This is a genomic window from Bradyrhizobium sp. S69 (assembly GCF_009766005.1).
Lineage (GTDB): Bacteria > Pseudomonadota > Alphaproteobacteria > Rhizobiales > Xanthobacteraceae > Bradyrhizobium.
Genome location: NZ_LMUK01000043.1, coordinates 460176 through 514561, shown reverse-complemented (window position 1 = coordinate 514561; position 54386 = coordinate 460176). Strand labels below are relative to the sequence as shown.

Here is a 54386-nt window from a genome sequence, read left to right as displayed (position 1 = left end):
CGCATCAACAGGCCGGACATATGGATGCAAGCGATCCGATCAGACCCTGAAAAAAACTCTTGTGGCACGGGGGCCGTCCACATATGGGTCCCGGCGTTCGCCGGGACGACAGTGTGTTTCTACCGAACACGCGCCCGCCCGCACAGCGATAAAGTGATACGCCGGGCGGTTCGCCCCGCATTGCCCGCGACGGTGCGATATGATCCATTGCCGTTCCCGGCCCGCCTTGCGCCGGAATCCCGCCACCGGCGCCAGCCGGGTCCACGCCGGAGCTTTCATGACTTCATTTGATACGCCTGCCGCCGCGGTCGCCGGCCAGCCGTCGGCGTCGCGCAACCGGCTGCTGCTGGTGGTCTACACCGCGGCGATCTTTGTCAGCGCGCTGTTACTGTTCTCGGTGCAGCCGCTCTTTACCAAAATGGTGCTGCCGCGGCTTGGTGGCTCGCCGGCGGTGTGGTCGGTGGCAATGGTCTTCTTCCAGTCGCTGCTGCTCGGCGGTTATGCCTATGCGCACTTTTTGATGCAGCTCAAAAACCGCATGATTCCAGTCGTGGTGCATCTGGTGCTGCTCGTGGTCGCGTTGCTGACGCTGCCGCTGTCGATCGCGAGCGGCTGGGGCGAGCCGCCGTCGTCGGGCTATGCGTTCTGGCTGCTCGGCCTGTTTGCGGTCTCGATCGGGCTGCCGTTCTTCGCGCTCGCCGCCAACAACCCGATGCTGCAGGCCTGGTTCGTCCGCACCGGCCATCCCGACGGTCCCGACCCTTACTTCCTCTACGCGTCGTCGAATATCGGCAGCTTCCTGGCGCTGTTGTCCTATCCGGTGCTGCTGGAGCCGATGTTCACGCTGCGCACGCAGAACCTGATCTGGACCGGCGGCTATGGCCTGTTGATCGTCCTGATCGCGACCTGCGGCGTGCTGCTGCTGCGATCGCCGGCCAATGCGGCGGTGGATGTGCTGGCCGGGCCCGACGATGCCCCGGCGCCAAGCTGGACCCTGCGCGCGCGCTGGATTTTCCTCGCCGCAGTACCGTCGGGCCTGCTGATCGCGGTCACCGCGCATATCTCCACCGACGTCGCCGCCGCGCCGCTATTGTGGGTGCTGCCGCTGTCGCTTTATCTGTTGACCTGGGTGCTGGTGTTCCAGTCCCGCCCGCTGCTGCCGCACCGCTGGATGTTGCTGGCCCAGCCGCTGGCCATCGCGGGCGTGATCGTGCTGCTCGCGATCGGGGGCGAACAGAATTTGCTGCTCTTGCTGGGCGGTCACTTGCTGGCCTTCTTCATCATCGCGATGGCCTGCCACGGCGAATTGGCGCGCACCCGGCCGGCCGCGAAATATCTCACCGGCTTCTACGTCGCGCTGTCGTTCGGTGGCATGCTCGGCGGGCTGTTCGCGGGCCTGATCGCGCCCTTCACATTCTCATGGATCGCGGAATATCCGATCCTTTTGGCGCTGGCCGCGCTGTGCCGTCCGCCGGGCGGCGATGAGCGCCTGCCGCGCTGGAGCCTGTGGTACTGGCCGTTTTTGGCCGTGCTCGCGGCGGCCCTGCTGGCCCCGTCCTGGATCGATAGCGGCACCCTCGTGGGCTGGCTGGTCGACTATCGGCTCTGGATGATCGGCGCGGTCGGCGTGCTGTCGGCCTTGCTGGCGCTCGGCATCAACGCCAATCGCTGGAAGATCTTTGCCACCGTCGCGGTGGCACTGGTGCTGATCCGCGCCTACCCGTCCGACGACGGGCGGGTCGAGACCGTGCGCAGCTTCTTCGGCGTGCACAAGATCGTGGTGACGCCGCACGGTCAATATCATGTGCTGATGCACGGCACCACGATCCATGGCGCCGAGAAGTTCCAGAACGACGACGGTACGCCGCTGACCGGCCGCCCGGAGCCGATTTCCTATTATCACAAGGACGGCGGCATCGGCCGGGCGATCACGGCGATCCGCAAGCGCAAGGGCGCGCCGCTTCGGGTCGCGGTGATCGGCCTCGGCTCCGGCACGTTGGCCTGCGCCTCGCAGCCGGGCGAGAGCTGGAAGTTCTTCGAGATCGACCAGTCGATGGTAGATACCGCAAGCGACCCCAAATATTTCACCTATATCAAGAACTGTGAGCCGGGCTTAAAGCCGGTGATGGGTGACGCGCGGCTGACCTTCGCGCGCGAGCCCGACGGCATCTATGACATGATCATCGTCGATGCCTATTCCTCGGATGCGATCCCGATCCATCTCGCCACCCAGGAGGCGATGAAGATCTACAAGGACAAGCTGGCCCCGCAGGGCGTGGTCGTGATGCACGTTTCGAACCGGCATCTCGAACTCGAAAGCGTGGTGGTCAGCATCGCGGACGCCAACGGCATGAAGAGCTGGGTCTACGACGAGGATTCCAACCGGGATAGCGAATATATCTTTGCCACCGACGTCGTGGTCTCGGCCCGCGCGGAAGCTGACGTCGGCGAATTGGCGGCCTCGAAGGTCTGGGAAGAGACCGATGCCGACACCAACCAGCGGGTCTGGACCGACGACTATTCCAACGTGCTCGGCGCGGTCTACCGGCGGCTGCGCGACGGCGAATAAAAGCGAGGCCTCATGGTGAGGAGGCGCTTCTTCGGCGCCGTCTCGAACCATGGCGCCAGAACGCCATCCTTCGAGACGCGCGCACCGGACAGCGCTAACGCGCTGCCGGGAATGCGCGCTCCTCAGAGGCTGTGAAGCAATCACCGACGTCATCCTGAGGTGCGCGCCATCTTTGGCGCGCCTCGAAGGATGGTGTTCAGCACGGTGCTTGCAGCCATCCTTCGAGGCTCGCAAGTGCTCGCACCTCAGGATGACGTGGGTGCTTGTGAGGTCTCAGGCGGTTTTGGCCCGGGGCGCGGCTGCAACGGCGTCGTCGATAACAACTTCGCCATGGGTGAGATGGCGGAACTGGCCGATCGCCGCGGGGCGCCCCAATAGATAGCCCTGCACTTCATCGCAAAGCTCGTCGCGCAGGAACTGCAGTTCGGCGTCGGTCTCGACGCCTTCGGCCAGCACCGGCAGCCCAAGCCCGCGACCAAGCCCCAGCACCGCGCGGACGATGGTCGCGGCCTGCTCGTTGGAATTGACCGACTTGATGAACGAGCCGTCGATCTTGATCTTGTCGAACGGAAATGCCCGCAAGTTCGACAGCGACGAATAGCCGGTGCCAAAATCATCCATCGCGATGCGGACGCCGAGCGCCTTGATCAGCCGCAAGGTCGTCAGCGCGCGATTGAAATCGCGCACCAGCGCGGTTTCCGTGATCTCGATTTCGAGGCGTCGCGGTGAAAGTCCGGTGTCGAGCAGGGTTTGATGCAGTTGCTGGACGAAATCGGGATTGTAAAGCTGCACCGCCGAGACATTGACGGCCACCGTCAGCGGCTGTTCCCACGTCGCCGCCTCGCGGCAGGCCGTCTTGATGACCCAATCGCCGATCTCCAGGATCGTGCCGCTCTCCTCGGCAATCGGAATGAAGACCGCCGGCGAAATCTCGCCACGGGACGGATGCTTCCAGCGCAACAGCGCTTCGAAGCCGGTCATGACCTCGTCCTGCACGCCTGTCTGCGGCTGATACACCAGCCGCAGCTCGTTGCGCGCGATCGCCATGCGCAAATCATGCTCCAGCATCCGGCGTTCGCGGACCACGGCGCCCATCGCCGCTTCGAAGAAGCGATAGGTGTTGCGGCCGTCGGTCTTGGCGCGATAGAGCGCGGTGTCGGCGTGACTGAGCAGGGACTCGCGATCCGTGGCGTCATCGGGACAGATCGCGATCCCGATGCTGGTCGAAATGCTGTTGGTCTCCGGCTTATCGCTGGTCTCGCGCAGGGCTTCCAGGATGGTCTCGGCAAACCGGCCCGCGGCCTCCGGATTCCTTACCCCGGGCATCAGGATGGCGAACTCGTCGCCGCCCAGCCGCGCCATGATCTGACGCTCGCCGAGCACAGCGGTGACGCGCGAAGCCACCGTCTGTAGCACTGTATCTCCGGCGGCGTGGCCGAACAGGTCGTTGACTTCCTTGAAGCGGTCGAGGTCGAGACAGAGCATGGCGAGGCTTTCGCCGCCGGTCAGGCTGGCGATTTCCTGATCGACGCGGGCGTTGAAGTAGCTGCGATTGGGAAGCGATGTCAGCGCGTCGTGATGCGCGAGGTAATGGATATGCTGCTCGGCTTCCTTGCGCGCCTGCAAGTCGCGCACCGCGACCACATGGTGAGGCCGTCCGGCAAAGACGATCGGCCGCAACAGCAGTTCGACGGGCGTCGCCGAACCGTCGCGATGGCGCAGGCTGGTTTCAACCGGTTGGTTCGATCCGGCCAGCAGCTTGGCCCGTGCAATCTTGTCCGGGAAGCAGCGTTCGAGCCCGGCGCCGACGAGACTGGAGGCGGGCACTCCGGCCAGATGGGCAAAACTGGTGTTGACGGAAACGATGGTCTCGCCGTCGCACACCAGAAGTCCCTCGACCGAGGCGTCGGCGAGGTCGCGCATGCGGTCGACCTCGAGTTCCGAGCGGCGCACGTCGCGGATGTCGAGCACGACGGCGGCCAATGCCAGTCCGATAATCACAAAGCTCGAGAGCGCAATGGCCAGCGCCAGCACTGCGCTGGGCAGCGTCGATGCCGGAACCTCGATGGCCGCATCGGGAATGATCGACACCGCGCCCATAGCCGTAAAGTGATGGCTGCAGATCGCAAGCGTCAGCAGAACGGCGCCGCCGACCTTCCACTTCTCTTCGTCGCCGTGAAGGCCGACCGGAAGTGCGATCGCACCCAGCACCGCGCCGATCACGATCGACGCCGCGACCAGCGTCGGGTCCCAGATTTCGATGCCGGCGACTTCGAAGGCCGACATGCCGGTATAGTGCATTGCGGCGATGCCGCCGGCGACGATGGCGCCCCCGACCCAAGGGCCGTGGCGCCAGTTCGGAATCAGCGAAGCGTACAGTCCGACGCCGGTCAAGAGAATGGCGGCGACCAGCGACAGGACGGTCAGGCCGATATTATAACCGCTCGGAATTCCCGGCGTGAATGCCAGCATCGCGACGAAGTGGGTCGCCCAGATGCCGAAGCCGGTCGAGATCGCCGAGACGGTAAGCCACAGCATTCTCATATTGCCGGTCGATTTACGGGCGTGCCGGAGCAGGTTGATCGCGGTCAACGAAGCCAGCACGCAAATGAATGCGGCAAGGCCGACCAGCCTCAAATCGTGTTCGTGAGCGATGCAATTGTAGATTTTCAACATGATCAAAACCCGGGCAAGGAGCGATACCGCGATGCACGCAGGCTTAGGGGGTAATAGTATAGGAAGTGGTAAAACGTTGTGTTTTGAGGGTGATACGCATGACAGGGATGCCGAAATCCAACGAACCGCGACGATCTTGGTTACCCTCGCGTGAAATCAAACGAGCTAATAAATCGGGCTTCACCCATTGGTAATGATGAAGGTCTTGTCGATGGTTTGGTCGCATGGTGAGCGCCGGCGCTGAATGCCACTCGGCTGGCAAAGCCAAATACCGCTGCATAGTCAGACCTGCCCGTTGGCGGGCCCTTGATCGAGCGCGGAACTTGCTGTCAACTCCAGTCACTTGGCGAGACATTTGGCGACAGGCATTTTAGCGGCAAACGCTACCTGCGCGGTAAAGGAGAGAAACATGATCAGAGCCGTATTTTTAGCTGCAATGATTGCGACATTCGCCGCCGGCACGGCGATGGCGCAGGAGACCTGTGAGAGCAAAGCGGTCGGCAAGGACGGCAAGGTACTCGCGGGCGCCGCGAAGACGTCGTTCATGAAGAAGTGCCTAGCCGATAGCTGCGCTGCAAAGGCGGTGAGCGCGGACGGCAAGCCATTGTCGGGTGCCGCCAAGAACAGCTCGATCGCGAAGTGCGAGAAGGGGGCATAAGCCTTCCGAACTTAACAGGCCCGGCCAGGGATCGAGGCGGCGAGAGCGTGGCCGCGCACCGAAAAGCCCGACCGAAAGCTTGAATGCGTTACTTTTGTTGGAAGAAACCGAGCCTGATTCAGTTTGGCTGAATCAGGCTCGTTGCTTTTTACTGGAAGAAACCGCGCGGCTGGTAGGGCTGCGGCGCATATTGTGGGACGTTTTGCGGCGCGTAGCCGCGATTGTCGTAATATTGCGGCTGCGGTTGCGAATAGCCTTGGGCGTCGTAGACACGCCGGCTGGCGCCGCGTGGCGCCGGATAGCGCGCCGCATCCGAACTGCCGTCGGCCGGATAGATGTAGCCGTCGTCCGGTTGTTGCTGCGCCTGCGGGGCATACTGGCCGGGCGCCGCGCGTTGCGGCGTCAGCACGGTTGGATCGGCGGCAGCGCCGTATTGCGCGTCGGGATCCCGTCGCGCGACGGCGGCATTGGGCCGCATCCGCGGGTTACGCGCGAGTGCGACCTGCGCCGAGCCGGTCAGGGTGACGGTGGTGTTGAGCACGCCGTCTTTTTCGACCATGGCGTACAATGTCGCGGCGTTGGCGCGCGAAAGGCGAACGCAGCCGTGAGAGACCGGTGCACCGAGTTTGCCTTCGGATTCCGTGCCGTGGATGGCGTGACCGACCTTGGTAAAGAAGATCGAGTGCGGCATCGGCGCGTCGTCGAACTCCTTGGAGAAATGATCTGCCTCCATGCGGAAGGTGCGGAAGCTGCCGTTCGGCGTCTCATGAGAGGGATTGCCGGTCGAGACCGGCCAATGGTAGCGCTCGACGCCGTCGACCGCGACGGTCATCACCTGCGCATCCTTGTCGACGGTGATCGCGATCTTGGCCTGCGCGGTGCCGCTGGCGAAAAAGCTGGTGCCGAACAGCATCAGACCGGCGAGAGCAACGAGAAAGGAACGCATTTACTTTTGGCCTCCGGGCCTGACTATACGAGCGCCGCCTTACCGTCCCCCCGCTTCAATATGCGCCGAATCCGGCTTGGGTTCCAGTGGCCTGTCAAGCCAACGTTAACGTCCAGCCGGGCGCAAACATGGCAGCGGTACGGCGTAACCCCGGCAGGCCGGTCAATTCTTCGCCAGCTTCGCGGCCGCGCCAGTCGCTAAACCATCACATTCATGCAACTTTTTGCCCGAACCGGAGTTACCCGTGCTCGTCGCCAATGGTCTGGCGCTATCGAGCACGAGGAATTCAAATGAACACGAAGATACGGGCACTGACGCTGCCGACCTATTCCCCTTCAAAGTCCCTGGTTGCGGCGGCGGCAATTGCTTTGGCTCTACTGGCGATCCCTCATGTCGGGCACGGGCAGGGCATCGTTGGCGGCGCCGAGCAAGGCTCGCGCGAGGGCGGCCGTGCCGCCGGGCCGGTCGGTGCTGTCGTCGGCGGAGCGGTCGGCGCGGGTGTGGGCGGCGCGCTGGGCGCGGTGGATGGCGTGCTCGGAATTCGGCCGCATCGCTGGCACCATGGATGCCGCGGCTTCTACGATCGCTACGATCGATACCACTGCTATCGGTAGGTTTCGCAAAATAGGTCAGTCATTCCGGGCTCGCGCCATTCGGGGCTCGCGCCATGCGCGCCCGGAATGACGCTTAATAACCGCTTGGCGTCAGTTCTTCAGCCGATAGCCGGTCTTGAAGATCCACCACACCGTGATCATGCAGACGGCCAGGAATCCGAACGTAATGCCGAGGCTCAGTCCGACGCTGACGTCGGCGATTTCGTAGAAACTCCAGCGGAAGCCGGAGATCAGATAAACCACCGGATTGAGCAGCGTGATGGTGCGCCAGCCCGACGGCAGCATGTTGACCGAATAAAAGCTGCCGCCCAGGAAGGTCAGCGGCGTCACCACCAGCATCGGGATCATCTGCAGCTTCTCGAAACCATCGGCCCAGATGCCGATGATGAATCCGAACAGGCTGAAGGTCACCGCGGTGAGCACCAGGAACGTCAGCATCCATACCGGATGATGGATTTGCAGCGGCACGAACAGGCCGGCGGTGGCGAGAATGATCAGGCCGAGGACGATCGACTTGGTCGCGGCGGCCCCGACATAGCCGAGCACAATTTCGAAATAGGAGATTGGCGCCGACAGCAGCTCATAGATCGTGCCGACGAATTTTGGAAAGTAGATGCCGAACGAGGCATTGGCGATGCTCTGCGTTAAAACCGACAGCATCACCAGCCCCGGTACGATGAAGGTGCCGTAGCTGACACCTTCGACCGAGGTGATGCGGGAGCCGATCGCGGCCCCGAACACCACGAAATAAAGCGAGGTCGAAACCACCGGCGAGACGATGCTTTGCAGCAGCGTGCGCCAGGTGCGCGCCATTTCGAACCGATAGATCGCGCCTACTGCCCGGAAATTCATGGCGCTCTCACCAGGCTGACGAAAATATCTTCCAGCGTGCTCTGGCTGGTATCGAGATCCGAGATGCGGATGCCGGCGTCGCGGAGATCGCTGAGCAGGCTGGTGATACCGGTGCGCTCGCCCTTGGTGTCGTAATCATAAACGAGTTCGCAGCCTTGATCGGACAGTTCGAGATTATAGGCCGCGAGCGAAGGCGGGATCGCCTCGATCTTGCCGTGCAGGTGCAGCTTGAGTTGCTTCTTGCCGAGCTTCTGCATCAATCCGGCCTTGTCCTCGACCAGGATGATCTCACCCTTGTTGATGACGCCGATGCGGTCGGCCATCTGTTCGGCTTCCTCGATATAGTGCGTGGTGAGGATGATGGTGACGCCCGAGGCTTGCAGCGTCCGCACCACTTCCCACATGCCCTTGCGCAATTCGACGTCGACGCCCGCGGTTGGCTCGTCGAGGAACAGAATCTGCGGCTCGTGCGATAGCGCCTTGGCAATCATCACCCGGCGCTTCATGCCGCCCGATAGCGTGACGATCTTGGAATCCTTCTTGTCCCACAGCGACAGGTCCCTCAGCACCTTTTCGATATGGGCCGGATTTTTCGGCTTGCCGAACAGGCCGCGGCTGAAGCTTGTGGTCGCCCACACCGTCTCGAACGCGTCGGTGTGCAGTTCCTGGGGCACCAGGCCGATCAGCGAACGCGCCGCGCGATAGGACTGGATGATGTCATGTCCATCGACCGATACGCTGCCCCCGGTCGGATTGGCGATCCCGCAGATGATGCTGATCAGCGTGGTCTTGCCGGCGCCGTTCGGCCCCAGCAGCGCGAAAATCTCGCCGCGATGGATATCGAGATTGATTCCGTTCAGCGCCTTGAAGCCGGAGCCGTAGGTTTTGGATAGATTTGCAACAGATATGATGGATGACATAAGGCTCGAAGGTTCGGAAGCTCTTGGGATCGGGGCCTAAAGGTCTAAATCGTAATTGCCGAAAATGAGCGAATACGACGCTTCAGTCCGTGCGGGAGTGTGAGCATCGACAGATAGGAACGCTCAAGCCTTAGTGCAACCGCTCAGACGCTCATTCAGCCGCGTGGGCGCGCGCGGGAAATTCGATGAGGGCGACCATATAAGTCTTGATGTCATCTGCAATTTCTGGATCGGTTCTTAATTCCGTCAAGGTTCGTGGACGAGGCAACGGCTTGCCATCCGCTTCGAAGCTTTCGGCATAAAGTTCCAGAGCCTCTGGTGCATTGCGCAATGCATCGTCGATATTTTCGCCGGCGGATGTGCAACCAGGCAGGTCCGGAAACCAAACGCCCACGGCGTAGTCCGGTCCAGCATCTTCGATGATTGCAACGTAGTGCGCCATAACTGCCTCAGTCAGGTTTCCAACCTGCTCCCTTATAAATGGCACGTACGAGGCCTTTTCCCAAGTCCTGCTTCAAGTCCTGCTTCAAGTCCTGCTTCAAGTCCTGCTTCAAGTCCTGCTTCAAGTCCTTCTTGGGGTGTGGAATGACCACGGTGTGACCGGAGGCCGCGCGCCTGAAGACATGATGAGAGCCGGTAACCCGAACAAGCGTCCCTCCCGTTCAAGGCGGCGGATGATATCCCGGCTGCTCGTAAGCATGCGATCGCTCTATCAGGTCAATCGAGAGCGTTACTTGGACACCGGTTCATCAATGACGCAATACCTATAACAGTTTCTCGGACCATCGAATTCCCAAGAGAAAACCGGTGCTTAAAGCCCAAATGCGGGATCCGAAAGTTGACGCAAAATCAGATTACGTTGTGGAAAGACAGCGTTCGGCTCGCCTTCGGAGCAGGCTATCGTAAGAGAACGCCGATTTCAGCCGAAATAGTCGAGGATGACGTGCATATCGGCAGGCGTTGCCGGCCTTCCGCTCAGGCTTGCGTCGATGACCCGCCGGCAGATTTCGACGGTGGCGTGGTCCCCGAGATCGTTCGCAGCTTCCAGAACGATCCAGGCGGTAGCCAGCGCGCCGTCCGGCTTCGGTCCGTCGGCAGCGGTGCCGAGGCGTTCGCTTTGCGCCGCAACGAGTGGAAATGCGTTCACTGACGAAATTCCCCGCCGATTCCGAAATCCGTCAGGATGCAATACGTGTGGGCTGGCGCTGCGGTCCGGAATCGGCATCATCGACATTCTTGCGCGACTGATAAAATTCCAGAACGCTGCGGGATGTCTCGATATTGAGGCGCCCGAACTCGTTTTCCAGGGTCTTCAATTCCTTCGCGGTGATGCGGTGGTCCTTTGCGCCGAGGAAAAGCAACGCCATGGTCGTGGCCCATGAGAAGTCGAGGGCCTTGGCGAGGATCAGCAGCATTTCCCTGTTCTTGTCCAGCACCGCGCGTTCGATCACGTCGCTCGGCAACGCGCACAGCAAGGACAATCCGATCGTGACCTCCTCGAGCCGGTGGGAACGCGCGTAGCCGGAGATGCTGTCCTCGTTCAGGTTGCCCTGCCGGTGCTGCGTCGCCACCACCCGCTTTGCGACAAAATAACTTCGCGATACCGGGCCGAATTTGGATTGCAGCGCGCCGGTGACATCGGTCACCGCGGATTGAATTTGCTCGACCATGTTGGGCCGCTCGTCTTCGAGCCGCTTTCTCACATCGTCCGACGCCTTGGCGATCAGCTGCTGGAAGATGTGCCGGGGGATGTCCTTACGCAGGCCGAGTTGTTCGGCGAGAATGGAGTCGCCCTCGGCCCGCTGGATCATGTGCAGAAAGCCGAACTCCGAGATGCGCGCGCCGCTGTTGGTTGCAACGGAGTTGACGACTTCCGGATTGCCGCGGGTCACCAGTACGTCGGTGACCGTCTCCTCGAGCGACTTTCGTTGCGAAATCGCCAGCAAATGCGACTGGCCCTTGGTGCAGACGTTGGCGACCAGCGCGTAGGGCTCCAGCCGTTCCGAGCCGCGCAGGATGGGACCGGCGACATCGATCGAATCGTCGAAGGCCAGCTTATGGATGATGTTGACCGGGGCGCTGTCGAAACGGGCGAGCCGTTTGGCAAGCTGCACGCGGGCGGTGACTTCGATCTCGTCCGCGAGCCGGCCGATCACCTCGCCGAACGTCCAAATCTCGTCCTCGCTGTAGCTGCCGGTGACCATGAGATCGGTGGTGTGCCACAACGCGCGCGCCCGGCTTTCGGGCGTTCCTCGCGAGACGGCCTCGTCGAGATCCCTCAGAAACGATTTCTCCTGGCTCATTTTGGCAGCCCCAACCCTGAAACAAACGCGCGCAATCGGTATCTGGCGCCGACCGTACAGAGCACACGCGAGTTTTCAGTCTAACAATTCGCTAAAATGCGGCGGAGTTTGCTGGTTTATCCGGCGACGCGGCGTATTTGCCCGCAGATCGCGGCATTATTGGCGGCGATTACGGCGCGTATCGCGTAAAAACCAGGTCGTGTCCCTTCACATTGGCTTCGTGGCAAGCAAAGCACGTTTTGTGCTGCGCCTCGTCGACGGGTTTACCGTTGATGAACCGGCCGAAGCCCCAGCCGCCTGTGGCAGCGTATTTTTTTGAGTCCTTAACCATGATCTGGACGGTGGTCGCCGCGCCTGGAATCGAAGCCGGTTCGAATTCGGGCGATGGGACATGCTTCCAGGCAAGCTTGGCCAGGATGGTGCCGTCAGGGAAAGGAAGTGTCCCGTCCCGGTAGGCATTGATCGCAACGGAATTTCCGAGGACGGCGCGAAGCTCGTTCAGAGGATCTGCTTCCTGCGCCGGTGCGATCAATGGCCACTGCCGATATCCGTTCGGGATCGTGACGCCATAAATCGGCGACGCATCTTCCGGCGTGGCATCGGTGGCTTGCGCCATTGTCGACCCGACCCCGCCAACGATAGCGACCGCGAACGGCACGATCGCGGCCAGTGCCGCGACGGCAACGACCGTGGCCGCCGCGATCCATTTGAACGCAGGCGGCGACGGCCTTGGCATGAATATCCTGGGCATATGAGATTCCATCAATGGAAAACGTGGCGGCGCTTTCGAACCGGCAGCCCGATCCGAAAGCGCCGAAGCATCCGTGCCGATCAGTCGCTGTCGACGTCGATGACGGCCTGGGCAAAGGCTTGCGGGGCTTCCTGCGGCAGATTGTGCCCGATGCCGCCGCCGATCACCCGGTGCGAATATTTGCCGGTGAATTTCTTGGCGTAGGCGCTGCTCGGCGGATGCGGTGCGCCGTTGGCATCACCTTCCATGGTGATGGTGGGCACGGCGATATCGGGGAATGCGGCAAGCCGCTTTTCCAGATCGTCGTATTTCGCTTCACCTTCGGCGAGGCCGAGCCGCCAGCGGTAATTGTGGATCGAGACACTCACGTGATCCGGGTTATCGAGCGACACCGCCGAGCGATCGAACGTGGCGTCATCGAACTTCCACTTCGGCGACGCCAGCTGCCAGATCAGTTTTGCAAAATCGTGCCGGTATTTGTCGTAGCCGGCACGGCCGCGCTCGGTCGCAAAATAATACTGGTACCACCATTCCAGTTCAGCCTGCGGCGGCAATGGCGCCTTGTTGGCTGCCTGGCTGCCGATCAGATAGCCGCTCACCGACACCAGAGCCTTGCAGCGCTCCGGCCAGATCGCGGCGATGATGTCGGCGGTGCGCGCGCCCCAATCAAAACCGGCGATGGTCGCTTTCTCGATCTTCAGCGCATCCATCAGCGCAATGATATCGACCGCGACCACGCCCTGCTGGCCGTTACGAACCGTCTCGCTGGAAAGAAAACGCGTGGTGCCATAACCGCGCAAATGCGGGACGATCACGCGGTAGCCGGCGGATGCCAAGAGCGGCGCGACATCGACAAAGCTGTGAATGTCGTAGGGCCAGCCGTGCAGCAGCAAGACCACCGGGCCATTGGCCGGGCCGGCCTCGGCGTATCCGACATTGAGGAGGCCGGCGTCGATCTGCTTCAAGGGACCGAACGAGGTGTTGGTTCCCGGCTTGATCGCGGGCAGGCTTGCCGGTTTGGCGTTGCCGGATTGTGCCTGGGCCAAACCGCCGAGCGCGAATTGGGCGGCGGCCAGGCTAACGGCAGCGGTGCCAAAAAAACGGCGACGGGCATGATTGATTTCATCTGACATCGGTGTTTTCTCCAATTGGACATGGCTGCCGGCGAGGCGCGGGCAACCGGATCGGTGACGGTCCGGCTTGGACCAGGTTGATGAGGACATCGACGTTGCCGCGAATGGCTGCGCAACTGGGCCGGAAGCAGGCGGTCGGCCCTTGTCGCGGCGGCGATAGCAAGAAGGCTACGGGCCGGTAAGACGATGATGACGATATTGTGGATTTTCCTTGATGAAAAGCGAGCTGGGCCGCCCTCGCATCATCGATGCGTGAACGAACCGCTGCTGGACGTTAGGGGAGCGCTCCCTTAAGGTCCTTGGTTGAGGAACTTAAATGTTCTGAACCCGAACCTTCTGAATCCGAACCTTGGGATTGAAGCGGATGAGCGGCGACGCGGTCAGGTTCGGTCGCTTTCGACTTGAACCCGGGCAGCGCGAGTTGTTGCACGATGAGATTCCGGTGCGCATCGCCAACCGGGCGCTCGACATCCTGCGTGCACTGGTCTCGGCGAAGGGTCAGCTTGTCACCAAAGACGAACTGATGGCGCAGGTCTGGTCCGGGCTGGTGGTCGAGGAGAGCAATATCCACGTCCACGTCTCGGCGCTCAGGAAGGCGCTGGAAGAAGCCGAGAGCGGGCAGAACTATGTGGTTACGGTGCCCGGCCGCGGTTACCGTTTCGTCGGTTTGGAGCAGCCAGCCCCGGTCGATACAGTCGAGGCGCACCCAGGCCTGTCGCTTCCCGACCGGCCATCGATCGCGGTTCTTCCGTTCAACAATCTGAGCAGCGTTCCGGAGCAGGAGTACTTTGCCGATGGTGTCGTCGAAGACATCATCACGGCGCTTTCGCGGATGCGCTGGCTGTTCGTGATCGCACGCAACTCGAGCTTCACCTACAAGGGCCGTAGCGTCGACGTGAAGCAGGTCGGCCGCGAACTCGGCGTCCGCTACGTGCTGGAAGGCAGCGTGCGCAAGGCGGCCAATCGGGTGCGTATCACCGGGCAGCTTATCGACGCCTCGACGGGGGCGCATCTGTGGGCAGATCACTTCGATGGCGGCCTCGAGGACATTTTCGATCTTCAGGACGATGTCACGGCAAGCGTCGTGAGCGCGATGGGGCCGAAGCTTGAACAAGCCGAAATCGAGCGAGCCAAGCGAAAGCCGACCGGGAGTCTCGATTCGTACGACTATCTTTTGCGTGGAATGGCGAGCGTCTACCGGTCGACCAGCGCCGATATCGACCACGCGCTGAATTTGTTCTACCGGGCCATCGAACTTGATCCGGATTTCGCCACCCCGCATGGCATGGCGGCGTGGTGCTATCTGTGGCGCAATGCCAATGGCTGGACCAGCGACCGCGAGAGGGAAATCGTTGAGGTCACACGGCTGGCCCGATGTGTGGCGGAGTCGGGCAAGGATGATGCCGTCGCACTTGCCTTCGGCGGGCTTGCACTGGCCTATGTGGCAGGAGACCTCGAAGATGGAGAGGCCCTGATCAAACGGGCGCTCGTTCTCAACCCGAATCTGATCGCGGCGTGGTACGCCAGTGGCTGGGTGAAGGCTTTTCTGGGCGAGACAGATATCGCCATTGAGCACCTGGCACGGGCAATGCGGTTGAGCCCGCTTGATCCGCTGATGTTCCTGATGCAGGGCGTGACGGCGCTAGCGTACTTCGTTGCGGGCCAGTATGCGCAAGCCGTGGAATGGGCGGCAAAGGCGGCCCGGGAACAGCCGAATTTTCTCGGCCCGATACGAAATATCGCGGCCAGCAGCGCACTCTCCGGGCATCTGGACGAAGCGCAAAAAGCCCTTGCGCGCGTTCGTCGGCTTGATCCGGAATTGCGTCTTTCCAACCTCAAAAATCGGGTCGGACCTTACCGGCCTGCGGATTTTGCCAGGTTTGCCGAGGGTATGCGTTTGGCGGGTCTGCCCGAGTGAACTAGAGCGTTTTCGAGCGAAGTGGGCACCTGTTCGCATAGCAATCTGCGCAGATTGCGTAGACTTATCTGCGGTAGAAAACGCGTCAAAAAAGAGTCTAGAGCCCGGTTCTGATTCCATCAGAACCGGGCTCTCCCGTTACGACGGCGCCGCAATTGCGCGATCGCCCGAATCCCTTGCCAACTGCGCGAAATGGCTGCGAAGCCGGGGCATCGCGAAATCGATGAAGGCGCGGACTTTCGGCACCGAGATCCGGCCGTGCGGCGCAATCATATGCACGGGCAGCGGAGGCGGCTCGTCGCCCTTCAGGATGATCTCGAGCGCGCCTTCACGCACCTGCTCGGCGATCTGATACGACAGCAAACGCGTGACGCCGCGCCCGTCGACGGCTGACGCCACCGTGCCCCGGATGCTGTTGATCACCAGCCGAGGCGCAAAATGCACCGTTCGCGGCACGGAGGAGCCCGGCAAAGGCGGAAAGCTCCAGGAGTCGAGGCCACGGTGAATGAACGCGATGATCTGGTGCTTGTTCAGATCGCCCGGTTCCTGAATGCGCGGATGCTGCGCCAGGTAACGCGGCGCGGCCGCCACCACCAGGCGAACCTCGCCGGCCCGGATCGCGAGCAATGTCGAGTCGGGCAGGTGGGCGATGCGGAGTGCGAGATCGATGCCTTCCTCGATCAGGTTGACGGGGCGGTCGAGCAAATAAAGCCGCGCGGACACGGTCGGGTACGCTTCGAGGAAGGCGTCGAGGATGGGCCGTAACACCGTCTCGCCTGACGTCACGGGAGCCGTCAGCGTCAGGGTGCCGCGCGGCGCCGACCGCTCGCCCGCGGCGATAATGTCGGCCTCTTCCAGTTCGGTGAGAACCCGCCGGCAGGCGGCCAGATAGCGCTCGCCTGCCTCGCTCAGTTTGATCGATCGCGTGGTCCGGTGCAGCAGCTCGGCGCCGAGCCGCGCCTCCAGGAAGGCGATCGCGCGGCTGACCGCGGCCGGCGAACGGCCGAGCTTGCGCGCCGCGCCTGCGAGGCTGCCTTCGTCGATCGCGGCGACGAAAACCTTCATTGCGTCGATGCGATCCATGATTCCTCCCGCAACGCCATGCGCGCCATGGTCTCGGCCATTATCTCCCATTCAACCGCCAAACGGAAGAGTGTCTGCCAAATGGTGGGTATTCGCTCATATGTCGACACGGCCTAAATCGTTTCGTGAGCGGTGGGTCGCGGCCAGCCAGCCCGGTTCCACCACCCCCTCGGAAGCATCAAGGAGCTTGATCATGGTTACCGAACAGAAAGTTGCTGTCATTACCGGCGCGTCGCAGGGCATCGGCGCGGCTCTCGTCAAGGCGTATCGCGACCGCAATTACCGCGTGGTGGCGACCGCGCGCACCATCAAGCCGACGAATGATGATGACGTCCTCGCGGTGCCCGGCGACATCGCCGACCCGAAGACGGCCGAACGCGTGATTTCGCAGGGCATCGCCCGGTTCGGGCGCATCGACACGCTGGTCAACAATGCCGGCATCTTCATTGCAAAGCCGTTCACCCGCTACACCGAGGCGGACTACGCCGCGATCCTGGGCGTCAACCTCGCGGGCTTCTTTCACATCACGCAGCGCGCGATCGCCGAGATGGAGAAACAGGGCCGCGGCCACGTCGTGCAGGTCACCACGAGCCTGGTCGATCAAGCGAACTCGGGCGTGCCATCGGTACTGGCATCGCTGACCAAGGGCGGCCTCAACGCCGCGACCAAATCGCTGGCGATTGAATATGCCAAACGCGGCATCCGGGTGAACGCGGTGGCGTTGGGCATCATCAAGACCCCGATGCACGCGGTGGAGACTCATGCGCAGCTCGGCGCCATGCACCCGATCGGCCACATGGGCGAGATCTCCGACGTCGTCGAGGCGATCCTCTATCTCGAACAGGCCGGCTTCGTAACCGGCGAAATCCTGCACGTCGATGGTGGCCAGAGCGCCGGTCGTTGAATCAAGGCGGCATTGTCAAATGCGCAGCAGCAGGCCGTCTCCGCGAGGAGACGCCGCGCTGAGCGATAAAGGGAATACGGATATGGCGGAGTTGAATGTAGATATCGGCGGCGATCGACATCTCGTTCACGCCCGCCATCCCGAGCCGGCAGGATCCGCGTGGCGCTATGCAACGGCGGGCCTGTGCGCGTCGCTGGTCGGCATCGGCGTGGCCCGTTTTGCCTATACGCCTTTAATTCCCGCGCTGATCGCGGCCAGATGGTTCAGCGCATCCGATGTGATCTATCTCGGTGCAGCCAACCTCGCGGGCTATTTGGCCGGTGCGCTGCTGGCCCGGCCGATCGCCGCGCGCAGCGACGCCGTCAGCGTATTGCGCGCGATGATGCTGCTGGCCACGCTCACCTGCTTTGCATGTTCCGTCCCGGTGGCGTTCGCCTGGTTCTTCGTCTGGCGCTTTCTGGCGGGCCTCACCGGCGGCGTCATCATGGTGCTCGCCGCCTCGGTGGTGCTGCCGCATACGTCGCCGGCCAAGCGCGGCATTGTCGGCGGCGTGATCTTCGCCGGCGTGGGCCTTGGCGTTGCCGCCTCGGGCACGCTGGTGCCGTTGTTGCTGCGGCAGGGATTGCAGGAGAGCTGGGTTGGCCTTGGGATTCTGTCCGGCCTGTTGACCGTCGTCAGTTGGGCGAATTGGCCGAAGCAAGCCAAGGCGGCCGATGTGAGGGCTGCAAATTCATCCGACAGCGCGCTTCACCACCACGCGCACCGCCATCCATCGCGTGCCGTGCGCGCGCTGCTGCTCGAATACGGCCTGAATGCCTGCGCGCTGGTGCCGCACATGGTCTTTATCGTCGATTTCGTGGCGCGCGGCCTCGGACAAGGGATATCGACGGGCTCGCAATATTGGATCTTCTACGGCCTCGGCGCGATCGTCGGACCGCTGCTGACCGGGCATCTCGGCGACGGGACAGGCTTCGGGCCCGCTCTGCGCGTGTCTTTTCTGGTCGAGGCGGTCGCCGTCCTGCTTCCGGCGATCAGCACGTCGCCGGCTTCCCTGATCGTATCGAGCGTGGTCATCGGCAGCTTCACGCCCGGCATCGTGCCGCTGGTGCTGGGACGGGTCCATGAATTGCTGCCGCACAGCGCCGAGCAGCAGCGCATCACCTGGGGCCATGCGACGATCAGCTTCGCGTTATTCCAGGCCGCCGCGGCCTACGGCTTCTCGTGGCTGTTCGCGCACACCGGCGGCGATTATCTGCTGCTGTTTCGGCTGGGTGGCGCTTCGGTCACGCTGGCGCTTGCGGTCGATCTGGTGATGGCGCTGACCATTGCGCGGAAATCCAGAGCATGATCCCTCGCGACAAACGCGAAGCGTTTGCGCGGAGATCATGCTCAAATAAATAGATAGAGCGGGATGACGATTCGAAGATAAGCCATCCCGCTCTGGAACGTCGCGATGACAATTGCGGGCATGCGCCGGGCGTTCACGCCCGCTGCACGAAGCTATCGACGACTTTTTTCTCGCCGGCCTTTTCGAAGGCGATGGTGAGCTTGTTGCCGTCGATCTTCACCACCTGGCCGTAGCCGAATTTCTGGTGGAACACCCGGTCGTCGAGCGAGAATTCCGAAACGGTGCCGGTCGATTTCGCGATCAACTCGCCTTCGATCACCATCGGGCCGCGCTTGTTGCGCGAGAAGTCGCCACCCGAACCAGAGGTATCGCTACGCGAACCAGAGGTATCGCCACGCGAACCGGAAAATGGCGACTGGCTTTCCTCGAAGCCGCCGCGGGCCTGGCCTTGTCTGTTGTCTCTGTTGTCCTGACGCCCGCCTTGGCCACGCGCGCGCTGAGCCTGTGCGCGCTGCCAGCCCGGCGTCGAATAGCTCGAGCCAAAGGATTCCATATTGTCGAAGCGCGAGGCGCCGTAGCCGCCGGCGCCGCCCCAGCCGGAGCCGCCTTTGGATTCCGTGATCTCGACATTGTGCGCCGGCAATTCGTCGAGGAAGCGCGACGGAATCGTGGTCGACCACGTGCCGTGGATCCGGCGGTTGGTCGCGAAATAAAGCTTGGCGCGGCGGCGCGCGCGGGTCAGTCCGACATGGGCCAGCCGCCGTTCTTCCTCGAGCCCGGCGCGGCCCTGTTCGTCGAGCGTGCGCTGGCTCGGAAACAGGCCTTCCTCCCAGCCCGGCAGGAACACGTTGTCGAATTCCAGCCCCTTGGCCGAATGCAAGGTCATCAGCGATACCGCTTCTTCTGAGGCGCCGCCGTCGCGGTCCATCACCAGCGAGATGTGTTCGAGGAAGCCTTGCAGGTTCTCGAACTCCTCCATCGAGCGCACCAGCTCCTTGAGGTTATCGAGCCGGCCGGCGGCATCCGCCGAACGGTCCTTCTGCCACATCTCGGTGTAGCCGCTTTCGTCGAGTACGACTTCCGCCAGTTCGGTATGCGTGGCCACCTCGCGCCTGGCGCGCCAGCGATCGAAACTGATGATGAGATCGCGCAACGAGCCGCGCGCTTTCGGCTTCAGTTCGTCGGTCTCGACCACGGCACGCGCCGCCTCGAACAGTGGAATGCGGCGCTTGCGGGCGTGGTCGTGCAGCATCTGCACGGTGGCATCGCCGAGGCCGCGCTTGGGCACGTTGACGATGCGCTCGAAAGCAAGGTCGTCGGCGGGCGAATTGATCACGCGCAAATATGCCAGTGCGTCGCGGATTTCCGCGCGCTCGTAAAATCGTGGACCGCCGATCACGCGATAGGGCAGGCCGAGCGTAACAAAGCGATCTTCGAATTCGCGCATCTGGAACGAGGCGCGCACCAGGATCGCGACGTCGTTGAGGTTGTTGCCGGCACGTTGCAGCTCCTCGATCTCCTCGCCGATGGCGCGGGCTTCCTCTTCGGAATCCCAGGAGCCGGTCACGGTGACCTTCTCGCCGTCGACATCCTCGGTGCGCAGCGTCTTGCCGAGCCGGCTTTCATTATGCGCGATCAGATGCGAGGCGGCGGCGAGGATGTGGCCGGTAGAGCGGTAATTGCGCTCCAGCCGGATCACCTTGGCGCCCGGAAAATCGTGATCGAAGCGCAGGATGTTATCGACCTCGGCGCCGCGCCAGCCATAGATCGATTGATCGTCGTCGCCGACGCAGCAGATGTTCTTGGGCGGCGAGGAGGGCGGGACCTCTTTCCCCCCTTCCACGACGGGAGCGGGAACAGAGGCGCCTTCGCCGTACCCGGGAATGATCGCCGACAACGGTACGCCGGGTTTCGCCGGCGCCTGCGACAACAGCCGCAGCCACAGATACTGCGCGACGTTGGTGTCCTGATATTCGTCGACCAGGATGAATTTGAAGCGGTGCTGGTATTGCCGCAGCACATCGGGCTGCTCGCGAAACAGCCGGATGTTTTCCAGCAGCAGATCGCCGAAATCGGCGGCATTGAGGATCTTCAGCCGTTCCTGATAGCTCGCATAGAGCTTGCCGCCCTTGCCGTTGCCGAACACAACGGCTTCGCCTGGCGGCACCTGCGAAGGCGTCAGGCCGCGGTTCTTCCAGCCGTCGATCAGGCCGGCCAGCATGCGCGCGGGCCAGCGCTTGTCGTCGATATTCTCGGCGGCCAGAAGCTGCTTGAGCAGGCGGACCTGGTCGTCGACATCGAGCACGGTGAAATTGGATTTGAGCTGCACCATCTCGGCATGGCTGCGCAGGATGCGGCCGCCGATCGAATGAAAGGTGCCGAGCCACGGCATGCCCTCGACGGCCTGGCCGAGCATCTGGCCCAGCCGCAGCTTCATCTCGCGCGCGGCCTTGTTGGTGAAGGTGACCGAGAGGATTTCACCGGGGCGGGCGCGGCCCTGGCTCAGGATGTGGGCGATACGGCAGGTCAGCACGCGGGTTTTGCCGGTGCCGGCGCCCGCCAGCACCAGGACTGGCCCGTCCAGGGTTTCCACGGCGTCGCGCTGCTCGGGATTGAGCCCGGCGAGATATTGCGGGCCACCCGCGGCGGCGCGCGCCCGCGCGGCAATGCCGCCAGCGGCAGGCTGGTGCTCAGGGACGCCGGGATGGGTCAGTTTGTTCGGCTCGGTCATTGGCGAATCGTCTTAGCCCACGGTCATCTTGGCCCACGATGGCACCGCGGGGCCGTGAAGGGGAGCCTTCATAGCAGGAATGAAAGGCATATAGGCGTCCGCGGGCCATTTTGACAGGAGTTATCCCGGCGTTCGCGCGAGCTGCCATTCGACCTGTCGTCTCCGGCTTTGTTCCCTTGCTACTGGGCATTTTTGCGATTTTCCGCTCTTGAAGACGGCGGAACTTTGGTTCCCAGGCCGGGTTATTTCCGCATCAGGGCGCGAGAATCGCAAGTCGCGCCGACATCGAAACAGAGGTCGGGGCCATGCTGAGCTGGGTCGTTACGTTGTTGATTATCGCGTTGATCGCTGGCGTTTTGGGCTTCGGCGGCCTCGCCGGCGCTTCCATCGAAATCGCCAAGATCATCTTCTTCGTCGCGGTCGTGCTGTTCCTGGTCTCGGCCGTGGTCGGACTGGCGCGTGGACGGACGCGGGTCTAGAGGCACTATCGCCCCGACGGCATCATCACCTTGCGGCCGATGGCCTCGGGGCGCGCGATGGATGAATGCGCGTTGGCGACCGCTTCGATGCGGGCGCGGATATCGGCAGGGAAGGGCGCGGTTTTGCGCGCGGCCATATCGATATGAAGGGTCATGTTTTCCGATGTGGCCGACAGCCAGCCCTCGGTGGCGTGGCGCAATTCCTTGAAGGTGTGCAGCCGTTTTTCGTCGGCCGCGACCAGCAGCACCGACACCTGCACGGGATCTCCGAGGTGAATCTCGCGCACATAGCGCACATGGCATTCGGCGGTGAAGGTCGAGCCGTGGCGCGCTTTCATATAGGCGGGTCCGATCCCGAGCTCGAGCCATAATTCATCGACGGCGCGGTCGAACATCACGTTGTAATAGGCCATGTTGAGATGGCCGTTGTAGTCGATCCATTGCGGCTCGATCTGCATCACCGATGACAGGAACGGCGTGGGGCGGAGCAGCCCATCGTCGGCGGCGGTCAGTGTCATCGCACCCATCCCCTTGTTTGCCCGTTTGTTCGATCCCGGTCCCTTGACCGCTTATATATCCTTTGCCACGGTCTTTTGGTCGGGAGGAACTCGTTTTGGCTACAACACCACAAAATTTGCCGCGTCCGGAGCCGAAGGTCCTGGCGAGCACGCTGGAAGCGCTCGCAGCAAGGTTCGGCAACCGGTTGATCACCTCGCAGGCGGTGCGCGACCAGCACGCCCATACCACGACGTGGCTGAAGCCGCAGCCACCCGACGCGGTGGTGATGGCGCAGGAAACCTCCGATATCCAGGACGTGGTGCGGATCTGCGCCAAACACGGCGTTCCCGTGATCGCGTTCGGCACCGGCACCTCGCTGGAGGGCCAGGTCAATGCCCCGGCCGGCGGCGTCTGCATCGATCTGCGCGACATGAACAAGGTGCTGGAAGTTCACGCCGAGGATCTCGATTGCGTGATCCAGCCCGGGGTCACCCGCAAGGCATTGAACGAGCATCTGCGCGACCAGGGCGTGTTTTTCCCGATCGATCCCGGTGCCGATGCCTCGCTCGGCGGCATGGCGTCGACCCGCGCCTCCGGCACCAACGCGGTGCGCTACGGCACCATGCGCGACAATGTGCTGGCGCTCAAGGTGGTGCGCGGCGATGGCGAAATCATCACCACCGGCACCCGCTCGAAGAAATCATCGGCCGGCTATGACCTGACCCATCTGTTCGTCGGCGCCGAGGGCACGCTCGGCATCATCACCGAACTCACCATCAAGCTGCGCGGCATCCCCGAGACCATCGCGGCCGCCGCCTGCTCGTTCGACAGCGTGCGCGGCGCCTGCCAGGCCACGATACTTGCGATCCAGACCGGCATTCCCGTGGCCCGCATCGAACTGCTCAACGCCGAGCAGGTGCGCGCCTGCAATTCCTACTCAAAACTGTCGCTGCCGGAGACGCCGTTGTTGCTGCTGGAATTCCATGGCAGCGAGAATGAAGTCGCCGAGCAATCGAAGAATTTTCGCGAGATCGCGGAAGAATGTGGCGGCGGCGATTTCACCTGGACCACGCGGCCGGAGGACCGGACCAAATTATGGCAGGCGCGCCATGACGCCTATTGGTCGGTCAAGGCGCTGCGCCCGGGCGCCGGCGTGGTCGCGACCGACGTCTGCGTGCCGATCTCGCGGCTGGCCGATTGCGTCACCGAAACCGAAGAGGATCTGAAGCGGCTGAATTTGCAATCGCCGATCGTCGGTCATGTCGGCGACGGCAATTTCCACTGCTCGCTGTTGTGCGATGTCGACGATGCCGACGAGATGGCGCGCGGCGAGGATTTCATGCACCGGCTGGTCGAACGCGCGCAATCGATGGGCGGCACCTGCACCGGCGAGCACGGCATCGGGCAGGGCAAGCAGAAATACCTCAAGGCCGAAATCGGCCCCGAGGCCATCGACGCCATGCGCGCGGTGAAGCAGGCGCTCGATCCGCAGAATATCTTCAATCCCGGCAAGATCCTGCCGGCGGCGTAGGACTCGCGTAACTCAGGTCTTGAGGGTGAGGCTGGCCTGCGAACTGGTCTGGATGCCCGTGGTGGCATCGGTGTTGATGGTGGTGATGGTCGCCTTGCCGGCTGCGGTCAGCGCAAACTGGGAGTCGCCGATTCGAAACGTGTTCTTGGTGGTGATCAGCGCCTGTTGGTACTGCAGGCCGGCCGAACTCTGAAGCACGACATTGGCGCGGAAGCCGTTGACCTTGGTGATCGAAACCGTAACGGGCTGGTGGGAGCTATCCGTGCCGGTCCAGCTACCCTGCCATTGCGTCGGATCGACTTTGGCGAATTTCGAGCCCGGCGAGAGCAGGCTCGCCGAAGACGATGTGTAACTCGACTGCAGGATGCTCATGATGTCTGACATTGGAATCCTCCATTGACCCAGCGAAAGCGGGCGGCCGAGACATCACTGCCAGAACAAAATTAATCGTTGCTTAACCAAGCCGGCGGCTTTCGCCCATTCCCGCCGGCCTGGAGCGTTTTCGAGCCAACGGGTCGCGCGAATGCGCGCCCGATGACAGGCTCCGTGGACACCGTTCGCGTCAAGAAAACGCGTCAAAACAAGAATCTAGAGCCCGGTTCTGATTCCATCAGAACCGGAAATGCTCTAGTTGCGCCACAGCGGGCTTGCCGCCGCCGACTGAATGATGACGGCCGCATCGTCCGGCAACAGGAAGCCGTCGTGCTCGAGGTCGCGCGCGGCGATGCGAACGAGGTTCACATAGTCGTTGCGGGTCTTGTATCGTTCCAGCACCGGGCGATGGCTGTCGTGCTTGGCGTCCGCATCGGCCTGGGTGCGCGGAAACGCGACATAGGCGCCGGCCAGCATGCAGCTGAACGACAGCGGCGGATTTTGCTGGGCGTTGGCGCCGAGTGGCACCTGCATATCAGGCAGCCGGACGCCGCCGAGCGCGTTGCCGTCGGCATCGCGCTTGGGGATTTCGATCACGGCCTTGGGCAGATTGGACGGCGCGCGCAGCACCATCGGATTGTCTCCGGCCGGCTCCAGCGGCATCAGGCGATTGGCCGGCGGTTCGGTGCCTTTGGCGACCCAGTCGTCGAGATCCAGCAGGGTCGCGCGTAACACCGGGCTCCAGTCGAGCCGGGCGTAAGGAAGGTCACACTTGACCTTGGGCACAATCGCGTGGGATGCGCCGGCGATGTCATACATGCGGACATTGGCCGGGATCGGCACCTCGCCGCTGCCGTCGCCGCCGGTTCGCCCCAACGAAGCGCGCAGCGAATAGAAGTCGGTGGTCGAACTCAGCATCAGGATCAGCGGCGGCTTCTCGCCGCGCTCCTTCACGTGCTTGATGACGTCGCCGATGGTCAGCACCGCGCCGTGGACGCCGGGAAATTCCGGATTTGAAAAGTCGGGGGTGCCGGTCGCGCTGGATTGCGGTCCGGTGCCCGACTGCATGATCGGCAACATGCCGGCGCCCGAGACGATCACATGCATGCCGTCGAACAGCCGCCGTCCCTCGGCCACGTTGAAGCCATTATACAGGAAGGTCTTGAGGTAACGGCCCGACTGCGACTTGCCGGACGCGAGCGCACGCTTGACCGTGCCGTGCAGTGGATTGGCGGTGCCGGCGTTGTCGGCCGTCGCGTTCCTCAGAAAGTCGGTGGCATCGCGGACGATCGCAAAGCCCACGCCCTCGACAAAATGCTTCTGCCCGGAGGCGTCGGTGAAGGTCGGCAACTCGGTCCCCGGGCCGAGCTCCCATTGCACCTCGGCAACGGCAAAGCCGTGGTCTTGCAGGAAGCCGTTGCCGACGTCGGTCACGCCGGCTTCGAACGGTTCATCGCGCGGGCTGTCATAAAGCCCCTGCGCATAAGGCCGGCCGCGATTCGGGATATCGACCAGCAGCGTGCCGTTGCCGTTCTTCGGATTCTTGGCAAACATTAGCGAGATCTTCGCCGAATATTCCACCATGCCGTGGGCGTTTCTGGCGGCCTTGTCGAGATCCGGAATTTTTTCGGTCGGCGCCAATTCGCCCGAGATCGTGCCTTGCCACCAGACATATTCGCCCGGCTTGAACGTGCCATAGCTTTGCTGCGAGCCGATATCGAGTTTTGTCACCTTTGCGGCCGCGGGCGTCGCGATGCCGCAACCGAGAATCGAGATCGCGAATGCGATCGAGATCGCGAATGCGGCGGAAACAAAACCCAAGCGCGCCATCAGAACAACTCCCGGATGCAAGATGCGGCGCACCTTACAGCACGGGTAATACGCGCGAGCAAACCCCGGCGCGATCAGACGTGTTATGCGTTGGCTCTGTTGCGTCGCATCATTGTCTAAAGCGGGATGACGCCAGGTTGAGCTGGAACGGCGCCGAAAGTTCACCTCTCCCTTGGGAGAGGTCGATTTGCTCCCGGCGATGCGAAGCATCGTCCGGTGCAAATCGGGTGAGGGGTTACGGTCTATCGAGAGAGCAAGAGCCCTCACCCGGATTGCTCCGCAATCCGACCTCTCCCCGCCGGGGAGAGGTGAACGGAAACAGTGGCGAGCCGATTCAGCTAAAACTCATCACACTCTATTCGGCCGGCCGGCGCGCGATCAGGTCGATCTCGATCAGGGCGTCATAAGCGAGGCCGGTGACGCCGACGCAGGTGCGCGCGGGCAGGCGATCTTGCGCGAAATAACTGCGATAGGTTTCATTCATCGCCGCATAGTCCCGCTTGAACTCGGTCAGATAGATCCGCGCCATCGCAACATGCTCGAAGCCGAGCCCGACGCCGGCCAGCACCTTGTTCAAATTCGCCATCACGGCGTGGGTCTGGGCGACGATGCCCTCGGGCAGGATACCGGGCGCCTGCGGCGTATCGGGCATCTGCCCCGTGATCAGGACAAAGCCGTCGGTCTCGACCGCGTGGCTGAACGGCGCGACGGGCTTCGGGCCGCCCGCAATCATGTGAAATATCATGGAATCCCTTTTGATGTTCAGCTTGCGCGTTCAGCGCGTGGTTTGATTGGCAAACAGGCGTTTGCTCAAGGTGGCGTGGACGCCCCAATTGCCGTCGACGACTTGCGTGACGCCGAAATCCACCGCCGCCGAGATCAGCGCGATCGCTTCGTCCTCGCTCAATCCCCTGGTGTTCATCAGGAAGCGGCGAACTTTGCGGAACGCGTCCTTCATCGCCAGATCGAGTGAGGATTTCGCGTAGACCTCGCTTTGGCCCTTGGCGCCGAATTCGGCGAGGTAGTTCGGATGGCTGAAGCCGGTCAGCACCCAATCGGTTTCGGTTTCGATCAAGGGATAGGTCAAATCGGCGAACGGTTGCCCGGCGTGATCGGCTTTCTTGTGCAGCACGACTTCGAAAGTGCCGGTCATCGAGCATTCGATCGCGGTGCCGCTGAGTTCGCCGTCGCCTTGGGCGGCGTGGGGATCGCCGATCGACAGCAACGCTTCGGGAACCGAGACCGGGAGATAGACCGCGGCGCCCTTGCCGAGCCGCCAATTGTCGAGGTTGCCGCCGAAATACGCCGGCGGCACCGAATCGACCAGGCCGGCCTCGCGCGGCGCCACGCCGATCACACCGAAATGCGGCCGCAACGGAATCCGGATGCCGTCGAGCACGCCGTGCCGCCGCCGGATCGTCTCGGCCGCGACCGGAATGCCGGGATAATCATAGGTCTGGTGCAGCACGCCGGACGGATCGGTTTGCGGCTGCCAACGATAAGAATAGATCGCTTCGGCGTGCGGTTCTTCGCCCGGGAAAATCTCGAAGATCGTGACGGATTCGCGCGGCTTCGGCTCGGTGAGGAATTCGTCGTAATGATAGCCCCACCACGCCGCGACGCTGCTGCCGAAGATCCGGCCCTTCAGCGCCGGATTGCGGCTCGGGCGCGGCACCATGTCGAGGATACGAACTTCCAGCACATCGCCGGGCTCGGCGCCCTTGATCGCGATCGGCCCTGTGCAGATGTGAACGCCAAAACCTTCGCCGGCGCCGCGGCCATAGATCGAGGCGTCCATCGGCCCGGCGCCGCGACGCTCGACGCCCTTGCCCTGCGCGGTCCAGCGAAACACGCTCTCGGCGCCCTCGTCGCCGAGGATCATGCGTTCGGGGTCGTCGGAGGCGTGCTGCGACAGCGTCTCGACGGTGATGGTATCTCCCGACGCGATCTCGATCAGCGGCTTCAGTTCGCGGCTGAAAAATCCCCAATGCACATGGTTCGCATCGATCGGCAGATGATGATGCGCGGGCTTGTCCCGCGACCGTGGCGCAAGGTCGGCCGGCTCCAACTCAGCCGCTGCGATCATCGGCGCGGCCCGATGTGGACGCAATTGCGCGATCGCATCCTGCGGCCAGCCGCGCTGCCCGGCCTTGACGCCGAGACCGGACAGCCGCTCGGCCTGCTGTTGCCGGAACGCGCGCGGCGACAATCCGAACCGGTCGCGGAACGAGCGGCTGAAATGCGCGGCATCGCTGAAGCCGCAGCTGAAGGCGATATCGGATACCGATCGGTGCGCCTCGCCGGCGTTGCCGAGATCGGCCCAGCAGCGCTGCAACCGCCGCTCCCGCAGATAATGCGTGAAATTGTCGCCGCTGCCCTCGAACAGCTTTTGCAAGTAGCGCTCCGAGATGCCTTCGATCTGCGCGATGCGCGCCGGCGTGATGTCGGAATCGCCGAGTTTGCGTTCGATCGCGTCATAGATTCGTTGCAGCAGCGCGGGCTGGGTGCCGATGCCGACCGCCTCGGCAGCGCTGGAGGATTTCTGCCGCGACAGCGTCAGCAGCATCTCAGCAAGGCTGAGCCGGATCGTGTTCCAGGCTTCGGGCGACAGTTTCTCGAGTGCTTCGGAGGCGCTCTCCAGGGTGCGGCCAAGCACGTCGGCCAATCCCTCCGGCGCGACGATGACGGCGTCGCGGCATTCCGGCAAATTGATCTTGCGGCCGCCAAAGCTCTCGGCGGTCACCGATAGCACGATGGCGCGCATGTCGCGGTGAAAAGTCACCCGCCAGTCGTTCTGGCGCGGCAGCAGGATGATGCGGCCGCTGGGGATCGTTTGTGGGGAACCACCGGCCTTGAGCACCGCGCCGTCCTCGGCCGGCATCAGCAGGATCGGCAAATCGGCCCGCCGCGGCAACGGCGAAAAAACCTGCGGGCCCGCGGCAAAACGCATCAATCCGACGCCGTCTAGCGAGGCGCGGGACAGCGCCGTGGCGTGTTCGCCATAGCGGGCCGATAGCGGCGAAGATCGCAGCCCAAAGCCGCCCAACACGTCCTGCCAGGCTTCGGTTCGGTCGTGTTCCGAGTAGGATTCGCTGGTAAACGCGTGGATACTCATGGTTCGGCCGGCGTCATGAGCCAATTCCGAAGCAACCGCCATGCCAAGAAGCGGGGGCACGATTCGTCATGGCCGGGCATAGCCGTCCGAAGGGCGGCGTCGCTTCCGCTCCCGCCTATGCCACGACGAGCGTTAGGTGCACATGAACACGTTCTTCCGGATCGAGCCGTGCACGCCCCAATTGGCGTCGACCACCTGGGTCACGCCGAAATCGGCCGCTACCGACATCAGCGCGATCGCCTCGTCCTCGCTCATGTGGTGAACCGTCATCAGGAACCGCCGCAGCTTACGGAATGCGTCGCGCATCGCCTTGTCGAGGCTCGAATGGTTGACGATGTCGGTCTGGGCGTTGGCGCCGAGTTCGGCCAGATAGTTCGGAAACGTAAAGCCGTACATCGACCATTGCTGATCCGTTTCCAGCATCGGATGGGTCAGGCCTTCCATGATGGTGCCGCCGAGATCGCGGTTCTTGTGCAGGATGAATTCGAAATCGCCGGTCAGCGAGGTCTCGATCGCGGTGCCGCCGAGTTCGCTGTCGCCCTGGGCTGCATGGGGATCGCCGACCGAAAACAGCGCGCCGGGGACCGCGACCGGATAATACATCCGCGCGCCCTTGCCGGCGCGCCAGTCGTCGATATTGCCGCCGGTGTACCCAGGCGGGATCGAACTGACGAAATCGGATTCGGCCGGCGCCAGCCCCATGGTGCCGAAATGCAGCCGCGCCGGCACGCGGACGTTCTGCAGAATATTCTCACGCTTTTGCACCAGCCGATGGTCGACCGGCACGCCCGGATAATCGATGGTCGGATGCACGATGCCGTCAGGGTCGGTCTGCGGCGTCCAGCGATAATTGTAGACCGCCTTGGCGTAGGGCTCGCCCGAGGTATCGAGCTCGAAGATGGTGATGACCTCGCGCGGCTTCGGCTCCTCGATCAGGTCGTGATAGTGAAATCCCCACGACGCCGCGGCATTCGAGCCGAAGCAGCGCCCGGCATGGCAGGCGTTGCAGCTCGGCCGCGGCCGAACATCCAGGATCCGCACTTCCAGGATATCGCCGGGCTCGGCGTTCTCGATCGCAACGGGCCCGGTCAAAAGATGCACGCCGACGCCTTCGCCGGAGCCGCGTATGAAGGGTCCTTCGGTCGGGCCGGCGCCACGGCGCGCGATGGCCTTATGTTCTTTGGTCCAGCGGAACACGCTTTCGGCGCCGGGATCGCCCGCGATCATCCGCTCATGGTCGTCATTGGCGTGGTGCGTCAGCGTTTCGATGGTGGCGCGGTCGCCGGATTTCAGCGTCAACGCCGGTGCTATCTTCTTGCTGAAATAGCCCCATTGGACGTTGCTGGGCGAAACGGGAAGGAGATGGTGCTTCATGCTGATGGCCTCGGATGACGCTTGTGGAATGCAAGCCTGCTTTGAGTTTCGGGACGGGCGCGGCTCAGGCCGGCGCCACGCTTGGTTTGTCGGCCTCCATCACGTTGAGAAAACGCGCGGTGATGGGGTGGCGTGGCCGGGTCAGGACCTCATGCGCGGGGCCTTCCTCGAGGATGGAGCCGCCGCTGAGAAACACCACGCGGTCGGCGACCTCGTCGGCGAAGCGCAATTGATGCGTCGAGATGATCATGGTGAGCCCGTCCTCGACCGCCAGCCGCCGGATCACTTCCAGCACTTCATTGACCAGTTCGGGATCGAGCGCCGAGGTCGGCTCGTCGAGCAGCAGCACGGCAGGATTGGGTGCGATCGCGCGCGCGATCGCGACCCGCTGCTGCTGGCCGCCGGACAAATGCCGCGGCAAGGCGTTGGCGCGCGCGCCGAGGCCGACCCGTTCGAGCAATTCGCGGGCGCGACGCTCCGCGTCGGCGCGTGAGACGCCGTGAACCCAGCGCAACGGACCGGCAATGTTCTCCAGCGCGGTGAGATGACCGAACAGGTTGAATTGCTGGAACACCATGCCGACGCCGACGCTGGCGCGTTCTTCGGCCAGCGCCCGCGGCGACAGCGCCTTGCCGTCTTCGCGAAAACCCATACGGCGGCCGCCGACCTTGACGGTTCCGGCATCCCAGCCTTCGAGGTGATTGATACAGCGCAGCAGCGTGCTCTTGCCCGATCCGCTCGGACCGAGCAGCGCGATCACCTCGCCGAGCCGCACCGTCAGATCGACGCCGGCCAGCACGGGCTGGCTGGTGTAGGCCTTGTAGAGACCGCTGACGTCGACCACGATTTCATTATGCGCCAGGGTCGCCGAGCGCTTGGTCCGATCCGCCCGCGAGGCCTTGACGTCCTTTGGTGCGGCCGGGGAGGGAGCCTGTTCGTTGTCATGCGCGGCCGGTTTGCCTGCGACGGGCCCCAGCACCAATGGCGCACGGTACCACGGCAGCCAACGCGCAAAGCGGTTCGCGGTCGCGGGCCGGTCGAGATCGAGCGCGCGTTCGACCAACAACTGGATCACGCTGACGCCGGTGGTGAGCACCAGATAAATCAGTCCGGAGGCAAAGAAGATCGAGAAGAAATCGAAGGTGGAAGACGCCAGTTGCGTGCTGCGCAAGGTCAGTTCCTGCACGGAAATGACACTCGCCAGCGACGAATTCTTCAGGGCGCTGACGGTCTCATTGCCGAACGCCGGGATCATCGTGCGGATCGCCTGCGGCGCGATGATCCTGCGCATCAATCGCGAAGGCGTCATCCCGAGCGCCTGGCCGGCCAGCACCTGGCCGCGGTCGATGCCGAGCACGCCGGCCCGGAGCATTTCGGCGATGAAGGGCGCTTCATTGGCCGCGAGCGCCAGGCCCGCCGCGCCGATCGCGCTGAGTTTTATGCCGATCTGCGGCAGCGCGTCGTAGGCGAACACCATTTGCAGGATCAGCGGCGTGCCGCGGAAGATGATGGTGTAGCCCCGGGCGAATGCAGCCAACAGCCAGAACCGGCTGAGCTGCATCGCCGCGAGGACCAGACCGAGCAACAATCCGCCGACCAGACCGAGGGCCGTCACCGCCAGGGTGAACCAGACGCCCGCGATCAGGTACGGCAGACTGAGGTAGTGAAGGAACAGGGACATCAATCGGCCGTCAGGATATCCGGTTCCTTGAAGTTGTTCGGATCGAGCTCCCACTTCTTCAAGAGGTCCTTGTGGATGCCGGCCTTCTGGACTTCGATCAGCGCCGCCAGCACCGCATCGCGGAATTTCGGCTTGTCCTTGGGCACGCCGATGCCGACTGAATAGGGGATGGTGACCGCGATCGCCTTCTCCAGCTTGTCCGGATTAGCCTTCACCGCCTGGTCCACGGTATTGACGTCGTTGACATAGGTGTCGGCACGACCGGCCAGGATCGCCTGGATGCAGTTGGCGTTGTTGTCATAGAGCTGGATGGTCGGCTCTGCCTTGCCTGCTTCCTTGCACTTCGGCGCCAGGTCCTGCACCAGCGGTACCTCGACATAGCCGGTATTCTCGGCCGCCGCGGCGCCGCAGAGCGACATGTTGATGCCGTCGATCTTCTTCGGGTTGCCCTTGGCGACCAGCACGCCGTCGAACACTTTCGAGTAGGTGATGAAATCGGCCGCCTTGGCGCGTTCCTTGGTGGCGTAGATATCGGAGATCACGATATCGGCCTGGCCGCTCGACAGCGTCGTCAGCAATGCCGCGAACGTCACCGCCTTGTAGGTCAGCTTGAAGCCGAGGCATTCGCCGATCGCTTCGCCGAGATCGATGTCGAAGCCGACATATTTGTCGGGGTCTTTGGGGTCGATCGCTTCATAGCCGGGGGTGTGGGGATTGATCGCGTTGACCAGCGTCTTGCCCTTCCAGTCCGGGTATTTTGTCTGCAATGCCGCGCAGCCTGCCGGCGCCGCCGCCTGGGCCTGTCCCGCGATGCAAAGCGCAATCAGGCCGGCAACCCCCATGGCGACGCTGCGAAGCCGACTGGCGGATCCGATTTTCTTGCGCGCGTTCCCAAATAGACTTCGTGGCACCATGGCACAGACTCCTCTGTTGCTGACGAGCGGATGCGCTCGGCAAGGCTGACTGGTGGCCAACGGTAGAGGCGGCGTTGCGCCAATGCTTGTCCGCAGGCGCACAAACCCTTGCAGCCGGCGCTCCAAAATTTGGGCATCGGTCGCAACTTTTGTGGGCTTGTTGCTCAAACGGCGCTCAGCGTTGGTGCGGCGTTCCAGATCGCCGCGTTTGCCGTATCGCGGTGCAGCAGAGAATGCGCGACCTGCGCTTGAACGTCGACGGCTGTCACAAACGAAACTAACGGACGAGATCGCTCCCGGCGATTGCGCGTTGCCGATCAAGGGGCCGCAAGGCTATGCTGTGGCCAAGCGTCTTGCGGCCATGCCCTCAGCGGCGATCGGCTGACTTCATAAAACGCACCGGGAGATCTTGCGAATGACACACCGTCTGACACGCCGTGATTTTGCCAAGGCTTCGGTGATGGCCACGGTGGGGGCATCGATGGCTGCCATCGCGGCACCGGCCCTGATCGGTTCCGCGCGCGCCGATGAGCCGCTGCGGCTGCGCTGTTCGCTCGATACCGCGCCTTCGCATCTGCGTAACGTTTCGGTGCGGGATTTTCTCGGCAAGGTCGAGGCCGCCGCCGGCGGCAAGATCAAGACCGAGCTGTTCGAAAGCGGCCAGCTCTATCCTGATCTTGAAGTCGGCAAGGCGCTGATTCAGGGCCAGGTCGAAATGGCCGCGCCCGGCAGCTGGACCATCACCGGCATCGTGTCCGACGCCGATTGCTTCCAGCTTCCGGCGCTCTATGGCCAGCCGATCGAGCTGATCCACCGGGTGATCGACGGCAAGCCGGGGCAATATCTCAACACGCAGATACAGCAGAAGCTGCGCTCGCATGTGGTCGGGCCGTATCTCGATCTCGGTTTCCAGAACTGGTACAGCGCCAACAAACCGGTCACCAGCCTTGCCGACCTCAAGGGCATGAAGATCCGCAATTCGGGCGGCGCCGGCCAGGCTTGGCGCGCCCGCTTTCTCGGTGCGATCCCCAACACCACGGCGTGGCCTAACGTGCCGCTGGCGCTGTCGCAGGGCACCTTCGACGGGCTGGTGTCCTCGAATGAAAGTCTGGCCAGCGCAAAACTCTGGGATTCCGGCGTCAAATACGCGCTGGCGGATCGCCAGTTCACCGCCGAATATATTCCGCTGATGAGCCAGACGTTCTGGGACAAGCTGTCGCCCGATCTGCAGAAGATCATGACCGACGTATGGGCGCAGAACATCCCGGCCTACCGCAGCAACATGGCCGCGGCCCAGACCAAGGCGCGCGCCACGCTGGAAGAGCACGGCGTCAAGTTCAGCGATCCGACCGAGGAGCAGACCGCCGCGGCGCGTAAATCGATGCTGCCGGAGCAGGATCAGCTCGCCAAGGACATCAAGGTGTCGCCGGAACTGGTCAAGCTGATCATGGCTGACGTCGGCAGCGGCAGTTGAGCGTGACTTCACGCGTGTCTCGGCGAGTGTTTTGGCTCAAGGCATCATCGGCAGCGCTGCATTGGTGGGACCGGATCGAGGAGACCCTGGTGGGCCTGCTCGGCCTGATCGCGCTGGTGATCGGCGTGCTCCAGGTGGTCGGGCGTTACTTCGACCCGGCGCAGGCCATCAGTTACGCCGAAGAGGTCATCGTCTATCTCATCATCTGGGCGATCATGATCGTCTCGAGCCAACTGGTGCGGCGCGACGGCCATGTCCGGCCGGATCTGGTGCTGCGGCTGTTGTCGCCGCGCTGGTTGCGCATCGTCGAGATCTTCAATTGCCTGGTTGCGATCGTATTTTGTGGAGCGCTGGTCTGGTACGGCTGGGAGATCGTCGACACCTCGCTCTTGATCAACGAGACCTCTTCGACCGATTTGCAATTTCCGATGTGGATTTATTACCTCGCGCTGCCGGTCGGCAGCGCGCTGATGCTGGTGCGCTACATCATGCGGCTGGTTCGTTTTGCATTGTTCTTCGATCCGGCCATGACGGTGGGCCCGGTGCTGCACGATGAAATGCCGAGCGGGCTGTCGCCGCCGCTGACCGATCGCTGAGCCCGGGCGCCCGTAAAAACTCATGCTGACCCTCCTGTTCTTGCTGTTGTTCTTTGGGCTGCTCGCAGCCGGGATGCCGATTTTCCTGGTGCTCGGCATGTGCGCGGGCATTCTCTACATCGCCACCGGCCAGCCCTTGATCGGCGCGGCGCAGATGGTGATCAACAAACTCAATTCGACGACGCTGATGGCGCTGCCATTGTTCGTGATGGCGGCGGCCTTCATGCGCTCGGGCGGCGTTGCGAAGGCGCTGGTGGACGTTGCGACGGCATGGCTTGGCGGCATCCGCGGCTCGCTCGGCCTCGTGACCGTGGTGGCATGCACGCTGTTCGCGGCGATCTGCGGCTCCAGTGTCGCGACCGCGCTGGCGATGGGTACTATCCTGGTGCCGGCGATGATCGAACGTGGCTATCCGCGCTCGTTTGCGCTGGGCGTCGTCGGCGCGTCCGGCACCATCGGCATCGTGGTGCCGCCGTCGCTGGCGCTCATTCTCTATGGCATCGTCGCCGAGCAGTCGGTGCCGCGGCTGTTTTTGGCCGGCGTGCTGCCCGGCCTGCTGCAGGCCGCGGCGTTCGCGCTGTGGGTGCTGTATTATGCGAGGAAGCACAACTTCCCGGTCGAGCCGGTGCTGCCGCTGGCGCAGCGATTGCGCGTCACCGGGCATGCGATCCCGGCGCTGGCGGTGCCGCTGGTCGTCACGGTCGGAATCTATGGCGGCGTCGTCACCGTGACCGAGGCCGCGGCGCTGTCGGCCGCGGTGGCGCTATTGGTCTCGCTGATCTTCTACCGCGGCTTCCATTGGACGCAGACCCTGCGCGTCATCACCGACGGCATCCGCAGCGCCGCCACCATCATGCTGATCGTGGCGACCGCGTTGGCGTTCGGTCACTGGATGACCGAATCAGGCATTCCCAACCAGCTCGTCAACTTCGTCATCGGTCATCATTTCGCGACCTGGCAGTTCCTGCTGATCATCAACGGGCTGTTGCTGGTGCTCGGTTGTTTCCTCGAGGTCACCGCGACCTTGCTATTGGTGCTGCCGATCCTGGCGCCGGCGTTGGTGCCGCTCGGCGTCGACCCCGTGCATTTCTCCATCATCTTCACCCACAACATGGAGATCGGGCTGGTTCATCCGCCGGTCGGGCTCAATCTGTTTGTGCTCTCGACCATTTCGTCCGCGTCAATCGGCGAGGTGATACGCGGTATCCTGCCGTTCCTGGTGCTGCTTTTGATCGTGCTCGCGATCATCACCTATGTGCCGATCCTGACGCTGTGGCTGCCCAACGCCGTGTTCGGCTGAGATCGGCGCGGGCTCATTGGAGCGCGTGACCGTCTTCCGGGCGTCCTGCTCCTTGGACCACGTAATATAGTAGGCGACGAGGGTCAGGATCGCGATGCCGGTGGCGCTGACCAGGATCTGCGTCAGCACCGAGCCCGAACTGATCATCAGCGTGAAATGACCGATGAAGGCGAGAAACACCCCAACACAAAATACGGCCAGCGATTGTTCGCCGCATTTGATCAGCGGATCGAACATCGTCCACTTCAATCCTTGCCAATCCTTGCGGATGAAGCGCGTGACGACAAACACCATGACGACGAAATGCAGGGCACGGTACGGCGCGAGATTTTCCTTGTCGTTCGGATTGAAGGCGTCGAGTAGCCAGGCCGGGAACAACTGCCCGAAAGCCGCAAAGCGTCCCGCCATCGTCATCACGAAAGCAAATATCAAATAGGCGATCGCCAGATCGAGCGCGATCACCGATCTGAGGAACCGAGGGGTGTCCTGCGCGCGATGCAGCGCGGCCCAGCCGCCGAATACAAAAAGCAGTTGCCAGCAGAACGGGTTGAAATACCAGTCGCCATCCGGATAGGACGCCAGATTCCATCCGAACGTGCGCGCGCCGAAATAAAGCGCCAGCGACGCGGCCATGGTGAGTGCCGGCTTGCGCATCATCATCCAGAGCGCCGGCGGCAAGAACAGCATCAATACGATATAGAGCTGCAGCACATCCAGATTGAGTGCTTTCGATTGCAGGAACAAAGCGTGGTACAGGATTTTGACCGGATGCTCGACAAACGCTGAAATGTTGAACTCGTTGATGAGGTCTGGCGCCGAATATTGCCCCGCGATGTATCCGATCGAGACGACATAGCTCGTGAACAGGACGATGTAGGCGGCATAGAGTTGCCATGTGCGCTTGAAGATGCGGGTGGCGCCGACGATGACGCCGCGTTCCAGCATGATCCTGCCGTAGACGGTCGCCGCCGTGTAGCCCGAAATGAACACGAACAAATCCGCCGCGCCGCTGAAACCGTAGTTTCTGGACGTGATCAAGTTCACCACATTGTTGGGAATGTGATCGAGGAACAGGAACCAGTTCGCCAGGCCCAGAAACAAATTGAGCCGCAGATCCTGGTCGTTGACGGCGAGATTGAGCTTGATGTTCATGCGGGTTGTCGTTGGATCTTGTTCTTGTTCTCAAGCTTCGCATGCGCCCGACCGCGACAGCCGGCGCACTGGCTTAGGATTTTTGGGCCTTACGATTTAACGATCTGTTCTCGATACCGAATCACATCGACGGGAGACGGGATAACGCGTTCGTCAATCGGAAAACCGAAAGCTTTTCAAGCCATCACGATGCAAAAGATTCTGATAAGCCGAGCGGCAAATCAACGATAAGGGAGGCTATTGGAGCAAGAATATGTCATTATGCTGCACTTGCGAAGTAGAAAATTCGTGAAGGTGATATGCTTGGTTCAGGGGGGAATAAACGCCGCATGCCGGGGAGCGCGCTCGATGTATCCGTTTGATGCGCATTCACGTCGATCGCGGCGCGGGAAGCCGCCGGGATGCGTGATCTGATGCGGCGGTTGCCCTTTTTTTACGGCTGGATCATCATCGCCGTGACGTTTGTCACGATGGCGATCGGCGTTAACGCGCGCACCTCGTTTTCGCTGTTCTTTCCGCCCATCATCGACGAGTTCGGATGGGAACGCGGTGTCACGGCCGGCGCCTTTTCGTTCGGCTTTCTGGTTTCGGCCGCGGTCAGCCCGCTGATCGGCCGCGCGATGGACCGCTTCGGGCCGCGCATGGTGATGGAACTCGGCGTCGCGCTGATGGCGGCGGGTTTGTTGCTGGCGCCACTGACGACGCAGCCCTGGCATCTGTATTTGACGATCGGCGTGCTGGTCGGCGCCGGCAGCATCTGCCTTGGTTATTCCGGCCAATCGCTGTTTCTGCCGAACTGGTTCAACCGTCGCCGCGGCCTTGCGATGGGACTGGCCTTCGCCGGCGTCGGCATCGGCTCGATCACGCTGCTGCCGTGGGTGCAGCACATGATCGAGCAAACCGGCTGGCGAACCGCCTGCACCGCGATGGGCATTCTGGTTCTGGTGGTGCTCGCGCCGATCAACCTGTTGCTGCGCAAGCGGCCGCAGGACATCGGGCTCGAACCGGATGGTGACGCGGCGCCGTCGGCGTCGAGCGTGCCGGTCTCGAATGTCGTCGATCCGGTCTGGGCCGGCATCGACTGGACCTTGAGCCGCGCCGTTCGCACCGCGCGCTTCTGGTGGATCGCACTGGCGTATTTCTGCGGATTGTACATCTGGTACGCGGTGCAGGTGCACCAGACCAAATATCTTCTCGACATCGGCTTCAGCCCGAACGTGGCGGTGTGGGCGCTGGGCGCGGTCAGTCTGCTCGGCATTCCGGGCCAGATCGCGCTCGGCCATCTGTCCGACCGGGTCGGGCGCGAATGGATATGGGCTGCGAGCTGCGTGGGCTTTGCCATCTGCTTTGCCGCACTGGTTGCGTTGAAATATTTTCCGACGCTGCCGCTGGTCTATCTCATGGTGCTGACGCAAGGCGCGCTCGGCTACGGCCTCACCTCGATCATGGGCGCGGTGGTGGTGGAGATTTTTCAGGGCAAGCATTACGGCAGCATCTTCGGCACCATCATGCTGGCGGCGCTGGCCGGCGGCGCCGCCGGCCCCTGGGTCACCGGCGCGCTGCACGACCTATCGGGGAACTATACGCTGGCTTTTGTGATCGGGATCGGCGTCAGCGTGCTGTCCGCGATCGCAATCTGGCAGGCATCGCCGGGCAAGATCCGCGCGGTCGCAGGCCAGTTGCACAAGGCGCAGGGCGCGGGCGTCGGCTAGAGTGCGGACTCACGCGCGATCGCCTCGCCGGCGTCGCCAGAAACGACGCCGGTCATGTCAGATCGAGGGCTTTCGCCGTCCTCAACTTGATCAGAGTCTCAAACGGCAGAAATGTAGAAAGCCTCATCATTTCCGGCCGCCCATTGGGGTTGGGTCCCCGGAGCATAATACTGGCAGTTGACGGCGCCGCTGCCACTCCCCCTGAACGCGGTGACCTCGTCACCGGCCAAACGCAAATAGGCGTTTGGGTAGCTTATGGAGCGGATCGCAAAGGCAGGACTGTCGGGTATGGGAACCAAGTGAAAAACTTCATCGTTTCCGGCCGCGACCTGCGGCTGGGTTCCCTGAGCGTAATATTGGCAGTTGACGGTGCCACTTCCCCCGCCGTTGAACTGAGTGACCCGCGAGCCGTCCATGCGCAGATATGCATGTGCAGAAACGGTCGAACGAATCGCGAAGGCTGTGCCGTCAGCCGTTGGGACGAGTAAAAAAACTTCGTCGTTGCCGGCCTGATTTTGTGGCTCGCTTCCTGGTCCGTAATACTGACAGTTGACGGTGCCGCTTCCGGCCCCGTTGAAGCCCGTCACCTTGGAGCTGTCGATGCGCAGGTGTGCATTTGGGGAAGTCGCGGAACGAATCCAAATATTGGTCATAGCGTTTTCTCCGTGTGTGAGAGTGCATTTCTCCTTTTGGAGACTGGATGCCGCGAACAAGTCGTAGCGCCAGCCGTTGTCGCGGGAGGTCGCCGGCGGCGATCCCGCTTGTTTCGACACTACTGCACGTTGTGCGACGCTGCAGTGATCCAGCTCACAGGAAGACGCATAAGAATATTCGTTGGTCGTTCAATCGCGCCTCTTCCGGTTGGAGAAGAGGAAAAAGGCTTGCGGACCTATTTCATCAAAGGCCGTGACAATTTGATCGATGTGTTCACGATCCAGCCGTTGGCTGCGTGCTCATGAGTCCGCGTCATTGCAGGAAGCCTGCGTCAGGCGGATGAGGCTCCCAGGGCTTTCTGCAAATCGCCGATCGCGCGCAGGAAGCTGTCGGCCGGCGTGGTCTCGGGATCGATCAGGCGGTGCAGGCGAAAGCCGTCCTCGAGCGCCAGCACGATCGCGCCGGTCCAGGCCGGGTTCGGCGAACCGTTCTTCCCGGAGTTTCTCGATGCGGTTTCGACGATATCGGCGATCAGTTGTCGTCGCGCGCGCAGCCGCTGGGCAAGTTCGGGCCGGCGCTTTTCGGCGCGCGCCACAAAAAGGATCATCTCCATGTGCAACAGCGGGGAACGCGCCAGCGGGTCCTGCCGGCTGCGGTCCATGCTCTTCAGCGCATCGATGTAATCGGCGAGGTTGTCGTGTGTGGCGAGCAGATCGAGATTGCGTCGAATCGACCGCTCGACGTGATCCTCGATCATGGCGATGATCAGTTCGTCCTTGCTCTTGAAGTTCGAATAAAACGCGCCGCGGCTAAAACCGGCCGCCGCCGCGATCGCTTCGATGCTGACGCCGCCGATGCCCTGTTCCTCGAACACGCGCGCCGCCGCCTCGAACAGCTTGTCGCGGGTATCGTCCCGGGTCGGTCTGGTTCGGACTCTTGACATCGGCGGATTTTAGGTCAGAATGCAACTCAATACAATAGTGTATCGAGTTGCAATGCCGGGTGACTGCGCCCGGTGCGCTCAAGATGCAGACAAGCGTGGCAACACAGGGAGGTCACCATGAACGAGCATGTTCAGGCTGCGACGACCGGGCCGCTTTTCAACCCGCTGGCGCCGGAATTCATTCGCGATCCCTATCCGCATTACGCGCGGCTGCGCGCCACCGATCCGATGCATCAGACCGCGTTCGGTTCGTTCGTTGCGAGCCGCCACGCCGAGGTCAGCCTGGCGCTGCGCGACAAGCGCTTCGGCAAGGACTTTGCCGAGCGCACGATCCGGCGCTACGGCCCCAAGAGCCTGGAAGAGCCGGTGTTTCGCAGCATGAGCCACTGGATGCTGCAAAAGGATCCGCCGGACCACGCCCGTTTGCGCGGGCTGGTGGTGAAAGCGTTCACCGCGCGCCGGGTCGAGGACATGCGCCCCCGCATCCAGCAGGTCGTCGACGAAACGCTCGATCGGATCATCCCGCAGGGCCGCATGGACCTGATCGAGGATTTTGCGTTCCGCCTGCCGGTCACCATCATCTGCGACATGCTCGGAATACCCGAGGAGCAACGCGAGCTGTTTTATACCGGCTCGCGCGATGGCGGACGCCTGTTGGACCCGGTGCCGCTGTCGCCTGAGGAAATCGCGAAAGGCAACGCTGGCAACCTGATGGCCGCGATGTATTTCCAGCAATTATTCGATCTGCGGCGCAAGCAGCCCGGCGACGATCTGATCACGCAATTGGTCCAGGCCGAGGAGGACGGCAGCAAGCTCTCCAATGAAGAACTCACCGCCAACATCATCCTTTTGTTCGGCGCCGGCCATGAGACGACCGTCAATCTGATCGGCAACGGCCTGTTGGCCCTGCATCGCAATCCCGATCAGCTGGCTTTGCTGAAGGCCAATCCCGGCCTGATCACCAACGCGATCGAGGAGTTCCTGCGCTACGATTCCTCGGTGCAGTTGACCGGCCGGGTGGCGCTGGAAGATATCGAGGACCTCGGCGGCAAGCGGATTCCAAAGGGCGAAAACGTGCTGTGCCTGCTGGGGTCGGCCAACCATGATCCGGCGGTCTATCCGGACCGGCCCGGCAGCCTCGATATCACCCGGCCGAATGTGAGGCCGCTGTCCTTTGGCGGCGGTATCCATTTCTGTCTCGGCGCCCAGCTCGCCCGCATCGAGGCGGAAATCGCCATCGCGAGCCTGCTGCGCCGGCTGCCGGATCTGCGGCTGGATGACGCCGAAAACCCGCAATGGCGGCCGACCTTCGTGCTGCGCGGTCTCAAGGAGCTGCCCGCCAGCTGGTGACAGCGTCGATTGGTCTTTCCGGCGCGCTGTGACTTCGCCACACTTGGCTCTATATATGGCGCTGCTCCGGCGTTGATTTTGACGCCGCCGATGGATGGTTCGGGGAGACACCGTGCAGACGACGCTGCTCGGCTTGGCGATTGCCTTGATCATTGCGCTGGTGGGCGCGCTGGTCGGGCCGTATTTCATCGACTGGAATCAGTTCCGGCCGCAGTTCGAGGCTGAGGCCTCGCGGGTGATTGGCGCGCCGGTGCGGGTCGGCGGCAAGCTCGACGCACGCCTGTTGCCGGCGCCCTCGCTGCAACTGCGCCAGGTGGTGGTCGGCGGAGCCAATGATCTCGGCAAGGTGCGTGCCGACAAGCTTGACGTCGAATTCAGCCTGGGTTCGCTGATGCGCGGCGAATGGCGCGCGACTGAGCTCACGATCAACGGCCTGGGGCTCGATCTCGGTCTCGATCGCCAGGGCCGGATCGACTGGCCGGCCACCAACGGCAACTTCAATCTGGGTTCGCTGGCGATCGACCGCCTGAACCTGACCGGCCGCATCGCGCTGCATGATGCCGCAAGCCACGGCACCCTCGAGTTGAACGATATCGTCTTCAGCGGAGACGTGCGCTCGCTGGCCGGGGCGGTGCGCGGCGACGGCGACGTCACGGTGTCGGGCACGCGCTATCCGTTTCGGGTGTCGTCCGGCGACAGCACCGACGGCAGCGGCACCCGCGTTCATCTCAATATCGATCCCGGCGCGCGCGCTTTGGCCGTCGATCTCGAAGGCGTGCTCTCCTTCCAGGCGCGCGCCCCGCGCTTCGAGGGCGCGCTGATGCTGGCCACGCCGGCCAAGGAGGCTGGCAAGGAAACTGCAAAAGCCAACTCGGGCGGCGACAGCCAGACGCCCTGGAAGATCACCGCCAAGATCAAGGCCGATCCGTCCGGCGCGCAGTTCGAGCAGGTCGAGGCCGGCTACGGCGTCGAAGAGCGCGCGTTGAAATTTGCAGGCCTTGCGGATGCGAGCTTCGGCGCCAGGCCGCTGCTTCACGCCGTGCTCTCGGCGCGGCAGCTCGACGCCGACAGGTTTGTCGCCAGGGAGAAGGACACTGATAAGAACAGCGACAAGAACAATGCGAAGGACAAAACCGCCGAGCCGATCCGATTGCTGCCGGGGCTGCGCGCGCTGATAGCCGCGCTTCCGCAGCTTCCGATTCCGGTGAAAATCGAACTGAGTTCCGAGCAGATCATGCTGGGGGGACGTCCCCTGCAGAATCTGGCGGCGGCGCTGCACGCCGATGCCGGCTCCTGGACCGTCGACCGGCTGGATTTTCGCGCGCCTGGCGCGACCCAGGTCTCCCTCAGCGGCAGCCATGCGCAAGCCGGCGGCCTGAAGGGCGCGCTCGACGTCAATTCGTCCGATCCGGATGCGCTGACGGCGTGGTTGCAGGGCCGCAGCGAGATCACCTTGCGTAACCAGAAGCAGCTGCACCTGCACGGCGATGTCAGCATCGCCGCCGATCGGGTTGCGCTCGATGCGATGCAGGCCGAGATCGACGGCGGCGCCGTCTCGGGGCGGATCGCGTTCGCGACGCCATCCGCTAAGGGCGGTTCGCGGTTCGATGCGGAGCTGAAGGCCGATCGCCTCGACCTCGATGCGGCAATCGCCTTTGCGCGTTCGCTGGCCGGACCGCAGGGCGAATGGCCCGATGAGGCGCTGGTCTCGCTCGATTTCGGCCACGCGATATCGACCGGCCAGGATCTGCATCCCTTCACGGCGAAGCTGGGCTATGGTCCGAAGTCGATCACGCTCGATCAACTGAAGATCGGCGATGCCGGCAATGTGATGCTGGAAGGGGCGGGGAGTTTCGACCGCGCCAGCGCCACCGGAAAGCTGGCGCTGAATTCAACCGCGGCCTCGCTGGACAAGATCACAGCCGCATTCTCCGGCGTGATCGCTCCCCTGGCGCCGACGCTCGCGACGCGGCTCAATGCGCTGGGGGCGGCTCCAGGTCCCGCGCACCTCAAGCTTGCGATCGATGTCGACAAGGATCCCGGCCACGCCGATCGCGCCAGCGCGCACGCCGTTCTCGATCTCGACGCGCCGCAATTGACCGGCAACGTCACGATCACGGCCAACCCAGCCGTCGCGGCGATCAAGGCGATGGACGTCGACAAGATGCGGCGTAGCCAGCTCAGCCTGGAAACCAACCTGTCGTCGCCGCGGGCGGGTTCGCTGCTGGCGCTGTTGGGGCTCGATCGCGCGATCACGGCCGCCGATATGCCGGCGCAATTTCACGGCTCGGTGACGGGCGTTTGGAGTGAGCCGCTGCGGCTGAAGGCCAAGCTGTCGGGCACCGGCCTCGACGCCGAAGCAGATGGCTCCGCCGAACCATGGGCGCAGGAGACCAAGGCAAATGTCAATTTGAAGGTGCGCAGCATGAATCTCGCGCCGCTGTTCGACCTCAAACCGTCGGAAGCGCTGGCGCAGAACATCAGCCTATCGTCGCGGGTCGCATTGGCCGGCAACAAATTGACGCTCGGCGACATCGACGGCGCATTGGTGGGTTCGCGGCTGCGCGGCCACATGACCGTCAACCTCGGCAGCGACAAGGCCGGCGATGACAAGAGCATCGAAGGCGAACTCGGCCTCGATGCGCTCGACCTCGCGCCGGCGTTTGCGCTCGCGGTCGGCAGCGCCGGTCGCGATGCCACCGAGCCGCTCGGTTCCGGATTGCTGAAAGGCTGGCGCGGCCATATCGCATTTCAGGCGTTGCGCGGCATCTTGCCGGGCGGCAGCGAGTTACGTCCGGTTAGCGGCACGGTCAAGAGCGACGGCCAATCGCTGAACTTCGACAGCATCAAGGGTAGCATCGGCGGCGGCGAGGCGGTCGCCAGCATCGACGCGAAACCCGGCGCCAACGGCGTCGCGCTGAACGCCAATGTGCAACTGAAGGGCGTCGACGGCGCCGCGTTGCATTATCGCGGCCTGACGATGCCGGCGGGACGCGCGTCGCTGCAAATGACCTTGGCCGCGCAGGGCCGAAGCGCTTCGGCGCTGATGGGCGCGATGTCCGGAAACGGCACCGTGACGCTGGACGCGGCTGCGATCTCGGGGCTCGATCCGCGCGCCTTCGAGATCGCGATCCACGCCAGTGATCAGGGCCAGGCGACCGACGATGCCCGGCTGCGGCAGCTCGTCGATCCCGTGTTGTCGGCGGGTGCGTTGCTGGTGACCTCGGCGCAAATTCCATTCACGATCCGGGACGGCCGGCTTCGCGTGGCCGCGACCACGCTCGACGGCGGCGGGGCGCGCGCCGTGATATCCGGCGGCTACGATATTCCGGCCGATCAAGCCGATATTCGCGCGGCGATTTCCCTGAGCACGAATGAATCCTCAACCGGCCGTCCGGAAATTCAGTTGTTCGATGTGGGCTCGCCCGACCGGCTCGATCGCAGCGTCGATGTCTCGGCGCTGTCTTCCTGGCTCGCGGTGAGGGCGATCGATCGCGAAACAAGGCGGCTGGATTCGATCGAACGCGGAGAGCCGCCGCAAGCGGTGCCGGCATCTGTTCCGCCGCCCGCGCTGCCATTGCCTGCGATCGCGCCGCCGCTCGCGACCCCGTCCGATCGTCCGCTTTCCGAGGCGCCAGTGCCCGGCCGCGATCCGCGCCGCATTCCGTTGAAGCCGCGGGTCGTTGCACCTCGTCCGCTGGCGCCTGCCAGTCCCGCTCCGCCGGTGGTGAGCCAGCAAGTCGCCCCGCTGCCGCCGCCGATCGAGGTTCGCCCCGCGCCCAGTGTGCTGCGGCCAGCACCCAAGCCGCGGCCGCCACTGGTGCTGACCCCGCCGATCGCCAATCCGTAGAGACTTCTCTCTCGCCCCGCTTCGTGCGGGGCGAGATCGAGCAACATCGCGCGTGCCTTACGTCATCGGCCAGATCGCCTCGGCGATGGCGGCCTGCCGCGGAAAGATGGTGACGAATTTGCCGCCGACATATTGCAGCAGCACCGGGTCGGCGTCGTTGTTCTGGCCCATCTCGTCGAACTTGATCCGCTTCCAGGGCATGATGGTCCGTTCCCCCGAAATATCGGTCGTGGCCAGCGCGTCGCGGATCTTGGTGCCGTCGATCGACTTGGCGCGGTCGATCGCGTCCGCCAGCACCAGAAGGCCGATCACTTCCCGCGAGGTCAGGTCGTTGAGATCCTTGCCGGACTTTTTCTTGTACATGGCATTGATGGTGCCGACCATCGGCCGCTTGGTAGCGAGATCGAGCGAGAAGGTGCTGCGCGAAATCGAGCCCTTCACCTGGTCGCCGACCGCGTCATAGAACGCCTGGTCGGAGAAGCCGGCGTCCTGCGCCACGATCGCGTTCGCCTTGTAGCCGAGCTCGGCCATGGTCTTGATCAGGAGAATGCTGTCCGTGGTGTAGCTCGACGGCATCAGCACGTCGGCATTGGCCGCCTTGAGCTGCTGCACCTCCGCCGAGAGCGAGGGCGTGTTGGCGCGGTATTTGATGTCGGCCACGATCTTGTAACCGCGCTCGGCCGCAAGCCTGGTCTGCGCATTGCCGGAGTCGGTGCCGAAGATCGTGTCCTCGTGGAACAGCGCCAGCGTCTCGATTTTGGTGCCTTGCTTCCTCATCGCATCGAAGAAGTCGAACATCGCCGCCGAATACATCTCGTCATGCGGCGAGGGACGGAAGAAATATTTCAGGCCGCGTCGATGCAGGCTGGGCGAGGAATTTTCGGCCGAGAGAAACGGAATCTGGTAGCGCTCGCAGGTCTGGCTGACGGTGACCGCGACCGCGCTTTGATAGGTGCCGACGATGGCGCAGACGTTTTCCTGGGTGATCAGGCGCTCGGCCTCGGCGCGACCCTTCTGCGGATCGGATTGATGGTCGGCAAAGATCAGCCGCACCTTGGCGCCGCCCAATCCCGGCAGGCCCTGGCCCTTGGCCAGCGGCAGGTCGAAATCGTAGTCGTTGTTGATGATCTCGGCCGCGGTCTCGTACGCTTTTTGCGCGTCGACGCCGATCTGGGCACTGTTACCCGACAATGGATAGGTCAAGCCGATCCGTATCTCATCGGCGTTTTGGGCCGATGCAGGCAAGCTACTGGCGGCAAGTGCGGCCGTACCGCCCAAAAGAAGCGTTCTGCGATCTATTCTGCGAACCATGATGTCTTATCTCTCCTGTTCAAGCGATTCAGACATTTCAAGCGATTTAGCGCTGCGTCATTCACCAGGTAGCCTTGATTCACCAGGTAGCGTTGCGGCCAGATAGCCTTGCTCGCGATCCCGTCGCCGTGCGGATTCCTGCCGCTCGCCTGGCGGGCCGAGGCCACCGCCGCCGGAGGTGACAAGCCGGATCACGTCGCCCTTTCGCAACGGCATATTGGAAATCTTCGAGTGCAGCGCCTGCGCCTGATTGTCGCGCACCAGTTCGAGTTGGCCTGCCGCGCCAGGCTCGCCGCCATCGAGCCCGAACGGACGAAATCGAAACCGATCCATCTGTCCCGTAAAGCTCGCCGCCTGGCTGTCGATGCGCCAGGCCCTGCGCAGGCCGAGGCCGCCGCGATGGCGTCCGTCGCCGCCGGTCCCGGGCGCGAGGCCGTACTCGATCATGGTGATCGGGATGCTGCTTTCGATCATCTCGACCGGGATCGATGCGTTGTTGTGCATACCGAACGAATGGGCGCTGGCGCCGTCGCCATCGGGATGGGCGCCGCAGCCGCCGACCTCGATCTCGACCAGCACCTTTCGCGCGCCGCTGGATTCCATGGTCTGGAACGAACAGACGTAGCTGACGGCATAATACGCTGCCGGCAGCCGGTTCGGGATGGCTTTGGCGAGCGCGCCGAACAGCACGTTGAGCAGGACATGGCCGGGCGCGAGGCGATGCGCGACCGGCGCGGGATGCTGCGCCGACACGATCAGGCCCTCCGGTGCGACGATCTCGATCGGGCGGTAGCACCCGGCGTTCGGAACGATCTGGTGCTCGGCGGCGGCGACGATGGCGAAATAGACCGCGGACGATGTCGAACCCAGGGTCGCGTTGATCGGTCCCGGGACCTCGCGGTCCGAGCCGGAGAGATCGACCACCAATCTGTCGCCGGTCACGGTGATCCGGGCATGGATGCGTACCGGCTTGGTCACGTCGATGCCGTCGTCGTCGAGAAAATCCTCGAATTCATAACTGCCGTCGGGGATCGCGCGAATGGCCGCCCGCATCGCGGCCTCGGACGCGTCGAGCATCGCCGAACACGATGCGATCAAGGTGTCGGCGCCGTATCTCGTCGTCAGGATCTCGACCGCTCGCACGCCGACGCCGAGCGACGCGATTTGCGACTGCAGGTCACCCATCACGGCAACCGGCTGGCGCACATTCTGCGCGATCACTCCCCACAGCACATCATTGCGCACGCCTTTGGCGAACAGCTTGGAGGGCGGAATGCGCAATCCCTCCTGATAGATTTCGGTGGCGTTGGCGGCATAGCTGCCGGGAGACATGCCGCCGACGTCAAGATGGTGGCAGAGCGTGCCGACGATCGCGACGCGCCGGCCGCCGGAAAAAACCGGACGGAACGCCGCGATGTCAGGCAAATGCTGGCCGCCGCAATAGGGATCGTTCGAGATGATGACGTCGCCCTCTTCCCACAGGTCCGCCGGAATGAACCGGTCGAGGATCGTCTGCAGGAAATAGCCCATCGAATTGAGGTGCTGCGGAATTCGCGCCGACTGCGCCACATTGTTGCCGTTGGCGTCGAAGATCGCCGTCGAGTAGTCGAGCATCTCGCGCACGATGGTCGAGCGGCTGGTCCGCCACATCGTCACGTCCATCTCGGCGGCCGCGGCCGTCAGCGCGTTACGCAGCACTTCGAGTTCGATGGGATCGAGCACGGTCATGCCAACACCTCGCTGCGGGCCGCCACCAAATGACCGTCACGCCCGAGCGTGAGCGACCAGCCGGGTGCGACGTAGACGGCCGTATAATCCTCCTCGACAATCGCAGGGCCGGAAACCTTAAGCGAAGCTGCGATCGCGTCGCGTCGCCATGTCGCGATGTCCTGCCATTGGCCGTCGACATAGACGTGGCGGCGGCCGGCTGCGGCGCCATCGGCGGATACAGGTTTTGCGGCCGAAATCTGCGGACGGGCCATTCGGCCGATCGCGGCAAGCCGCAAGGTGACGAGCTCGACCGCATCTTCGGGACTGGCGTAGGAAAATCGTTGGGCGTGCTGGGTGTGGAAACCGCGGCAGATTTCGCCGATGCCAGGCGCGTCGAGCGCGACCTCGCCCCAGGGGACGGTGAGCTCAAAAGCCTGGCCGCGATAGCGCAGATCGGCCGACAGCTCGAACTGCCGGTCGGCGGATGCGATGCCGTCGGCTTCGAGCCGTGCCGCTCCCTCTGCCTTGAGACTTTCAAAACACGAACGCACCCAGGTGACGGCGCTGCCGTCGAACGGCCGCACGCCGGAACGGCCGAACGCGTGCTCGATATCAGCCATCAGGACGCCGCGCGCGGAGAACGTAGAGGCGTCGACCGGAAAGATGATGCGCCGGATACCGAGCTCATCCGCCACCGCGCAGGCGTGCACCGATCCCGCCCCGCCAAAACTCAACAGGGTAAAATCGCGGGGATCGAGACCTTTCTCGAACAGGCTGACGCGAATGGCGGCGGCGAGATTGGTATTGGTCAGACGCAGGATGCCGGCGGCGGCGGCATCGGTATCGAATCCGAGCGGCTCTCCGGCGCGCGCCAGGATGGCGGCGCGGGCGGCATCGCGGTCGAGCGCCATGGCGCCGCCGAGGAAGCTCGCGGCATCGAGCCGGCCCAGCGCAAGATTGGCATCGGTCACCGTGGGCTCGGTGCCGCCGCGGCCGTAGCACACCGGGCCGGGCCGGGCGCCGGCGCTCTCGGGGCCGACCGTCATCTGCTTGCTGGCGCTGACCCGCGCGATCGAGCCGCCGCCGGCGCCGATGGTGCGGATTTCGATCATCGGCAGGCGCACCGGCAACCGGTCGATCTCGCTCAAGGTGACGATCTCGAGCCGGCTGTCGCGAACGACGGAGACGTCGAAGCTGGTGCCGCCCATGTCGACGGCCACCAGATTTGGCTCGTCGAGCCGGCGCGCGAGTTCGAGCGCCGCCATCGCACCACCGCTCGGGCCCGACAACAACAGGCGGGCAGGCTCGGCGGCGGCGGTGGCCGGCGTGCATACCCCGCCGTTCGACTGCACGATCAGGAGATGGGGAGCGAACGCCTCGGCGCGCATCCGCGCTTCGAGGCGCTCGATGTAGGCACGGACCACGGGCTGCAACAGCGCATTCAGCACCGTCGTGCTGGTCCGCTCATACTCGCGGATTTCCGGACTGATGACCGACGACAGTGAGACGTCGAGTCTCGGCAGCGCCCGCCGGATGCGATCGGCGAGGCGCTGCTCGTGATCGGGGTTGGCGTAGGCGTGAAGCAGGGCGACCGCGACGGTTTCGATGTCGGCGGCGGCCAGCTTTGCGATCACCGCATCGATGTCGGCCGCGGTCGGCACGCGTTCGGCGCTGCCGTCAAAGCGCATCCGCTCGTGAAAGCCGAAGCGTCGGTTGCGAGGGATCAGCGCGGGAACCGGCTGTGGATGGATGGAATAAACGTCGCGGCGATAGTGGCGGCCGATCTCGAGCACGTCTTCGAAGCCGGCCGTCGTCACCAGGGCTCCCGCGGGCAGTTTGCGCTCAAGCACGGCGTTGGTGGCAATGGTGGTGCCGTGCATGAGATAGCCGACGTCCGACAATGTGAAGCCGTAGCGCCGGCCGGCGATCTTGATGCCCTCGACCAGTGCAATCGACGGATCTTCCGGTGTCGTTGGCAGCTTGTGGGCAACGATCCGGCCATCGCGCGCATCGAAGATCTGCAGGTCAGTGAACGTGCCGCCGATATCGACCCCGATCCGTACCGGCTTGGTGGAGGCATTCATCAATCAAAATCCAACGGCACGTGGTGGCACCTCAGTCGGTATTCGCGCCTGGGTCGAGCGTAACCCCTGCAATGGCTAAAGCCTACAGTGGGTAGCCTTGCAATTCATGTGCCGGACCGACCTGGAGCTCCGGGTGCGGAGATCATGGCGGCATGTGTAGAGCGAGCGGCTTCGTACGTGATCACAGCTCCGGAGGGTTCTTTGCGATGTCGTCCCAGAAATCGATGCAGGCTTCCATCATGCGGTAGGGCGCGACGATCTTGCCCGCTCAGAGTGTAGATTTTGCGATGACGTCCGCGTACCATACGATTGGATTAATAAAACAGCCTGATAACGGCGATCACCGGGAGTGAACATGGCGGCCTTGACGGGTCCTGAACTTGCCCTCTCGCATTATCCGCCGGATCGTTCCGAGCCGGTGCTTGAGCGTTCCATCGGTGATGCGCTGCGTGACGCGGCGGCCATTTGGCCCGAGCGCATCGCCTTGATCGAAGGCCTTCCCGATCGCGCGCAACGCCGGCGCTGGACGTTTGCGTCGCTGCTGTCGGAGGCCGAAGCGGTCGCGCGCGCGATCGCGGCCCGTTTTGCGCCGGGCGAACACGTCGCGATCTGGGCCGCCAATTGTCCGGAATGGATGCTGATTGAATTCGGCGCCGCGCTCGCCGGCATCACGCTGGTCACCGTCAACCCGGCCTATCTCGCCAACGAGCTGGCATTCGTGCTGAAGCAGTCGCGGGCGGCCGGCATTTTCGTGCAGCCGCATTATCGCGGCCGCGATCTCCTGGCCGTGATCGAGCAGGTTCGCGCCGAGTTGCCGAAACTGCGCGAGGTGATTTCGCTGGCGACATGGCCGGACTTTCTGCGATCGGCGTCGCCGGATGCCGTATTGCCGACCGTGGCTCCGGATGACATTGCGCAGATTCAATATACGTCGGGCACGACAGGCTTTCCAAAGGGCGCGCGGCTGACCCATCGCGGTCTCGGCAACAACGGCCGTTTTTTCGCGCGCACGGTCGGCGCGAGGCCGGACGATGTCTGGGTCAATCCGATGCCGATGTTTCACACGGCAGGTTGCGGACTGGTGACCCTTGGCGCGCTGCAAACCGGCGGCACGCAAATCATGCTGCCGGGCTTCGATCCCGAATTGATGCTTCAACTGTGCGAGGAGGAGCGCGGCACCGTCATGCTTGGCGTGCCGACCATGGTGATCCGCATGTTGGATGATCCGGCGCTGCCTCGGCGCAATGTCGCATCGTGGCGCCTCGCTCTGATGGGAGGCACGCCGGTGCCGCCTGATTTGGTGCGCCGGGCAGCGCAACTGGTGCCCGGCCTGAAGGTTGGGATCGGCTTCGGCCAGACCGAATCCTCGCCCTATCTCACACACACTCTGCCTGATGATCCGCACGCCGATTGGATCGCGACGGTGGGTCGCCCGATGCCGCAGACCGAACTCCGCATCATCGATGTCGATACCGGCGAGACGGCCCCGCTCGAAAAGGTCGGTGAAATCTGCGCGCGCGGTTATTTCGTCATGAAGGATTACTTCGATAATCCCGGCGCCACCGCCGGTGCGATCGACGCGGACGGATGGCTGCGTACCGGCGACCTCGGCAGCATGGACAAATTCGGCTACTGCCGCGTGCAGGGCCGCCTAAAAGATTTGATCATTCGCGGCGGTGAGAACATCTATCCGCGCGAGGTCGAGGACCTGCTTTTTACCCACCCATCCATCGCATCCGTCGCCGTGGTAGGTGTGCCGGACCCTGAATGGGGTGAGATCGTGGTGGCATTCGTCCAGACCAGGGCGCCGACCGATGAAGCGGCGCTGACGGCGTTCTGCCGTGAGCGGCTTGCATCCTACAAGGTCCCGCGGGTCTGGCGTTTCGTCGAGCAGTTTCCGCAGACGGCGTCCGGCAAGATCCAGAAATTCGTGCTGCGTCAGCAATATCTGGCTGGAAACGCCTGATGCCCGGCCTTGACCCCGACCTGCGCCGCACCTGGCTGTTCGGACCCGGCGCCGACCGCAACGCGCATGACGCCATGTTGGCCAGCGGCGCTGACGCCCTCATTGTCGATCTCGAAGACTTCACGCCACCGCCATTGCGCGACAAGGCGCGTGCGTTGCTGGCGAACTTCGTTAGGGATTGCCGCGATCGCGGGCGGCTGGCCGCGGTTCGTGTCAACGCGCTCGAAGCCTGTGGAATGCTCGACCTCGCGGCCGCGATGCGGGCGCAGCCGGATGTCATCGCCTATCCGATGGCTGAGCGTCCCGCGCAGATGCATGCGCTGGACACAGCCATCACCCACCACGAACATCTGCTCGGTCTGCCCGCGAACTCCACTGAGATTTTGCCGGTCTGCGAAACCGCGTTGGGCGTGATTGAAGTGCGCGCGATCGCGGCAAGCAGCCCGCGTATCCGCTGCGCGTTGCTCGGCGCCGAGGACCTCGCCAACGATCTCTGTGCCGAGCGCGGTCCCGACGGGACCGAACTGGAGTACGCACGACGGCGTTTCGTCGTGGAGTGCCGTGCGGCCGGGATCGAGCCGATCGACGCGCCTTACACCTTTAGCGACAGCGAAGGCGCCGCACGCGAAACGCGTTTTTCGCGGCGCCTGGGATATCGCAGCAAATCGCTGGTGCTGCCGGAGCATGCGGCGGTGTTGAATGCCGTGCTGACGCCTGATGCCGATGAGCTGCGACATGCGCGGACCATCGTCGACGGCTTCGATTCCGCCCGTGCGCGCGGCGAGGATCGCGTCTTGGTCGAGGGTCTCTGGGTCGAGGTGCCGACCTATCGCAACGCGCGCCGGCTGCTCGAGCGTGCGGCAAGGCTCGGCGATGCGGGCACAGGGGATTGAGGCCTGCGTCCGCGATAACGTCGGCTTCTTGGCTCCGCTCGCCCATCGGGCCGTCGTCGTGCGATTCCGTCCGTGCCATCGCGCGATTTTCTGCGATGCGTTCAATCTGATTTGCCCTGTCTATCGCTTCACATCTCATATTTAATTTCTGATTTTCAGAAATCGTCCTTGACTCCAGACCCAAATCAGCG

General features: G+C 63.2%; 41 protein-coding genes and 1 pseudogene. 16 read left to right on the top strand and 26 right to left on the bottom strand.

Features of this window, described 5'->3' with window-relative positions; all coding sequences use genetic code 11:
• Window positions 1-277: 277 nt before the first annotated feature.
• Complete coding sequence (locus GSQ88_RS24735) at window positions 278-2569, top strand: spermidine synthase (protein WP_159010360.1); 2292 nt, start codon at window positions 278-280, stop codon at window positions 2567-2569.
• 273 nt (window positions 2570-2842) lie between these two features.
• On the opposite strand, the gene GSQ88_RS24730 is transcribed toward GSQ88_RS24735, so the two are convergent.
• Window positions 2843-5245 carry a bifunctional diguanylate cyclase/phosphodiesterase gene (locus GSQ88_RS24730; protein ID WP_159010359.1) on the bottom strand — a complete coding sequence of 801 codons (2403 nt, stop codon included), beginning with the start codon at window positions 5243-5245 and terminating at the stop codon, window positions 2843-2845.
• Window positions 5246-5654: 409 nt separating this feature from the next.
• Here GSQ88_RS24730 and GSQ88_RS24725 point away from each other — a divergent pair, with 409 nt between their 5' ends.
• Window positions 5655-5903, top strand: a complete 249-nt coding sequence (locus GSQ88_RS24725; RefSeq protein WP_159010358.1) for a hypothetical protein — start codon at window positions 5655-5657, stop codon at window positions 5901-5903.
• A gap of 148 nt (window positions 5904-6051) precedes the next feature.
• On the opposite strand, the gene GSQ88_RS24720 is transcribed toward GSQ88_RS24725, so the two are convergent.
• Window positions 6052-6849 (bottom strand): L,D-transpeptidase, encoded by a 798-nt coding sequence (locus GSQ88_RS24720; RefSeq protein WP_159010357.1) that lies wholly within the window; start codon window positions 6847-6849, stop codon window positions 6052-6054.
• Window positions 6850-7139: 290 nt separating this feature from the next.
• Between GSQ88_RS24720 and GSQ88_RS24715 the strand changes: the two genes are divergently transcribed.
• The gene (locus tag GSQ88_RS24715) at window positions 7140-7463 is read left to right on the top strand and encodes a hypothetical protein (RefSeq protein ID WP_159010356.1); all 324 of its coding nucleotides are present in this window, start codon (window positions 7140-7142) and stop codon (window positions 7461-7463) included.
• Between the two features lie 90 nt (window positions 7464-7553).
• Here the strand turns inward: GSQ88_RS24715 and GSQ88_RS24710 are convergent, their stop codons facing one another.
• From GSQ88_RS24710 to GSQ88_RS24675, 8 genes and pseudogenes are all read right to left on the bottom strand, one after another.
• Window positions 7554-8315 carry an ABC transporter permease gene (locus tag GSQ88_RS24710; RefSeq protein ID WP_159010355.1) on the bottom strand — a complete coding sequence of 254 codons (762 nt, stop codon included), beginning with the start codon at window positions 8313-8315 and terminating at the stop codon, window positions 7554-7556.
• A complete protein-coding gene (locus GSQ88_RS24705; RefSeq protein ID WP_159010354.1) occupies window positions 8312-9235 on the bottom strand; it encodes an ABC transporter ATP-binding protein in 924 nt (307 codons plus the stop codon). Before GSQ88_RS24705 ends, GSQ88_RS24710 begins: the two co-directional genes overlap by 4 nt.
• A 151-nt stretch (window positions 9236-9386) precedes the next feature.
• The gene (locus tag GSQ88_RS24700) at window positions 9387-9677 is read right to left on the bottom strand and encodes a type II toxin-antitoxin system HicB family antitoxin (protein WP_159010353.1); all 291 of its coding nucleotides are present in this window, start codon (window positions 9675-9677) and stop codon (window positions 9387-9389) included.
• 7 nt (window positions 9678-9684) lie between these two features.
• Window positions 9685-9837 (bottom strand): annotated as a pseudogene (locus GSQ88_RS35800) (hypothetical protein); the annotation flags it as partial.
• Between the two features lie 317 nt (window positions 9838-10154).
• The gene (locus tag GSQ88_RS24690) at window positions 10155-10382 is read right to left on the bottom strand and encodes a hypothetical protein (protein ID WP_159010352.1); all 228 of its coding nucleotides are present in this window, start codon (window positions 10380-10382) and stop codon (window positions 10155-10157) included.
• A 31-nt stretch (window positions 10383-10413) separates the two neighbouring features.
• Window positions 10414-11538 (bottom strand): DUF2336 domain-containing protein, encoded by a 1125-nt coding sequence (locus tag GSQ88_RS24685; protein ID WP_159010351.1) that lies wholly within the window; start codon window positions 11536-11538, stop codon window positions 10414-10416.
• A gap of 169 nt (window positions 11539-11707) precedes the next feature.
• A complete protein-coding gene (locus GSQ88_RS24680) occupies window positions 11708-12154 on the bottom strand; it encodes a cytochrome P460 family protein (RefSeq protein WP_159010350.1) in 447 nt (148 codons plus the stop codon).
• A 215-nt stretch (window positions 12155-12369) separates the two neighbouring features.
• Window positions 12370-13422 carry an alpha/beta fold hydrolase gene (locus GSQ88_RS24675; protein ID WP_159010349.1) on the bottom strand — a complete coding sequence of 351 codons (1053 nt, stop codon included), beginning with the start codon at window positions 13420-13422 and terminating at the stop codon, window positions 12370-12372.
• Window positions 13423-13786: 364 nt separating this feature from the next.
• On the opposite strand from GSQ88_RS24675, the gene GSQ88_RS24670 reads away from it, so the two are divergent.
• The gene (locus GSQ88_RS24670) at window positions 13787-15340 is read left to right on the top strand and encodes a winged helix-turn-helix domain-containing tetratricopeptide repeat protein (RefSeq protein ID WP_159010348.1); all 1554 of its coding nucleotides are present in this window, start codon (window positions 13787-13789) and stop codon (window positions 15338-15340) included.
• Between the two features lie 138 nt (window positions 15341-15478).
• Here the strand turns inward: GSQ88_RS24670 and GSQ88_RS24665 are convergent, their stop codons facing one another.
• A complete protein-coding gene (locus GSQ88_RS24665) occupies window positions 15479-16423 on the bottom strand; it encodes a LysR family transcriptional regulator (protein WP_159010347.1) in 945 nt (314 codons plus the stop codon).
• Between the two features lie 193 nt (window positions 16424-16616).
• On the opposite strand from GSQ88_RS24665, the gene GSQ88_RS24660 reads away from it, so the two are divergent.
• The gene (locus GSQ88_RS24660; RefSeq protein ID WP_159010346.1) at window positions 16617-17327 is read left to right on the top strand and encodes an SDR family NAD(P)-dependent oxidoreductase; all 711 of its coding nucleotides are present in this window, start codon (window positions 16617-16619) and stop codon (window positions 17325-17327) included.
• Between the two features lie 82 nt (window positions 17328-17409).
• Window positions 17410-18675, top strand: coding sequence for a YbfB/YjiJ family MFS transporter (locus tag GSQ88_RS24655; RefSeq protein WP_159010345.1), 1266 nt, complete (start codon window positions 17410-17412; stop codon window positions 18673-18675).
• A 133-nt stretch (window positions 18676-18808) separates the two neighbouring features.
• Here GSQ88_RS24655 and GSQ88_RS24650 read toward each other — a convergent pair whose 3' ends face one another.
• The gene (locus tag GSQ88_RS24650) at window positions 18809-21406 is read right to left on the bottom strand and encodes an ATP-dependent helicase (protein ID WP_159010344.1); all 2598 of its coding nucleotides are present in this window, start codon (window positions 21404-21406) and stop codon (window positions 18809-18811) included.
• A gap of 305 nt (window positions 21407-21711) precedes the next feature.
• Between GSQ88_RS24650 and GSQ88_RS24645 the strand changes: the two genes are divergently transcribed.
• Window positions 21712-21885 (top strand): DUF1328 domain-containing protein, encoded by a 174-nt coding sequence (locus GSQ88_RS24645; RefSeq protein ID WP_159010343.1) that lies wholly within the window; start codon window positions 21712-21714, stop codon window positions 21883-21885.
• A 5-nt stretch (window positions 21886-21890) separates the two neighbouring features.
• Here GSQ88_RS24645 and GSQ88_RS24640 read toward each other — a convergent pair whose 3' ends face one another.
• Entirely contained in the window at window positions 21891-22403 is a 513-nt protein-coding gene (locus GSQ88_RS24640) for a thioesterase family protein (protein ID WP_159010342.1), read from the bottom strand.
• Between the two features lie 95 nt (window positions 22404-22498).
• Between GSQ88_RS24640 and GSQ88_RS24635 the strand changes: the two genes are divergently transcribed.
• On the top strand, window positions 22499-23914 hold the full coding sequence (locus tag GSQ88_RS24635) for an FAD-binding oxidoreductase (RefSeq protein ID WP_159010341.1): 1416 nt from the start codon (window positions 22499-22501) through the stop codon (window positions 23912-23914).
• Window positions 23915-23926: 12 nt separating this feature from the next.
• Here GSQ88_RS24635 and GSQ88_RS24630 read toward each other — a convergent pair whose 3' ends face one another.
• From GSQ88_RS24630 to GSQ88_RS24600, 7 genes are all read right to left on the bottom strand, one after another.
• Window positions 23927-24298, bottom strand: coding sequence for a hypothetical protein (locus tag GSQ88_RS24630; RefSeq protein WP_159010340.1), 372 nt, complete (start codon window positions 24296-24298; stop codon window positions 23927-23929).
• Window positions 24299-24541: 243 nt separating this feature from the next.
• A complete protein-coding gene (locus GSQ88_RS24625) occupies window positions 24542-26116 on the bottom strand; it encodes an alpha/beta hydrolase domain-containing protein (protein ID WP_159010339.1) in 1575 nt (524 codons plus the stop codon).
• A gap of 355 nt (window positions 26117-26471) precedes the next feature.
• On the bottom strand, window positions 26472-26861 hold the full coding sequence (locus tag GSQ88_RS24620; RefSeq protein ID WP_159010338.1) for a RidA family protein: 390 nt from the start codon (window positions 26859-26861) through the stop codon (window positions 26472-26474).
• Window positions 26862-26891: 30 nt separating this feature from the next.
• Window positions 26892-29231, bottom strand: coding sequence for an acetamidase/formamidase family protein (locus GSQ88_RS24615; protein ID WP_159010337.1), 2340 nt, complete (start codon window positions 29229-29231; stop codon window positions 26892-26894).
• Between the two features lie 132 nt (window positions 29232-29363).
• Window positions 29364-30605: an acetamidase/formamidase family protein gene (locus GSQ88_RS24610; protein ID WP_159010336.1), complete on the bottom strand. Its 1242-nt coding sequence runs from the start codon at window positions 30603-30605 to the stop codon at window positions 29364-29366.
• Between the two features lie 64 nt (window positions 30606-30669).
• Complete coding sequence (locus tag GSQ88_RS24605) at window positions 30670-32286, bottom strand: amino acid ABC transporter permease/ATP-binding protein (protein ID WP_159010335.1); 1617 nt, start codon at window positions 32284-32286, stop codon at window positions 30670-30672.
• Complete coding sequence (locus GSQ88_RS24600; protein WP_246784993.1) at window positions 32286-33128, bottom strand: ABC transporter substrate-binding protein; 843 nt, start codon at window positions 33126-33128, stop codon at window positions 32286-32288. The genes GSQ88_RS24605 and GSQ88_RS24600 overlap by 1 nt, the downstream gene beginning before the upstream one ends.
• A 487-nt stretch (window positions 33129-33615) precedes the next feature.
• Between GSQ88_RS24600 and dctP the strand changes: the two genes are divergently transcribed.
• From dctP to GSQ88_RS24585, 3 genes are read left to right on the top strand one after another with little or no spacing between them, the layout of a single operon-like run.
• Window positions 33616-34674: a TRAP transporter substrate-binding protein DctP gene (gene dctP, locus GSQ88_RS24595; RefSeq protein ID WP_159010334.1), complete on the top strand. Its 1059-nt coding sequence runs from the start codon at window positions 33616-33618 to the stop codon at window positions 34672-34674.
• Between the two features lie 26 nt (window positions 34675-34700).
• Window positions 34701-35270 (top strand): TRAP transporter small permease, encoded by a 570-nt coding sequence (locus tag GSQ88_RS24590; RefSeq protein WP_159010333.1) that lies wholly within the window; start codon window positions 34701-34703, stop codon window positions 35268-35270.
• A gap of 22 nt (window positions 35271-35292) precedes the next feature.
• Complete coding sequence (locus GSQ88_RS24585; protein ID WP_159010332.1) at window positions 35293-36570, top strand: TRAP transporter large permease; 1278 nt, start codon at window positions 35293-35295, stop codon at window positions 36568-36570.
• Here the strand turns inward: GSQ88_RS24585 and GSQ88_RS24580 are convergent.
• Window positions 36451-37722 (bottom strand): OpgC domain-containing protein, encoded by a 1272-nt coding sequence (locus GSQ88_RS24580; protein ID WP_159010331.1) that lies wholly within the window; start codon window positions 37720-37722, stop codon window positions 36451-36453. The genes GSQ88_RS24585 and GSQ88_RS24580 overlap by 120 nt on opposite strands.
• A gap of 401 nt (window positions 37723-38123) precedes the next feature.
• Here GSQ88_RS24580 and GSQ88_RS24575 point away from each other — a divergent pair, with 401 nt between their 5' ends.
• Entirely contained in the window at window positions 38124-39434 is a 1311-nt protein-coding gene (locus GSQ88_RS24575; RefSeq protein WP_174248097.1) for an MFS transporter, read from the top strand.
• Between the two features lie 98 nt (window positions 39435-39532).
• On the opposite strand, the gene GSQ88_RS24570 is transcribed toward GSQ88_RS24575, so the two are convergent.
• On the bottom strand, window positions 39533-40087 hold the full coding sequence (locus GSQ88_RS24570) for a hypothetical protein (RefSeq protein ID WP_159010330.1): 555 nt from the start codon (window positions 40085-40087) through the stop codon (window positions 39533-39535).
• 332 nt (window positions 40088-40419) lie between these two features.
• Entirely contained in the window at window positions 40420-41031 is a 612-nt protein-coding gene (locus tag GSQ88_RS24565; RefSeq protein WP_159010329.1) for a TetR/AcrR family transcriptional regulator, read from the bottom strand.
• Window positions 41032-41148: 117 nt separating this feature from the next.
• On the opposite strand from GSQ88_RS24565, the gene GSQ88_RS24560 reads away from it, so the two are divergent.
• A complete protein-coding gene (locus tag GSQ88_RS24560) occupies window positions 41149-42381 on the top strand; it encodes a cytochrome P450 (protein WP_159010328.1) in 1233 nt (410 codons plus the stop codon).
• Between the two features lie 112 nt (window positions 42382-42493).
• The gene (locus GSQ88_RS24555) at window positions 42494-46231 is read left to right on the top strand and encodes an AsmA family protein (protein WP_159010327.1); all 3738 of its coding nucleotides are present in this window, start codon (window positions 42494-42496) and stop codon (window positions 46229-46231) included.
• 57 nt (window positions 46232-46288) lie between these two features.
• Here the strand turns inward: GSQ88_RS24555 and GSQ88_RS24550 are convergent, their stop codons facing one another.
• Genes GSQ88_RS24550 through GSQ88_RS24540 form a run of 3 tightly spaced genes read right to left on the bottom strand, consistent with a single transcriptional unit; the run spans window position 46289 to window position 51336 of the window.
• On the bottom strand, window positions 46289-47542 hold the full coding sequence (locus GSQ88_RS24550; protein WP_159010326.1) for an ABC transporter substrate-binding protein: 1254 nt from the start codon (window positions 47540-47542) through the stop codon (window positions 46289-46291).
• Between the two features lie 57 nt (window positions 47543-47599).
• The gene (locus GSQ88_RS24545; protein ID WP_210253881.1) at window positions 47600-49270 is read right to left on the bottom strand and encodes a hydantoinase B/oxoprolinase family protein; all 1671 of its coding nucleotides are present in this window, start codon (window positions 49268-49270) and stop codon (window positions 47600-47602) included.
• Window positions 49267-51336 carry a hydantoinase/oxoprolinase family protein gene (locus tag GSQ88_RS24540; protein WP_159010325.1) on the bottom strand — a complete coding sequence of 690 codons (2070 nt, stop codon included), beginning with the start codon at window positions 51334-51336 and terminating at the stop codon, window positions 49267-49269. Before GSQ88_RS24540 ends, GSQ88_RS24545 begins: the two co-directional genes overlap by 4 nt.
• A gap of 355 nt (window positions 51337-51691) precedes the next feature.
• On the opposite strand from GSQ88_RS24540, the gene GSQ88_RS24535 reads away from it, so the two are divergent.
• Window positions 51692-53302: an AMP-binding protein gene (locus GSQ88_RS24535; RefSeq protein WP_159010324.1), complete on the top strand. Its 1611-nt coding sequence runs from the start codon at window positions 51692-51694 to the stop codon at window positions 53300-53302.
• Window positions 53302-54195, top strand: coding sequence for an HpcH/HpaI aldolase/citrate lyase family protein (locus GSQ88_RS24530; protein ID WP_159010323.1), 894 nt, complete (start codon window positions 53302-53304; stop codon window positions 54193-54195). Before GSQ88_RS24535 ends, GSQ88_RS24530 begins: the two co-directional genes overlap by 1 nt.
• Window positions 54196-54386: the final 191 nt, after the last annotated feature.

What these genes read in the sequence shown, in the direction of transcription:
- GSQ88_RS24735 (WP_159010360.1), top strand. Translation starts at nt 278, where the DNA reads ATGACTTCATTTGATACGCCTGCCGCCGCGGTCGCCGGCCAGCCGTCG.
- GSQ88_RS24730 (WP_159010359.1), bottom strand. Translation starts at nt 5,245, where the DNA reads ATGTTGAAAATCTACAATTGCATCGCTCACGAACACGATTTGAGGCTG.
- GSQ88_RS24725 (WP_159010358.1), top strand. Translation starts at nt 5,655, where the DNA reads ATGATCAGAGCCGTATTTTTAGCTGCAATGATTGCGACATTCGCCGCC.
- GSQ88_RS24720 (WP_159010357.1), bottom strand. Translation starts at nt 6,849, where the DNA reads ATGCGTTCCTTTCTCGTTGCTCTCGCCGGTCTGATGCTGTTCGGCACC.
- GSQ88_RS24715 (WP_159010356.1), top strand. Translation starts at nt 7,140, where the DNA reads ATGAACACGAAGATACGGGCACTGACGCTGCCGACCTATTCCCCTTCA.
- GSQ88_RS24710 (WP_159010355.1), bottom strand. Translation starts at nt 8,315, where the DNA reads ATGAATTTCCGGGCAGTAGGCGCGATCTATCGGTTCGAAATGGCGCGC.
- GSQ88_RS24705 (WP_159010354.1), bottom strand. Translation starts at nt 9,235, where the DNA reads ATGTCATCCATCATATCTGTTGCAAATCTATCCAAAACCTACGGCTCC.
- GSQ88_RS24700 (WP_159010353.1), bottom strand. Translation starts at nt 9,677, where the DNA reads ATGGCGCACTACGTTGCAATCATCGAAGATGCTGGACCGGACTACGCC.
- GSQ88_RS24685 (WP_159010351.1), bottom strand. Translation starts at nt 11,538, where the DNA reads ATGAGCCAGGAGAAATCGTTTCTGAGGGATCTCGACGAGGCCGTCTCG.
- GSQ88_RS24680 (WP_159010350.1), bottom strand. Translation starts at nt 12,154, where the DNA reads ATGGCGCAAGCCACCGATGCCACGCCGGAAGATGCGTCGCCGATTTAT.
- GSQ88_RS24675 (WP_159010349.1), bottom strand. Translation starts at nt 13,422, where the DNA reads ATGTCAGATGAAATCAATCATGCCCGTCGCCGTTTTTTTGGCACCGCT.
- GSQ88_RS24670 (WP_159010348.1), top strand. Translation starts at nt 13,787, where the DNA reads ATGAGCGGCGACGCGGTCAGGTTCGGTCGCTTTCGACTTGAACCCGGG.
- GSQ88_RS24665 (WP_159010347.1), bottom strand. Translation starts at nt 16,423, where the DNA reads ATGGATCGCATCGACGCAATGAAGGTTTTCGTCGCCGCGATCGACGAA.
- GSQ88_RS24660 (WP_159010346.1), top strand. Translation starts at nt 16,617, where the DNA reads ATGGTTACCGAACAGAAAGTTGCTGTCATTACCGGCGCGTCGCAGGGC.
- GSQ88_RS24655 (WP_159010345.1), top strand. Translation starts at nt 17,410, where the DNA reads ATGGCGGAGTTGAATGTAGATATCGGCGGCGATCGACATCTCGTTCAC.
- GSQ88_RS24650 (WP_159010344.1), bottom strand. Translation starts at nt 21,406, where the DNA reads ATGACCGAGCCGAACAAACTGACCCATCCCGGCGTCCCTGAGCACCAG.
- GSQ88_RS24645 (WP_159010343.1), top strand. Translation starts at nt 21,712, where the DNA reads ATGCTGAGCTGGGTCGTTACGTTGTTGATTATCGCGTTGATCGCTGGC.
- GSQ88_RS24640 (WP_159010342.1), bottom strand. Translation starts at nt 22,403, where the DNA reads ATGACACTGACCGCCGCCGACGATGGGCTGCTCCGCCCCACGCCGTTC.
- GSQ88_RS24630 (WP_159010340.1), bottom strand. Translation starts at nt 24,298, where the DNA reads ATGTCAGACATCATGAGCATCCTGCAGTCGAGTTACACATCGTCTTCG.
- GSQ88_RS24625 (WP_159010339.1), bottom strand. Translation starts at nt 26,116, where the DNA reads ATGGCGCGCTTGGGTTTTGTTTCCGCCGCATTCGCGATCTCGATCGCA.
- GSQ88_RS24620 (WP_159010338.1), bottom strand. Translation starts at nt 26,861, where the DNA reads ATGATATTTCACATGATTGCGGGCGGCCCGAAGCCCGTCGCGCCGTTC.
- GSQ88_RS24615 (WP_159010337.1), bottom strand. Translation starts at nt 29,231, where the DNA reads ATGAGTATCCACGCGTTTACCAGCGAATCCTACTCGGAACACGACCGA.
- GSQ88_RS24610 (WP_159010336.1), bottom strand. Translation starts at nt 30,605, where the DNA reads ATGAAGCACCATCTCCTTCCCGTTTCGCCCAGCAACGTCCAATGGGGC.
- GSQ88_RS24605 (WP_159010335.1), bottom strand. Translation starts at nt 32,286, where the DNA reads ATGTCCCTGTTCCTTCACTACCTCAGTCTGCCGTACCTGATCGCGGGC.
- GSQ88_RS24600 (WP_246784993.1), bottom strand. Translation starts at nt 33,128, where the DNA reads ATGGGGGTTGCCGGCCTGATTGCGCTTTGCATCGCGGGACAGGCCCAG.
- dctP (WP_159010334.1), top strand. Translation starts at nt 33,616, where the DNA reads ATGACACACCGTCTGACACGCCGTGATTTTGCCAAGGCTTCGGTGATG.
- GSQ88_RS24585 (WP_159010332.1), top strand. Translation starts at nt 35,293, where the DNA reads ATGCTGACCCTCCTGTTCTTGCTGTTGTTCTTTGGGCTGCTCGCAGCC.
- GSQ88_RS24580 (WP_159010331.1), bottom strand. Translation starts at nt 37,722, where the DNA reads ATGAACATCAAGCTCAATCTCGCCGTCAACGACCAGGATCTGCGGCTC.
- GSQ88_RS24575 (WP_174248097.1), top strand. Translation starts at nt 38,124, where the DNA reads ATGCGTGATCTGATGCGGCGGTTGCCCTTTTTTTACGGCTGGATCATC.
- GSQ88_RS24570 (WP_159010330.1), bottom strand. Translation starts at nt 40,087, where the DNA reads ATGACCAATATTTGGATTCGTTCCGCGACTTCCCCAAATGCACACCTG.
- GSQ88_RS24565 (WP_159010329.1), bottom strand. Translation starts at nt 41,031, where the DNA reads ATGTCAAGAGTCCGAACCAGACCGACCCGGGACGATACCCGCGACAAG.
- GSQ88_RS24560 (WP_159010328.1), top strand. Translation starts at nt 41,149, where the DNA reads ATGAACGAGCATGTTCAGGCTGCGACGACCGGGCCGCTTTTCAACCCG.
- GSQ88_RS24550 (WP_159010326.1), bottom strand. Translation starts at nt 47,542, where the DNA reads ATGGTTCGCAGAATAGATCGCAGAACGCTTCTTTTGGGCGGTACGGCC.
- GSQ88_RS24545 (WP_210253881.1), bottom strand. Translation starts at nt 49,270, where the DNA reads ATGACCGTGCTCGATCCCATCGAACTCGAAGTGCTGCGTAACGCGCTG.
- GSQ88_RS24540 (WP_159010325.1), bottom strand. Translation starts at nt 51,336, where the DNA reads ATGAATGCCTCCACCAAGCCGGTACGGATCGGGGTCGATATCGGCGGC.
- GSQ88_RS24535 (WP_159010324.1), top strand. Translation starts at nt 51,692, where the DNA reads ATGGCGGCCTTGACGGGTCCTGAACTTGCCCTCTCGCATTATCCGCCG.
- GSQ88_RS24530 (WP_159010323.1), top strand. Translation starts at nt 53,302, where the DNA reads ATGCCCGGCCTTGACCCCGACCTGCGCCGCACCTGGCTGTTCGGACCC.